We start from the raw sequence: 47,064 nt of genomic DNA on the forward strand, positions 1-47,064 counted from the left end.
GCGCTGGCGGTGAACTGCCAGCGCGCGGTGACGCCGCTGGAGAACACCATCTGCAATAACGACAATCTTCACTGGCTGGATAGCACCCTGTCGGTGGTCTATCACCAGGCGCTTCAGCACGAAGGCGTGGAAGGCAGCAATAAAAAATACGACGAGTGGGAAAAGCTGCTGGAGAAATGCACCTCCGACGCCTGTATCGAGCGCGCCTACTACGCGGGCATCAGCGCCCTGTCTGACACCAACCGCGATTTCAAGTGGGACGGCAAATGGTGGAACATGCTGGCACCGAACATGAGCGGCGGCGTCATTCAGTTCAGCCGTAACGCCCAGTGGAGCACTACCCTGGACATCCGCGCCTGGGCAGGGCTGAACAAGGATGAATACACCGCTGAAGCACGACGCCTGTACGGAATGCTGGTCGTGGACAGGGTCTCTGATACCAGCAACTGCAAGCTGCTGCTGATCCCCAAACACGACGGTCTGTTGCAGGTTTACAGTAATTCAGAATGGGGCTGCCGCCTCTCCATGCCGGCGGGCGTGTTCCTGGACGGGGCCTATAAGCTCGCGGAAACCGACCCGCGACCGAAGCCGACGCTGCTGTCGCTAGGCATCTTCCCGAACGCGGAGATGGACGACAAATTCCGTCAGCTGGTGGGCGAGGATTATCAGAACTTCGTGAACAGCGCGAACGTCTACATCTACCAGGACGACATCGACAATATGGGCGCGCGCGTCCTGTCGATGTGGGTGCAGGGGGCGGCAAACAGCAGAACGGCGATCGTGATGTATACCCCAAACGGCAACATCTGGGCGGGGCGGATCTCCCCGGCGAAGGGCGGCGGGCTGGAGCTGCATTACTTCAGCACCGACGGCAGCGACCAGCGCAAAATGCCGCGCACGCTGGTCGCCTGGAAGCTACGCTTTTTAGATAATTAGGTCAGCGTTCCCACGATGGTCAAATCGCTGTCGTCCGGCACTTCGTTATAGGACAACACGTGAAGGTTGCTGGCAAACAGCCGCCCGTAGCGTGAAATCAGCGGCCGCAGCTGCGGCGTCACCAGCAGCAGCGGCGGCATCCCTTTCGCTTTCATCTGCTCCTGAATCACCGGCATGGTGTTTTGCAGCTGGGTCAGGATGTTCGGATCCACCGCAAAGCTGTCCAGCGCCACTTTCCCCGCCTGCTGGGACTGATTCAGCGCCCCCAGCAGAATATTTTCCAGCGCGTTATCGATGGTATAGGCGGCCAGCTTCTGGCGGTCGCCGTTGATGGCATGAATGATCGCCCGACGCAGGGCGAAGCGCACGTCGGCGGTCAGCAGGATCGGATCTTTGGTCACCGCCGAGCTTTCCAGCAGCGTGGAGGCGATGGTGACAATATCTTTCAGCGACACCTGCTCCAGCAGCAGCTGGCGATAGACGCGCAGCAGCAGGCTGAAGCTGAGCGCGTTGGTCAGATCTTCCGCCAGCTTCGGCGCCTGGGAGGCCAGCCGGGCGTGAAGATGGGTGATGTCGTCGTAGTTAAACAGCTCGGGCAGGTTTTCCCGGGCGATCTTGTTTACGTGGGTGGCGACAACGCTGGCGCAGTCCACCACCTGATACCCCAGATTCAGCGCGTTGGCCTTTTGTTCCGGGTCGATCCAGACGATCGCCATGCCGTAGGCGGGATCGGTATCCAGCACGCCGTCGATCTCACCGTAGAGTTCCGCGCCGGGGATCGCCATCAGTTTTTCGGCGTAGACTTCGCCGAGCGCGGTGCGAATGCCGTTGATGTAAATCGCGTACTGGGCAGGCTTCAGGCGGAAGTTTTCCCGGATGCGGATCTCCGGCAGCAGCACGCCGCACTGCTCGGAGACCACCTGACGCACCCCCCGGATACGCTGCGAGAGCGGGCTGCCTTTCGCCGAATCGATCAGCGTGACCAGCTTGTAGCCCAGATTCAGCCCGATCGGCTCTACCAGCGGAATACTGTCCCAGCCGATAGTGGGCGCGGTATCCGTGGAGAGCGCCTCGCTGATGGCGTCGTAATCCGTCTCTTCTTCCGCCGGTTTGACCACCTTGCTCTGACGCCAGGCGGCAAACAGCAGCAGCGCGGTGAAGCACAGGAAGGCGATGTGCGGCATGCCGGGCACAATCGCCAGGATAAACATGACGAACGCGGCGGTATAGAGCACCTGCGGCTTCGCCAGCAGCTGGGTTTTGATCTCATCGCTAACGTCGTCGCCGTCGCTGACGCGGGTCACGATAATCGCCGCCGCCGTTGCTAACAGCAGGGACGGGATCTGCGCCGCCAGACCGTCACCGATGGTGAGCAGCACGTACTGCTGGAAGGCGTGGCTGGCGTCGAGATTGTATTTAAAGATACCGATACAGATCCCGCCGATGACGTTAATCACCAGCACCATGATCCCGGCGATGGCGTCCCCGCGCACGAACTTGGAGGCCCCGTCCATCGCGCCGTAGAAGTCGGCCTCTTTCGACACCTCTTTACGCCGATCTCGCGCCTGGTTCTGGTTAATCAGCCCGGCGTTAAGATCCGCATCAATCGCCATCTGTTTACCCGGCAGGGCGTCCAGCGTGAAGCGCGCGGAGACCTCCGAAATACGCTCGGCCCCCTTAGTAACCACCACAAAGTTGATGATCATCAGGATGATAAAGACCACGAAGCCGACGACGAAATCCCCGCCGATCACCACCTGGCCGAACGCCTCAATCACCTTACCGGCCGCGCCTTCCCCTTCATGACCGTGCAGCAACACCACGCGGGTGGAGGCCACGTTCAGGGTGAGGCGCATCAGCGTGGTGATCAGCAGCAGCGTCGGGAAGACGGCAAAATCCAGCGGACGCTGCATGTTCACCGCCACCAGCAACACCACCACCGACAGCACGATGTTGAAGGTAAAGAGAATATCGAGCATCAGCGGCGACAGGGGCAACATCACCATCGCCAGTACGCTCAGGAGCAATATCGGTACGCCCACGTGTCCTTTACGGAGTATGGCAAGCGTCTGCTGTAACTTACTGTTCGCCATCGGCTTTTAAGACCTCTTTCGGAATGGTTATCTGCCTGTTCAGGCGGGGTTTCTGTTCAAGCTGGCCGGTACGCCAGGATTTAAGCTGCATGACATAGGTCAGCACGTGCGCAATGGCGCGAAAAAGCTGGGCGGGAATTTGCTGGTTCACCCGCGTGGTGTGGTACACCGCGCGCGCCAGGGGCGGAAATTCCACAATTTCAATCTGATGGTGACGGGCCACGTCGCGGATGTGCAGGGCAATATCGTCCATTCCTTTGGCGACGATGTAGGGCGCTTCGGCTTTTTTCGGATCGTATTTCAGCGCCACCGCATAGTGCGTGGGGTTGGTAATAATCACGTCGGCATCGGGCACGGTGCGGTTGATCTGTCCCATCGCCATCTGGCGCTGAAGCTGGCGAATACGGCCCTTGATCTGCGGATTCCCGTCGTTGTTCTTGTACTCCTCTTTCACCTCCTGCTTGGTCATGCGCATTTTTTTGGTGAACATGAACCTGGTCAGCGGCACGTCGAGCAGGGCAAAAATCACAATCACGGAGATAAAGTAGATCAGCACGTGATGCAGAATGCCAAACCCCTGGTGGATCGCCTGGTTCAGGCTGAGGCGTTGCAGGTGCAGCAGCGGGTTCAGCGAGCTATGCACCATGCTGTAGAGCACCGCGAGGATAATCCCGCACTTGAGCATCATTTTGCCGACGTCAACGTAGTGGCTGCTGGAGAACATGCGCTTTACGCCGCTGATGGGGCTGAGTTTTTTAAAGTCCGGCTTCAGCTTCGATACCGTAAAAATCCAGCCGCCGGGCACCAGGCTGGCAATGATGCAGGCGAGGGGGATCGGCGCCAGCGTGGCGATAAAGCGGATAATCACCCACACGTTGAGCATCAAAAACTGGCTCAGCGCCCCGTTGTCATCCAGCCGTCCGGCCATCATCCCCACCGAGGTGAAAGACTCGCTTACCAGCTGTTTGTAGTAGGGGAAAAAGGTCCCCATGGTGATAAACGACGCCAGCAGGCCAACGGCCATCGTGAGGTCTTTCGATCGCGGTAAGTCCCCTTTTTCGCGCGCCTTGCGCAGCTTTTGCGCCGTGGGTTTTTCGCTTTTATCGCCGCTGGAGGACATTACCGGCTCCTCACGGCGTCAAGCCTGGCCAGAATTTCATTGGTCAGGTTGAGATAGTGATCGGGAATATTGGTCATCATCATCGAAATACAGAGCAGGCCAAACAGCATGCTGATAGGGAAGCCCAGCGAGAACAGGTTCAGGGTCGGGGACACGCGGTTCAGCAGCCCGAAACCGCCCTGCACAATCAGCATCACAAAGGTGGTGGGGATGGCAATCAGCGTTGCCGACGACATGATCCAGCCCAGACTCTGCACCACCAGCAGCAGCGTCGGCTGGTTGATCGCCTGGCCGATGGGCCACCAGGTAAAGCCTTTGTAGAGAATAGTCACCACCAGCAGGTGCCCGTCCATCACAAAAAAGAGCAGGCCGCAGAAGGTGTAGATCATCTGGGAAATCACGGTGGTCGACGAGCCGTTCACCGGGTCGTTCATCATCGCCATCCCCAGCCCCATATTCATCGACAGGATGTGTCCCGCGGTTTGCAGGGCGACAAACACCAGCTGCATGGCAATGCCGAACAGCAATCCCCACAGCAGCTGTTCCCCGATAAGCAGGAGCGTGCGCATGGACATCAGCTCGCTCATCAGCACCTTTTCCGGCAGCATCGGCGTGATGATGACCGCCAGCGCCAGGGCGAGCACGGTTTTGATCCGGCGGCTAAAGGCGCGGTTATCCAGCACCGGGCAAAAGTGCAGAAACGCCAGAATGCGAAAGAAGGGGAAGACCAACGCCAGCAGCGGGTTAATCAGCGTATGAATATCAATGCCCATTGCCCGCTAACCTACCAGTGCCGCCGCCTGCTGAAAGATATTGACGGTGAAATCCACCAGCTGGGTCAGCATCCATTTACCGCCAATAATCAGGACCGCCAGCGTCACCAGCAGGCGGGGCAGGAAGCTCAGGGTTTGTTCGTTAATTTGCGTCGTGGCCTGGAAGATACTGACGCACAGGCCGACAATCAGGCTCGGGACAATCGCGACGGCGGAGATCACCAGCACCAGCTTGATGCCGGTCGCCATGATGTCTCCGGCGATATCCATCGTAACCATGCTATAGCCCCTGCACGCTTGAGGTGAGCGTCCCGACGATCAGCGTCCAGCCGTCGCACAGCACAAACAGCATCAGCTTGAAGGGCAGCGAGACAATCAGCGGCGACAGCATCATCATCCCCATTGCCATCAAAATACTGGCGACAATCAGGTCAATCACCAGGAAGGGGATGTAGATCATAAAGCCTATCTGGAACGCGGTTTTCAGCTCGCTCAGCAGATACGCCGGGGTTACGACGGTCAAATCCTGCTCTTTTGGCTCACCCGTCACGCCCGCGATGGTCATCATCTGCGACATCGCTTTGTTGCTGGTTTGCGCCAGCATAAAGTGCTTGAGCGGGGTTTCCGCCTTGCCAAATGCCTGCTTCATGGTGATTTCGTCATTCTGAAACGGCACGATGGCATCCTGATAGATGGTGGTCCACACCGGGCGCATCACCAGCAGGGTGAGCGCCAGCGCAATGCCGGTCAGGATTTTGTTCGGCGGGCTTTGTTGCAGCCCCAGCGCCTGGCGCAAAATCGCCAGCACGATAATGAAGCGCGTAAAGCAGGTCATCATCATCAGCATCACCGGCAGCAGACCCAGCAGGGTCATCAGGATCAGGATCTCAATTTTGACGTTGTAATCCTGCCCGCCCTCGGTGGCGGCGGAGCTAAACAGCGTGATGTCGCCGTTGGCGGCCAGCAGCTGCGGAGAGACAAGCAGGCCGCCGAGCAGAAGCCAGGGCAGCGCGGTGCGAAGGCGGGAGATCATGGCGTCAGCTCGCCCAGCTCTTTGCTGTTGAACTCCAGAATGCGCAGGCCGTACTTATCGTTCAGCACTACCGCTTCCGCTTTGCCAAACAGAATGCCGTTGACCTTGATGTCCAGCGGCTCGCCGGCCATTTTGTCCAGCTCAATGACGGAGTCGTGCCCCACGTTAAGCAGGTCCGCCAGCGACACCTCAACGGAGGCCACCTCCAGCGTCAGCGTCACCGGGATGCGGCTAAACAGCGCCATTTTGCGCAGGTCGTCAATACCCGTAGAGGTTTCAGGCTCCGCCTGCAAATCCAGACGGATATTGCCCTCAACGGTCTCTTCACGCGGCATTTCGCCGAGATTCAGGTCGCCAAAATCCAGGGACTGGCTCAGGTCTTGTTGCTGATCACTCATAAGGCTTCTCGATGGTTCTGTCATTAAATTCACAGAGTAATAATTTGCCGCGATCTTCTGCGATTCTGGCGTCAAAAATCTGTTCTTTACCGATATAAACCGGAATGCTTTCGTTAATATTGACCGGGATAATGTCGCCGGGGCGGATCTTCGCGAGCTGGGCGACGGTTAAATTCAGGCTGGCGACATGGCCGCTGAACTTCAGCGGCATGCTGTAAAACAGGCGTTCAATCTGCGGCGGCGTGGGCGACGCCTGACGGCTGGCCTGCGGATTGCTTTCGGGCGAGCGCAGCGTGGCGAGCATCTGGTCGACGTGGGCGTTATCAAAGAGCAGGGTAAAACTGCCCTCGTCATAGCCTTCCAGCATGAAGGTCACGCACCATGCCCACTGGTTAATCACCGTGGTGTTATCGCTTTTAATCTCAACGTCCTGACCAAATATCGCTTTATCAATCAGCAGTCGGGTCAGATCCAGACCAATTTTATTTTTCAGGCGGTCTTCGGTTTTGGTGATCGGCTGATCCACGTCCAGCGACTTATTACGGCTCTCTTTTCCCAGCCCGTAATAATCGTGGAGGATCTGTAATAGCAGCGCGCGTTCAATGCTAAAGGCGATTGAACCGAAGGGGGTTGAAAATAGCTGCGTATTTTTATAGTTCTGATCGATGGCAAACGACATCGATTTTAAAGAAACGTTAACGCGAAGTTTTTTAATGAAATAAATACTTAGCCTTGCGTCAAATATATCAAAGCTGTCGTTCATTAATTTAGGCAGCTTATGCCAGGGGCGCCCGAGCTTGCTCACGTCGAGCTTTACCATATCGGGGAGTGCCTGACGCTGGTAGATTTTTATTCTCTGAGGAGCTGCTGACATAGGGTCTTCCGCATAACGATCGCCTCCGGGCAAATTCCATCAGTAATAAGAAATTTAGCGCAGGGGCAAAAAAATATTTAAGTTCTGTTTAACCGTGTCGCTTTGCAAGTGAGTTGGTTTACCTGTTCACATCGCCCCGATGCCGGGGACTTTATCAGGGACAGGAATTAGACGCTGTTTAACGCGCGTAATCAATACGCAGGGGATTATTAATTCGTTATTTCAGGACGATTAATCATCATTAATATTTTCTGTAAACTACTGATATATATGGCTTAAGATTTTAATACCCATTAAAAACAAGACAATTCTTAAGGGCTGGCTATAATGCGCGAAAGTCATGAATTTCCGCGCCATTAAGACGTGCCGTTAATTCAACTATTCCATATCGAATACGTGCCGCTATATATGCGCTAGCAATGGCGTATCGGGCCTGTATGCGCTTCAGCTAACAATTAGCTTAAATGTTGGTGAGTTGTTATGAGTATTGTTATTGAACATGAAGTCCGTAATGAAAATGGATTTGTTGCCAATGCGCCAGAAAGCGTAAATGTATTTTCATTAGCTCGCCGTGTTGCTAAATATAATGTATCGGTACTTATTACAGGTGAGACAGGTACAGGCAAAGAGTGTGTGTCGCGTTACATCCACGAAAATGCATTAGGGAGCGATGCGCCCTATGTCGGGGTGAACTGTGCCGCCATTCCGGAAAGTATGCTGGAGGCCGTATTATTCGGTTATGAAAAGGGCGCATTTACCGGGGCAGTTACCGGCGTTGCCGGAAAGTTTGAGCAGGCGAACGGCGGCACGCTGTTATTAGATGAAATTGGCGATATGCCTCTCGCCTTGCAGGCGAAATTATTACGCGTCTTGCAGGAGCAGGAAGTCGAACGCCTGGGCAGCCATAAAAAAATCCCGCTGGATATTCGCCTGGTGGCCTCCACCAATAAAGATTTGCAGCAGGAAATTGCCGAAGGGCGATTCCGTCAGGATCTGTTTTACCGTATTTCCGTGGTGCCTATTCATATTACCCCGCTGCGTGAACGTCGCGCGGATATTATCCCGATGGCGCTGCGCTTTATCGCCAAATATAAAGCCTTCCACAAAGGCAATATCCGCTTAAGCGACGAGGCTCGCCACGCGCTGCTGGCCTACGACTGGCCCGGCAACGTGCGCGAGCTGGAAAACGTCATCCAGCGCGGCATGATTTTGAGCAACGGGGAAGAGATCGCCGCGAAGGACTTTGGTCTGCCCGTTTCTACCCCGCTGCCGCCGGTCGCGGCGGTCGATCTGATGCCCGCCTACCGCGAACATCAGGCCACGCCGTCGGCGATTGATAACGTCAAACACCACGGCCGGATGGCGGAGTACCAGTACATCATCGAGCTGCTGAAGCGCCACAACGGCAATAAGTCCAAAACGGCCGCTTTCCTGGGGATCACACCGCGTGCTTTACGCTACCGACTCGCCTCAATGCGCGAGGAAGGTATCGATATCGAATGCTACTCGTAACGCACGTCAGAGAATAACGCTATGGATAACATTACCGCCATCGGGTTGCAGGCCAGCCAGCAGGCCATGCTGGACCGACTGCACAACACGGCTGCCGCTGCCTCGTCCGGCACGCTGAACACCATCGCACCGGGAAGCGTCTTTGCAGGCGTCAGCGGGGCGAATCAACCCTCTTTTTCGCAGGTCCTGAATTCTGCTATCGACAACGTTGATGCGATGCAGCACGCCGCAGGGGCAAAACAACGGGCCATTGAGCTGGGCCAGAGTGACGATCTGGCCGGGGCGATGATTGAATCGCAAAAAGCCAGCGTGGCCTTTTCCGCGATGATGCAGGTGCGTAACAAACTCACCACCGCGCTCGACGAAGTGATGAATACTCCGCTGTAAGGTTTCCCTCGTGCTGACAAAGTTAAAAGATAAGTTTTCCGCGTTACCCCTGCCGCAGGGTCGACTGAAACCGCAGTGGCTGATTGCGGCCGGTGCGGTGCTGCTGACCGGGGCCATCGTGTTCTCTCTCTGGCGCAGCAATCAGGGCTACGTGGCGCTGTACGGCAGCCAGGAGAAGCTCCCCGTGGCGCAGGTGGTTGAGGTGCTGGGGGCGGAGTCTATCGCCTATCGCATCAACCCGGACAACGGCCAGATCCTCATTCCCGAAGACAAGCTAGCCCGGGCGCGCATGGCGCTGGCGGCAAAAGGCATTACCGCCGTGATGCCGGACGGCTACGAGCTGATGGACAAAGAGGAGATGCTCGGCAGCAGCCAGTTCGTCCAGAACGTGCGCTACAAGCGCAGCCTGGAAGGAGAGCTGGCGCGCAGCATTATGGCGCTGGATCCGGTGGAGAACGCGCGCGTTCACCTGGGCTTGAGCGAGTCCAGCTCCTTTGTGATGACCAACAAACCGCAAAGCAGCGCCTCGGTGATGCTGCAACTGCACTACGGCAAGCACCTCGACGAGCAGCAGGTGGCGGCCATCGTGCAGCTGGTGGCGGGCAGCGTGCCCGGCCTTCAGGCGGCGAGCGTGCGGGTGGTGGATCAGGCCGGAAATCTGCTGTCGGAAAACGGCCAGCAGGGCGGCAGCAACATGGCGAGCATCCGTCAGGGACGCGACGTTATCGAGCGCATCAAGAATGAAACCATCAGCAACGTTGCCGGGCTGCTTACGCCGCTGTTCGGCAGCGAGAACTTCCGCATCAGCGTGACCCCAAGCGTCGACATGAGCAGCGTGGAAGAAACGCAGGAGCGGCTCGGCAAAGCGCCGCAGATCAGCGATGAAAACATCTCGCGCGAGAACACCACCAACGAGCTGGCGATCGGCATTCCCGGCTCGCTGAGCAACCGCCCGGTTAACCAGCCTGCGCAGCCGGTGGCCCCGCCGATGGCGGCGAACCCGCAGGCGGCGCAGACCCAGACGCAAACCAGCAATCCGTCGTCGCTCTCCAGCCGCAGCCAGGAGCAGCGTAAATACGCCTTTGACCGGGATATCCGCCATATCCGTCACCCTGGCTACAAGCTGGAAAAACTGCGCGTGGCGGTGGCCTTAAACCAGGCGGCGCCCGCGCTGGCAAACATGACCCCCGAGCAGCTCACCGCCCTGACCCGGCTGGTGGAAGATGCCGCGGGCATTGAAAAAACGCGCGGCGATTCGCTGACCCTCGACAGGCTCGCCTTCGTCGAAAGAACCGTGGACGGCCTGCCGGAGCTGAAGTGGTGGCAAGACCCGAACATCCAGTACTGGGGACAAAACGGCGGTATCGGCATGTTGATTCTGCTTACGCTGCTGTTTGGTCTGCGACCGCTGGCCCAGCGCTACGGGCGTCGTGAACCGGCGGAGCTGGTCGCCATCGAAGATACCCACGCGATTGAGAGCGATCTGGTGGCAACCGAAGCCGGGCTGACCGGGCTGCCGGGACCTGCGTTTAAAGAGGATCAGGAGCTGCCGCCGCAAAGTTCTGGTCTGGAAACCAAGGTGGAATACCTGCAAATGCTGGCCGAAAACGAAACTGAACGTATGGCCGAAGTACTGAAACAATGGATCAACAGCAATGAGCGAACTGACAGCAAATCATAGCAGTAAAGGTAGCGTGAAAACGGGGCGCAGCCGACTGGAACAGGCTGCCATTCTGTTGCTCAGCGTGGGCGAAGAGGCCGCGGCGAAGGTGATGCAGAAGATGAACCGCGACGAGGTGATCCTGCTGAGCGACACCATGGCGCGTCTGCACGGCATTAAGGTCGATCACGCCCGCCACGCGATGAACAACTTCTTCGATGATTACCGCGAGCAGAGCGGGATCAACGGCGCGTCGCGCAGCTACCTGCGCGGCATTCTGGAGAAGGCGCTCGGCGGTGAAATCGCCAGCAGCGTGATTAACGGTATCTACGGGGACGAGATCCGCCACCGCATGGCGCGCCTGCAATGGGTGGACGTCCCGCAGCTCGCCGCCCTGATTGAACAGGAGCACCTTCAGCTTCAGGCGGTCTTTCTGGCCTTCCTGCCGCCGGACGTGGCGGCTGGCGTGCTCAGCGCGCTTTCCCAGGAGCGTCAGGATGAAATCGTCTGGCGCATCGCGCGTCTGGATGACGTGAACCGCGACGTGATAGACGAGCTGGATCGGCTGATCGAGCGCGGCGTGGCGGTGCTCTCCGAGCACGGCTCGAAGGTTATCGGCATTAAACACGCGGCCAACATCGTCAACCGTATTCCGGGCAATCAGCAGCAGCTGCTGGAGCAGCTTCGCGAGCGCGATGCCGACGTGGTGGACGAGCTGGAGCAGGAGATGTACGAGTTCTTCATCCTCAGCCGCCAGACCCCGGCGACCCTGCAACGTCTGATGGAAGAGATCGCCATTGAAGAGTGGGCGATTGCGCTGAAAGGGACCGAGCCGGTGCTGCGTCAGGCCATTTTCAACGTGATGCCAAAACGTCAGGTCACCCTGCTGCAATCCACCACCACGCGCCTCGGCCCGGTGCCGGTGAGCCGTGTCGATCACGTGCGTAAAGAGATCATGGCCACGGTGCGCCAGCTGGCGGAGGAGGGCGAAATTCAGGTTCAGCTCTTCGCCGAGCAGACCATGGAGTAACCCATGTACACGAAAAAAAGCGTGCCCCTGAGCGCGCTGACCTCCAACCGACAGGCGGTGATCAAACCCCGCCTGCACAAGTTCCCACCGCTGCGCAAGCGCCATCAGCCGCAGCACCGGGCCGATGACGCCGTGGCGGTCATGGACGACGCGGCGCTTCAGGCGCAGTTTCAGCAGGGCTATCAGGACGGGCTGAACAGCGGTTTTGCTCAGGGTCTGGAAGAGGGCAAAAGCGAAGGATATCAGGAAGGGCTGCGCCTCGGCTTTGACGAAGGGGTGCGCACCGGGCGGTCTGAAGGCAAGGTGCAGGCGCGCCAGCAGTTTCTGGACGCCGCGCATCCGCTGGACAGCATTATCGCCTCGATGGAATCCTTCATGGCGAACTATGAACAGCGCCGCCGCGAGGAGCTGTTGCAGCTGGTAGAAAAGGTCACGCGCCAGGTGATCCGCTGCGAGCTGACCCTGCATCCCACGCAGCTTCTCACGCTGGTGGAAGAGGCGCTCAGCGCCCTGCCGCAGCAGCCGGAGCAGGTCAAAGTCCTGCTGAACAGCGATGAACATCGGCGCATCAGCGAGGCGGAGCCGGAAAAAGCGATCCACTGGGGCTTAACCGCCGATCCGGATCTGCCGCCCGGCGAGTGCCGGGTGATCACCAACACCACCGAGATGGACGTGGGCTGCCAGCACCGCCTCGATCAGTGCATGGACGCCCTGAAGGCCAACCTTCTGCCGGGAACTCACGATGAGTGATACCGACTTCGAGCAGGTCCTGCGCTCGCTGGAAAACATTAACCTTGCGCGCGTCGCCGGGCGGCTGGTGCGCGTGACGGGGATCCTGCTTGAGTGCGTCGGCTGTCGGCTGGCGGTCGGGCAGCTCTGCCAGGTGGAAGGGGGCGAGAGCGAACTGATTGAGGCGCAGGTGGTCGGGTTCGATCGCGACGTCACCTTTTTAATGCCCTTCAAGCAGCCTGCCGGACTGATGGCGGGGGCGCGCGTCTTCCCGATGGACAAGCAGAGCGGCGTCCTGATTGGCGACCAGTGGCTCGGGCGCGTGGTGAACGGCCTGGGCGAGCCGATTGACGATCAGGGCAAGCTGACCGGCGACACGGTGCTGCCCCAGCAGCTGCCGCAGGTGCATCCCCTTAAACGCCAGCCCGTGGAATCGCCGCTGGACGTGGGCGTTCGGGCGATTAACGGCCTGCTGACCATCGGCAAAGGGCAGCGCGTGGGGCTGATGGCGGGGAGCGGCGTGGGCAAAAGCGTCCTGCTCGGCATGATCACCCGCTACACCCAGGCGGAAGTGGTGGTGGTGGGCCTGATTGGCGAGCGCGGGCGCGAAGTGAAAGAGTTTATCGACCACTCGCTGGGCGAGGCCGGACGGCGTAAATCGGTGATTGTCGCCGCGCCCGCCGATGAATCCCCGCTGATGCGCATCAAGGCCACCGAACTTTGCCACACCATTGCCAGCTACTATCGCGACAAGGGCAAAGACGTGCTGCTGCTGGTGGACTCCCTGACCCGTTACGCGATGGCCCAGCGTGAAATCGCCCTGTCGCTGGGCGAACCGCCCGCCACCAAAGGCTACCCGCCGTCGGCGTTTGGGCTGATCCCGAAGCTGGTCGAGAGCGCGGGCAACAGCGAGAGCCAGGGGTCGATGACCGCCATTTACACCGTGCTGGCAGAAGGCGACGACCAGCAGGACCCCATCGTGGACTGCGCCCGTGCGGTGCTGGACGGACACATCGTGTTGTCCCGCCATCTGGCGGAGGCCGGGCACTATCCGGCCATCGACATCGGCCAGTCCATCAGCCGCTGCATGAGCCAGGTGACGGGGCGCGATCACCAGCGCGCCGCCCGCACCCTCAAGCAGCTTTACGCTGAATATCAAAGCATTAAACCGCTGATCCCGCTGGGCGGCTACGTGGCGGGCGCCGATCCGCTGGCGGATAAAGCGGTCAACCTCTCTCCGGCGATTACCCGCTTTTTGCAGCAGGAAGTGCAGGATGCGGCGCCGCTCGATAAAACCATTGCCGACCTGAACGCACTGGCTCAGGCAGGATGATGAACGATGAAAAAAATCATTAATACCCTCGAGCACCTTCACCAGATGCGCAACCGCGCGGTGAAGGATCTCAGCGCCCGGCTGGCGTCTCAGCAGCAGCTGTGCCAGCGCCTCGAAAACAATATTCACGCCCTGACCAGCCTGGTCTCCGGCCCGGTTGAGGCGCTGCCGGGCGGGGCGACGATGCTCTGCAACCAGTCGGTCTATAAGCGCCAGATCCAGCGCGTAATCGACTGGCAAAAGCAGGAGCAGGCGCTGGCGAGCGTCGAGGCGCAGAAGCTTCAGGGCAACCTGCTGGCGGAGTCGCGCAAGGAGAAAAGCCTGGAACAGGTGCTGACGGACCGCCGGGACGCGCTGCGCCTGGCGGACGCGCGTCGCGATCAAAAAACCACGGATGCGATGTCGGCCCAGTGCTGGCTTCGCCAGCAGCAGGCGCAGCGGCAGCGATAAGATGACGACGAATCTGATGCAGACGCTGCTCAAACGCCAGCAGCAGAAAAAAACGCACGCTACCCCGTTTGTCAGCGTGGTGTGCCCCACCTGGAACCGCCGGGCGTTTCTGCCCTATCTGCTCTATATCTTCCAGTATCAGGACTACCCGGCGGACAAGCGCGAGCTGATTATTCTGGATGACTCCGCGTCCAGCAACGAAGACCTGATCGCCATGATGGTCGATCCGGCGGTCTGTACGGTGCGCTATGTTCACAGCCCGGAACGGCTGGATTTGGGTAAAAAGCGCAACATGCTCAACGAGATGGCGAAAGGGGAGTACATCATCTGCTTCGACGATGATGATTACTATCCGCCGGACAAAATCAGCATGCAGGTGGCGGCGATGCAGGGCAACAACGCCCTGTTTTCCGGCAGCGATACGATTTATATCTGGTACAGCCATCTGGATAAAATCTACCAGACCCATTCGTTTGGCGAGCGCCACGCGCTGAACGGCACCTTCGGCTACCACCGCAACGTCCTCAAAAACCACCGCTATGAAGACACGGCGACGCTGGCGGAAGAGCAGGCGTTTTTAAATAACTTCACCACGCCCATCCAGCAGATCGATCCGCGTCAGGCGATCCTCTGTATCTCCCACAGCGCCAATACCTACGACAAAGATTTCGTGCTCGGCTCCTCGACGCCCGTCGATCTGACGCTGGAGGATTTCGTCACGGATCGGAACCTGCTGAACCACTACCGGCGCTTAAGCCAGGCGCCGCTGAGCGCCGCCGTGGAGTGGCAGATCTTTGACAAGGTGGCGGTGCTGTACGACCCGGAGCGTGAAGACGCGCTGGCCGCACAGACCCAGGCGCTGACCGCGCTGGGACTTGCGCAGAACCAGCTGGTGCCTGTTGCAACCAATCCAGATCACAGCGAGGCGCAGAGGCACTGTGAGGTGCTTGAACGGGCGCTGCGCGAGGGGTGGCGCAGCGTCGTCATCCTTGATGCGTCCGTAAAGTTCGTGCGCAAAGAGATCTCGCTCAAAACGGTCAACCAGCTGCTGACGCGCCTGCCGCACATCGACTGGCAGGTGGTCCTGCTGGGCGCGCGCTACCACAGCATTGTGCCGCTGAACTCGCTGCCCGGCGTGGTGCGCGTGCTGGAGGGCGCCTGCGCCTGCGCCTATGCGGTCAACGGGGACTATATCCCCACGCTGCTGGCGCACTATCGGCAGGCCGACGCGCCGGACGCCTGCTGGCCCGCGCAGATGCAGACCCGCTGCTGGCTGGGCCTACAGCCGAGCTTCGCCTTTTTACCTGAAATAAAAGACCCGACGAGTGGCGCGACGACAGACTGTACCCACTGGTTTTTCCGTAAAAATTTTCAATGATGAACGCCGCCATTGCAGCGGCTGGAGCGCTTTGAATGGAAATGATTGAACATTACCAACCTGAATTTGTTGTCCGCTTCCGCGCCCGCGAAGCCGCCTGCACCTGTCCGGGCTGCCAGTCCGGCACCGCGAACTGGCCGCATACCAGCATGTCGCTTGGCAATCAGCAGCGCGACAGCCTGAACGCCGCCTGTGAAAGCGCCGCGCGTGAAATCCTGCTTAACCCGGAAGCCTTTGTGCTGCACAGCGGGGACGCGGCCTCTGACGAGGCGCGCGGAGCCGATCTGTGGAATGAAACCCTTAATCAGCAGTGCATCAACCTGGCCGTTCACCCGGCGCTGACCCTGCAAAGCAGCCTCTACGCCATCGGCGTACTGCTGAGCAAAGCCCAGCGCGATGTGGATGAAAAGGCGTGCGAAGCGCAGCATCTGGTGGCGATGGGTGAGCAGCTTTCGCAGCTTGCCGACGGCGGGATTTTAAACGAGCAGTTTTCCCTGCTGCCGCCGATTGAGGTGAACCGCGTTCACGCGCTGGGCGAGATGGGCACGATGCGCCTGAACCTGAACCTCCCTCCGATGCAGAAGATGATGTTCATGCTCAAGCTGAGCGAGCTGGCGGTGATGCAGCCTGCACGATTGCAGGATCGCCTGCGCGAGCTGGAGGCGAAATCCGTCCCGCTGCTGGAGGAACAGCCTCACATTTTGCGTAACCTGCTGATCTACCGCCTGTACAGCGAGGGCTTCCCGGGCACGGCGTTTGCGCACTACGGCGACGCGCTGAAGTCGCTCACGGGGCAGTTCTTCCAGCTGAGAATGCTGTGTGCGATATGGATTGAGGATAACGGCCAGATGAGCGAAGAGGATTTTATTATCTTATTCAGCGCGTTATACGGGTGGGAGAGGCCGCAGCGTGCGGAGAGCAACGAGGCAACGACGGCGGATTACACGCTGCTGTGTGGGTTGTCGTTGATCTAACAAGCGAGCCATTTTTATCTCGTAAAGCGATAAATTTCTTTCATATCAATAAATAACGTGCCGCGACGCCCTGGTCCGGCTGTAAATCGCCGAAGCGTTTCCGTAAGGCCGGGTCGAGGCGCATGGACGCGCCGAGAGGGCATAGCCTGCATGGATGCAGGCTGGTGCCCGACCCGAAAGCCTGAAGGAATAAGCTGAGGGAACCGCGAAGCGGCGATTTTCTTGCCGGGAGCCCGGGTCGCCAGGGTGGTGGCGGCGAGCCACCCTGGCACGTTCACACGTATTGTGGTGACAGAGAAGCAAGGAACGTGAGGTGAACGGAACGACCACAGTAGCCGTATGTTCCACACTCAACGTCTATTTACACGATGCTCTCAAGAGGCTTAAAAAATAACGGCCTGTAATCCACACAGGTCCCCTCAATATCACTCTTATCCATCACCTGATAGCCCGCACAGGGATAAAGCCCCAGCCAGCAATCCTTCATCATCAGCTGCCACCAGTGAACATCAAGCGCAAAGCGTTGGGGCTCGCCACCGCTCTCAAGCGCAAACAAACTCTGGCGAAGGTTGTGTAACAGGTGCGGGTAGTAATGGCGCTTTACCCGGTAGGCGCATGAGCACCACGCCTGATTCACCCGCAGAAGATAATCGACGCTTTTTAGCGGCGTGACGTGATGGTAATTGGCGGCCAGAAATGCCACGTCCCAGTTAATGGTCGCGAGCGTGCGCAGCCACTGATTCAGCCTCGCGATGCTCTCTTCATTCGCCATAAAGACGAAGTCATCTTCCAGGATCAGCACCTCTTCCCAGCCGTTTTCCATCGCCATTTCCAGCACCGCGATATGCGACTTCACGCAGCCGATGGTGCCGGGCGTGGCCTGGATTGCATCAAAGCGCATCACCTGGTCTTTCGGCGCGTGAAGCTCGCGCAGATGGCGCTTCATCCGCAGGTTACGATCCCGCCGATGGGCCAGATTGATATAAACAATATGCGGGAGAGCCTCCCAGTGAATGCGTTCCATAGATTTTAATGCCGCAAAAAGGCGCGGGCGGTCTGTTCAGAGATGGGGGTATCCGCTCTGACTTCGACGCCGGTAAAAAGATAGTGGTGTAAATATTTCTTGAGCCGCGCCTGGTCAAAATGCTGATAGAAAGCGCGTCCAAGCAGCTCCACCGGCTTATGGTAAAGCATCGCTTCCATACCGACCGTGGAGTTAATGGTGATGACGCGTGAGGCGGCGTTAATAAGCGACAGCGTGTTTTCCTGAGAAATCAAAAAACCGTGCTGCCGCTGGAGCCGCGCGATGTTCAGCAGGTCGTCCGGTGCCGTTTCGGCCGGGTGAATTTTTACCACCAGTTGGCGTTTCTCGTGGCGGGCGGCGCGGCAGGCGTGAAGGATCGCCTCCTGATTACGCAGGTCGGCGTTCAGCCAGAGCTGGGTATCGTAAGAGACCTGTAGCGGCAGGAAAATAAACCCTTTTTTGCCGGGCAGCACCCTGTCCTGGGATATTTCATCGATCAGCGGCGTGCAGGGGTTATTTCGCGCCTGAAGCGGGGGCTGGCGTTTTTCGGCTTCGTAATAGGCCATCCAGTTCGCGTGAAATTCGTCTGAGACCTCGGGCAGTAAATCGAGGCATTCCGGCCGTTCGGCGAGTACCGACCGGGCGTTAGTGCCTTTGGGGTCGATGAACACCTTATTCGGGAAATTAGCCAGTTCGGTATAGCGCGTGGCGATGCCTTTTTGCTGGCAGAACAGCGCCGCAGGCTTTTCCGCCAGACCATTACCCGAACAGAGGATCGTCCGGGTGAGCCTCTCCAGTTCCGGCTGATTCATCAGCTGGATCAGCAGATACAGGTAGAGATCCCAGCAGCGCCGGAAGGGCAGCTTCTGGATCAAATATTCGCGTGAGCAGTAGATATCCTGTTCGATGCGGGAATAGAGGGCGGGCTTTTGTTCACGGAACGCGTCGGGTGTAGGGAGGCTGATTTCCTCACTCAGCGTCAAAACAGGCGCATGAGGGAGAAGCTGACGGAGCTCATCGGTAATCTCCTGCCAGGGCGAGATGGCGATAATGTTTTGCTGCTCGCTGACGGGTAGCCCATTGATGACCCGGCAGTAAAACCGACTGTTCTCAATGGTTTCCATGTAAAAACCGATCATGGCTACACCTGCTCGTAAAGCCAGTTCTCCGGCTCGCTAATATTGAGAAGGTTTTGCAGGATCTCCTGCTGCATCGACAGTACCGCAATGTTGCTGTCGTTGAGCGCGTTGCATTCGGCCGCAATCTGTTCAAGGCCGTCCCAGAGGGTATTCAGCTGTTTTTGATGCTGTTCCGGAAGGCGTGAAAAAAGGGTGCGCAGGCCGGGCGCGCCGACGGGGATACCGAGCTGGGTCAGCAGCTGGTAACGGGTTTTGCTGTTGTGGGACAGCTTCTCATACAGGGACATCAGCTGCGGATTGAGCACATCAAGCTGTGCGGCATCACGGGCGATCAGCCACTGGCGCTGATCGGCAAGCAGGTTTTTCAGGGCCGTATAGGTGTCACGATCTTCCACCATGCCCTGAACCAGCATTTTTACGCACTGTGCGGCGTTACTCATTGTTACCTCTGATAATATTTCTCGATTGCGCCGGCCAGCGAGTCGATATCGACGCTGATTTTGCCGCTCGCAATCGCCTCTTTCATGCTGTTCACGCGGGCCATGTCGACGTCCGGCAGCGCGGCCAGCTGGGTCTGCGCATCGCCAAGAACGGGGTCGATGGCGGCGGTGCGGGTGGTTTTCATCTCGTCAGCGTCTGCCACGCGTGCAGGAGGCGTGGAAGCGGCCTGATTCACTGCGCTGGTCATTGCATACTGGGTGGACGTCACTTTCATCGCGCTACTCCCTCTTCGGATTTTTATTGGTTGTTTTCGCCAGGCGATATCAAGCGGAAAACCGCTTTCCTGACGCCTTACCAGGGTAAAGCGGCGCATCGCAGACAAAACTTAAGCGCTGCCGCATTTTTTATCTGGCGGAGGTATAGCCGGTTCTGACCACGCCCATGTCCACCACCATCGCGGTCACTTCACGCTCGCTGCTCTCGTTTTTCACCTTAATCATCTCGCCTTTGCGCCCTTTTTTACTGGCGATACCCATCGTTCGCGCCTCCACGCCGTCCTGAACGGCCACCATCAGCACCCGCTGACCGCGCTCAACCATCACCGGGGAATCAAGCTGGCTCTGGCTGATGGGCTGAAGCTCGCGCACCCGGCGCTTGAGGGTGAGCCCCACCACGTCGTCCGGGCGGGTGATATAGCCGCCGCGCAGGTTGCTGATATTGAATTTTCGGCGCGTCAGATCGCTCGCCGCCAGCACGTGACCGCGCTCCAGGGTCTCTTTCGCCATCAGTACCTGCAAATAGATATCGGGTTTCACCGTGACCGCCACCTCCCAGCCGCTGCCGGCGTCGCAGCGCACGTCGAAACGCAGGCGGCGTAAATCCAGGCGCTCGCCGCCCGGCATGCTCACGGCGAGCGGCGCGGGACACGGTGCGTACTGGGAAATCTCAGAGGGGATAAACAGGTTCAGCTTCGCCTGGTAATCCTCCCAGCGCTGACGCTCCGCTTCCTGACGGATCGCCTCCGTCGCCTGCTGCTGCACCCGGGCAGAGACCTGCTTGCGCGCGGTGGAAGGGGCGGGCTGGGCGAGCGCGGGCAGCGCAATAACGGCCATCAGCAGCGCTGGAACGCGTATGCGGAAAAAACCTTTCCCTTTCAGGCAGGGAAATAGTGAAAAACTAATTGAATTCATGATGTTACAAACCTGGCACGATAGTTGCTTTAAAAGTCGCAGCAACACGGACTATCGCAGGTGTCCAGCATCAGAAAGGAGTGAGTGGTGAGTATTACTTTTGATAAGGCATTGGGCGTTCATCCGCAGGCTGTAGCACTTCGACTTTCCAGGGCGGAACTGCTTTCAGCAAATCTGGCTAACGTCGATACCCCCAATTTCCAGGCTAAAGATATTGATTTTGCCGCGGAGATGCAACGTTCGCAGCGGGATTTCTTTCCCGACGCGGCGCCGCAGGAGATGTATCGCGTGCCGTACCAACCCTCCTCGGACGGTAACACCGTCGCGCTGGATGTGGAGCAGGCGGAGTTTTCAAAAAATGTGCAGGACTACCAGATGAGCCTGGCATTTTTAAACATGAAATTTACCGGCCTGAAAAAAGCGATTGAAGGTAAGTAATTGAATCAGGTGATGAAAAATGGCTCTTAGCGATATTTACCGCGTTTCGGGTTCGGCGATGACGGCGCAAACCGTCCGGCTGAACACCATCGCCAGTAACCTCGCCAATGCCGAAACCCCGGCGGTGGATGAGGGGAATGTCTATAAAGCGCGCCGCCCGGTGTTTGCGGCGGTGTATCAAAACGACCAGCTGATGAGCGACAAGGCGCTGACCGGCGCGCGCGTGCAGGTGCTGGACGTGGTCTCAACGGGCAGCGCCGTGCAGCGCTATGAGCCGCACCACCCGATGGCGAACGCCGACGGGTACGTCTGGTATCCGGACGTCAACGTGGTGGAAGAGATGGCCGACATGATGTCCGCGTCGCGTAACTTCGAGACCAACGTGGACGTTCTTAACAATGTGAAAAGTATGCAGCAGAGCCTGCTGCGTTTGGGAGAAGCGTAATTCATGAGCGTGAATGGCGTAGCGAATCAAACCGGTACCACGACGTACGACAGCAGCAGCGTATCGGCCAATGACAACACCGCAGCGGGCATGAACAACCTGTTTATGCAGCTTCTGGTGGCGCAGATCCAGAACCAGGATCCGCTCAACCCGACCGACGGCACCGAGTACGTCGGCCAGCTCGCGCAGCTGACCCAGGTGCAGTCGATGGAAACCATGTCAAAGCTGATGGCGAACAACGCCGTGCTGATGGACAACCTCCAGACCCTCTCCACGGGCAACCTGGTAGGGCAAAAAGTGATGGTCCAGACCGACACGGTGAAAACCGACGGCAGTACCACCATTGACGGGCGTCTGACGCTGGATCACGCCGCCAACACCGTCACCGTGGTGGTGAAAGACGAAAGCGGCACTGAAACCAAAATCGAGCTGGGCAAGCAGGAAAAAGGGACGGTGGATTTCAACATCGACCCGGAAGCGCTGGGGCTGAAAGAGGGCACCTACACCCTGTCGGTGGTCACCGATACCGAAGAGAGCTCGGTGCCCGTTGAGGTCGGCGGCGTGGTCAGCAACGTGCGCATCCCGCTCGACGGCAGCGCGACGGTGCTGAACATCACCGGCATCGGGGAAGTGGCTTACAACAATATTACGCAGTTTGGGCAGTCGAGTAACAACACCCCTAAGGGACTAATGAGTTAATCAGGAATCACTATGAGCTTTGATATTGCAATTTCGGGCTTGAATGCCATTAACCAGCAGCTGGGCGCGATCTCTAACAACATTGCCAACTCCGGCACCGTGGGCTTTAAGTCCGGCCGCGCCGAGTTTGCGTCCATGTATGCAGAAGGCCAGCCGCTGGGCGTGGGCGTTACCGGCGTCGCACAGAGTATTTCCAAAAGCGGAAGTATCTTTTCCTCTGCCAACAGCCTCGATCTGGCGATCAACGGCGACGGCTTTTTCGTGATGCGTGACAGCACCGGCACCACCGCCTATACCCGTGCGGGCTACATGCAGACCGACAGCCTCGGCAACCTGATTAACAACCAGGGCATGTATCTGCAAGGCTATCCGGTGGGGCCAAACGGCACCATTCAGAGCGGGACGGTGGGCAACCTGACCATCAGCAGCGGCTCTATTCCTGCGAAAGCAACCAGCACGCTCGACTTCGCGGCGAACCTCAACGCCAACGAAGCGCTGCCGAAGACCACCACCTTCGATCCACAGGACGAATCCTCCTATAACCACACCGACGCCACCCAGGTGTATGACTCTCTCGGCCGTGAACATACCCTGAAGCAGTACTTCGTCAAAACCGCAGATAACGAGTGGGAAGTCCATTACTACATGGACGATCAGAAGCTGAACACCACCCAGAAGATGACCTTCACCGAGCAGGGCGTGTTGCAGGAGCCTAACGGCGCCATCAACCTGTCCGCTGATATCACGGGCGCGGAATCCATCGATATCGCCCTGAACTACAGCGGCACCACCCAGTTTGGCTCTGATTTTTCCGTCAGCAAGAAAAACGGCAACGGCTATGCCTCCGGGGAACGTACCGGCCAGACCATCGACAAAGACGGTAGCGTGTACGCCACCTTCTCTAACGGCGAGCGTCTGTTGCAGGGCCAGGTGGTTCTCGCGACCTTCGCTAACCCGAACGGCCTTTCGTCGGAAAACGGCACCACCTGGACGCAAACCGCCAGCTCCGGCGCGCCGCTGACCGGGACGCCGGGCACCGGTCTGCTGGGCGCGCTCAGCTCCAATACGCTTGAAGGCTCCAACGTAGACCTGACCGCCGAGCTGGTCGGGCTGATGACCGCCCAGCGTAACTATCAGGCCAACACCAAAGTCATCAGCACCAACGACAGCATGATGACGGCGCTGTTCCAGGCGGTCTAATGGATCACTTGATTTATACCGCCGTGAGCGGCGCGGCGCGCAGCCTCTCGCAGCAGCAGATCCACGCCAATAACCTGGCAAACGTGAACACCCAGGGGTTCCGTCACGATCTGGATAACGCCCTGTCGCAGCAAGTTTCGGGGGAGGGTTACGCCTCCCGTTTTCTGGTGCAGCAGCAGCAGGGCGGGGTGGACCTCACGCCGGGCGCAACGCGCGATACCGGGCGCGATCTGGACGTGGCGATCAAAGGCAGCGGCCTGATTGCGCTGGTGAGCGGCAACCGCGAGGTCTACACCCGTAACGGGCAGATTGAGGTGGGGCCAGAGGGCGATTTGACCATCGACGGCCTTCCGGTCGCCGGGGATAACGGCCCGATCGTCCTGCCGCCGTTTTCGTCCATCACCATTGCCGATGACGGGGTGATCTCCATCGTGCCGGACGACGGCAACGTGGCGGCGCCGATGGACGTCGATCGCATCAAGCTGGTGGACATTCCCGCCTCCCAGCTCAGCAAAAACAGCGCCGGGTTCATGATGACGAATGCCAACGTAAACCCACGTACCGAAGAGGTTGAGCTGGTGTCGGGACATCTTGAAAGCTCCAACGTATCCGCCATCAACGAGATGGTGGCGAGCATCGCGCTGAACCGCCAGTTTGAGGCGCAGATCAAGATGATGAAGGCGGCGGAAGATCTCGCCACGGCGGGCAACCGCCTGCTGCGCAATACCTGATTGAGTAAGGAATAACGATGAATCCCGCTTTATGGATCAGTAAAACCGGCCTTGCCGCGCAAGACGCGAAGATGAGCGCCATCTCCAACAACCTGGCGAACGTTAACACCACCGGGTTTAAGCGCGACCGCGTGATGTTCGCCGATCTGTTCTATCAGAATCAGCGCACGCCGGGCGGTCAGCTTGACCAGAACAACACCTCGCCGACCGGAATCCAGTTCGGGACCGGGGTGAAAATTGTCGGCACGCAGAAAGAGTTCTCTACCGGAAACATCCAGAACACCGGGCAGAAGCTCGACGTGGCAATCACCGGACAGGGCTTCTTCCAGGTGGAAACCAGCGACGGGGATATTGCCTACACCCGCGCGGGGAATTTCCAGAAGAACCCGGACGGCCTGCTGACCAACGCCCAGGGGCTGCCGCTGGTGCCGCAGATTGAGCTGCCGGACAACGTGAAGGATATCCAGATCGGCAAAGACGGCACCGTCACCGCCACCGTTGCCGGGGAGACCGAGCCGGTTGAGCTGGGGCAGATCACCCTGGTGAATTTCGTCAATCCGGCCGGGCTGGAAGCCATCGGCGGCAACCTGTATCGCGAAACCGCTGCCAGCGGCGAAGCGGTGGAGGGCGTCGCCGGTGAAGAGGCTTTCGGTCAGCTTGAGCAGGGGTCGCTGGAAGGCTCCAACGTTCAGGTGGTGGAAGAGATGGTCGATATGATTACCGTCCAGCGCGCCTATGAGATGAACGCCAAAATGGTCTCAGCCGCGGACGACATGATGAAGTTTGTCACGCAGCAGATGTGATGCGTGAAGTGAAGTGAACAGAAAATGAAAAAGCAGTGTGTTATCGGCTTAGTTGTACTGCTGCTGGCCGGGTGTGAAAGCCCGGCGCTGCTGGTACATAAAGACGACGCGGCCTATGCGCCGCCGGAAGATTTTGCGATGCCGCCCGCCCAGGTGCAGGGCGGCGGTCTGTATAACGCCAACTATAACTGGTCCCTGACCCAGGATCGCCGCGCCTACCGGGTGGGCGACATTCTGACCGTCAAGCTGGATGAGTCCACCCAGGCGAGCAAACAGGCGCGCACCAATTTCGGTAAGAAAAACGATGTGTCTATCGGCATTCCGGAGGCCTTCGGCCATTCCGTGGACAAGCTGGCGGGCTCCATCGACGGCAACCGCAACTTCAACGGTAATGCCACCTCGCAGCAGCAGAACAGCCTGCGTGGTGCCATCACCGTTGCGGTCTATAAGGTGCTGCCGAACGGCGTGCTGGCCGTGCGCGGCGAGAAGTGGCTGACCCTCAACCAGGGCGACGAGTACATGCGCGTCACCGGGCTGGTGCGTGCCGAAGATATTGAGCGTGACAACTCCATCTCTTCCCAGCGCATCGCCAACGCGCGTATCTCCTACGCGGGACGCGGCGCGCTGAGCGATGCCAACTCCGCAGGCTGGCTGACCCGCTTCTTCAACCATCCGCTGTTCCCGATTTAATGGAGTCTGTCATGCGAAAAATCACGCTATTTCTGATGCTCCTGTGGACCAGCGGGGCGATGGCGGAACGTCTGGGGAACGTGGTGGATATCCAGGGCGTTCGCGGTAATCAGCTGGTGGGCTACAGCCTCGTCGTAGGCCTTGACGGCACGGGCGATAAAAACCAGGTGAAATTCACCAGCCAGTCCGTCACCAACATGCTGCGCCAGTTTGGCGTCCAGCTGCCGACCAAAATCGATCCGAAGGTGAAGAACGTGGCGGCCGTCGCCATCAGCGCCACCCTGCCGCCGGGCTACGCGCGCGGTCAGGCGATTGACGTCACCGTGTCGTCCATAGGCGATGCGAAAAGCCTGCGCGGCGGCACCCTGCTGCTGACCCAGCTGCGCGGGGCAGACGGCGAAGTCTACGCGCTGGCGCAGGGGAACGTGGTGGTTGGCGGCGTGAAGGCCGAAGGCAACAGCGGCTCCAGCGTCACCATTAACACCCCGACCGTGGGCCGCGTGCCGAACGGCGGCTCGGTTGAGCGCGAAATTCCGACCGACTTCCAGCAGAACAGCCAGGTGATTTTAAACCTCAAGCGCCCGAGCTTTAAAACCGCGAACAGCGTGGCCGTGGCGCTCAACAACGCGTTTGGCTACGGCACCGCCACGGCGCAAAACGCCACCAACGTGGTGGTGAATGCGCCGCAGTCCGCCGGGGAGCGGGTGGCGTTTATGTCGATGCTGGAAGACGTGCAGATCAACGCCGGGAAGCAGCCGCCGCGCGTGGTGTTTAACGCCCGTACCGGCACGGTGGTGATTGGCGACGGCGTGGTGGTTCACGCGGCGGCGGTCTCCCACGGCAACCTGACGGTGACCATTCGTGAATCTTCTAACGTCAGCCAGCCGGGCGCGTTCAGCCAGGGGCGTACCGTGGTCACGCCGGAGAGCGACGTGAGCGTGGATCGCGGTCGCGGTCAGATGGTGACGGTGGCCGCCGGAACCAGCCTGCGCAGCATTGTAAATACGCTGAACAGCCTCGGCGCGTCGCCGGATGACACTATGGCGATCCTCCAGGCGCTGCACGAAGCCGGGGCGCTGGATGCCGAACTGGTGGTGATTTAAGGAGCCGCGATGTTAGACGCTATTACGTCAAAAATGACCACCCTGCCCGGCGACATGACCGGGCAGGTGAAGCCGCAAAATCTGGAGCAGGCCGCCGAGCAGTTTGAAGCCATGTTCCTGCGCTCGCTGATGAAAGAGATGCGTAAAGCCTCGCAGGCGCTGGTGGACGATAACCCGTTCGACAGCAAGCAGCAGCGCATGATGCAGGAGTTTTACGACGACAAGCTCACCTCGCAGCTCGCCTCCCAGCGCAGCACCGGGATTGCGCAGATGATTATCACCCAGCTTGGCCCGCAGGATAGCCCGGCGCTTAAGAATACGCAGGGTTTGGTCGCTTTACAGGAACAACCTCAGCAATTAACGCCCCCCGTCGTGCCGGTGATGCGCCGTGGGCAGGAGTAAACGATGAACATGATCAACATTGCCTGGAGCGGCCTACAGGCGGCGCAGTTCGGGATGAGCGTGACCTCCATGAACATCTCAAACGTGCTGACGCCGGGCTATAGCCGTCAGGGCATTATTCAAAGCTCGGTAGTGACGATGGGCAGCGGCGGGATGTCGGCAGGGGCCGGGGTTCAGGTCGACAGCATCCGCCGCATCTCCGATCAGTATCTGACTAACCAGGTGTGGCAGAGCAACAGCAAAGCCAACTATTACGGCATCAACAACCAGTATCTCGGCTCGCTGGAGAAGGTGATCGGCACTGATTCCACCAGCCTCGGCACCGGGCTGGATGATTTCTTCTCGGCGCTCAGCGCCCTGACGAAAGAGCCGGAAAGCGAAGCCAACCGCCAGCAGCTGCTGAACCAGGCCGACTCTCTGGCGACCCGCTTCAACAGCATGAACGACTTTATTAACACCCAGAAAAACGCCATTTCCAATCAGCGCGACACCATGGTGGGGCAGATCAACAGCCTGACCGCCGGGATCGCCGACTACAACAAGAAAATCATGGAGATGGATTCCACGGGCGGTAACAGCAACGTGCTGCGCGACCAGCGCGATGAGCTGGTGAAACAGCTCAGCACCTATACCGACGTGAAGGTGACGGAAGACAGCACCGGCAGCTACTCCGTGTCGATGAAAAACGGTCAGCCACTGGTCAGCGGTAAAGTGGCGGGCGAGCTAAGCAGCAGCCTGGACGGCAGCGGTAATCCGGTGCTGAGCCTGAACTTCTCCAACACCACCTTCTCCCTGAACCCGTCCACGGGCGGGCAGCTGGGGGCGCTGTACGACTACGAAACCGGCGATTTAGCCGAGATGCAGGCCTCCGTGCAGGGGATGGCGGAAGCGGTCGCTAACCTGTTCAACGACCAGCTGGCGCAGGGCTTTGACAAGAACGGCAATAGCGGCAAGCCGCTGTTCACCTTCGACCTGACCAACCCGAACGGGATTTTGCAGGTTAACGATCTCAAGCCGGACGAGCTGGCGCTTTCTGGCGCTAAAGACGAGCAGGGCAACGGCGACAACCTGGAGCTGCTGATCGCGCTGAAAAACAAGAAGGTTGATATCGGCGGCATGGGCAATATGAGCCTCAACGAAGGGGCGGCGGCGATCATCTCCAACGTGGGGATCGCCAGCAAAAAATCCCAGAGCGAGCTGGAGGCGGCGCAGGGGGTGTTCGACCAGGCCCAGCTTCAGCGCAACAATCTCAGCTCCGTCAACCAGGACGAAGAGGCGATCAATTTGCAGGTCTACATGCAGGCCTATCAGTCCAACGTGAAGGTCATTGCGACCGGCAACCAGATTTTCAACGACCTGTTAGGCCTGTTTTAACCGGCGTTAAGGAACGAACTTATGCGAATCAGCAGTTTATATAATTCCGATGCCATGATGGCGCAGCTTGGGGCGAACGGGACGCGCATCAGCAAGCTGATGGAGCAAATGGCGACCCAAAAGCGGATCAACGTCCCCTCCGACGACCCGGTCGCGGCGACCCGTCTGGTGCAGCTTAACCGCGAACAGTCGGCCATCAAGCAGTACCAGAGCAACATCTCCGGGCTGAGCGGCTCGCTCTCCAGCCAGGAAGCGCACGTCACCGCCATGAGCAACCAGCTTCTTGCCCTGAACGATAAGCTGCTGTCGGCGGCGAACGGCGGGGCGCTGAGCGATGCCGATATGGACGGCTTCGGCGCGGAGCTCTCTTCTATGCTCGACTCGCTGGTGGCGTCGATGAACGCCCAGAACGAGAGCGGCGGCTATCTCTTCTCCGGCACCAAAACCGACACCAAACCGGTTGTCTGGGACGAGGCGCAGGGGAAATATGTCTATCAGGGCAACAACGGCACCCGTGAAACCACGGTGGCAAACGGCGTGAACGTCACCGAAAACACCAGCGTGGTCGGGGCGTTTTCCGGCAGCGGTGACGATCTGGAGATGCTGAACAAGCTCAAGGCCCTGAGCGACAAAATGCAGGACCCGACGCTGTCGGCCAACGACATTCAGGATGATATCAACGAGATGCTGGATCTCTCCGGCAAGGCGCGCGATAACGTGGCCGGGCTGTTGACCGATCTGGGCGGTCGTCAGAATCGCCTGACGATGCTGGATGATGCCCACACGGACGTCAGCATGGCGAACGATCAGGTGGTGCGCGACCTGTCGGATACCGACTGGGCCACCACCAGCATTAACCTTCAGCTCTACACCAACTCGGTGCAGATCACCAACAAAGCGTACAGCATGATTAGCCAGCTCTCGCTCTTCAGCATGTTGTGATCCCTATGCAAGTCGGCTTAAAAACAACCTCGTTAACCACGACGCCCACCCCGGTCAGAACCATGCCGGGGGCGGCGTCGGCCGTTACGCGCACCGGATCTGCGGAGTCGGTACGCCGCAGCTCGCCGCTCTTCCCGGAGTCGGCGCTGCTCTCCCGCCGTCCGCTGCGCTACAACGTCCAGCTGAACCAGCAGCTGACGTCGGTGCAAAAGGCGGAGAACTACCTTTCTGAAACGGAAAATCAGCTGCTGACGCTGCGCCACCAGGCGATGCGCGGCGGCAGCGAGCGCCCGTCTGCGGCGGTGAATACCCTGCTGCAACAGCGCAATACCCTGTCGGGCGGCACGGTCGATCGTAATTTCAACGTCACGCTCCAGCAAAAAAGTCAGGTGAGCTTTACCCTGCCGGGGATGGAAAAGGTGCTGGAGCAGACGCCGGGTGAAACCCTGGTGTTTGCCCTGGGCGGCAGCAAGCGCGAGCTGGCGGCGGTGGCGATCCCGGCGCAGGCCACGCCGCGTCAGGCGCTGATGCACCTCAACGTCGGGCTGGGGCGGCTGGGCATTCACGCGTCGTTAGGCAGTGACGGCGGCGCCGTTTTTCAGGTTGATGAGGCCCGCTGGGGGCAGGTCAGCCAGCACCTGAGCGTGCGGGGCGAAGGCCAGCAGTTTCCGGCGGACGCTTTTACCCTACTGGCGCCTCAGGCGGAAACGAGCCGCGAAGATGAAATCAGCCAGCTGAGCAGCCAGTGGGAGCGCGGAGCCAGCGGCAAACTCCAGCAGACGCTGGAGCAAATCACCCGCGAGCGCAGCAAGCTGCATCAGCACCAGGAGCGCGTGTCGGCGCGTATTCAGGATATGGCGACGGCCTATAGCCCGCGTGAGGCGCTGGAGACCTCCCGCGCGCTGGGGGATGCGCTGGCAAACAGCGGCTCGCAGTTCGGCCTGCTGTCGAAGGCCCTGTCGGCACAGGGGAATATTTCGCTGACAACGGTGAAGAATCTGCTGGGATAAGCGTGTGCCCGCGCGGGAACGGCGGGCGACACGGCGCTATTTACGCAGCGGGTAGAGGAAAATGGCCCCGCTTTGCCCCACCACCAGCGGCTGGTTGTCGACAAAGACCGGCTGCATCCAGAAATCCACGTGCATCAGCATATCCACCAGCCCGTCAATCATCAGCCCCTTCTGCGGCGTGCTGTAGTAGATAGGCGTGTAGGAGAAGAAGCGCCTGCCGTCCTGATCGCCGATCTCGGTGAATTTGCCTTTCACCACAAACCGGTTGTCGTTCGGGTTGGTGATCATCGTCAAAATGGCGTGATTCACGGTCTGCATGTGCGAGTCGTAAATCTCTTTACGTCGGGACATGAGATCGTAAAACCCCAGCTGTAAAAAGCCTTCAATCTGCGCCTGCTGCTGGGCGGCGGGTGTTAATAGCCGCACCCCGGAAAAGACCGTGACGGCAACCAGAAGGTAGGACAAGAGCCATTTCCAGTTAAGAGCAGACTTCCATCTCACTGATTTTCCTCCTCGTTTCTCGCAGGATCAGGTTATTTAAAAGCGTCGGGTTGATGCGCCAGTGGTAGATCGCCATCACCAGCTGTTTTTTGTCGCACGGGTTTTTCAGCGCGAAGGTGTAATTCAGCGTCTGGTCCACGCTCTGGTAATAGACCGTCATGGTGGTGGACTGGGACTTCATCTGCTGATTCACCGCGTACAGCGTGTCTTTGATCTTGCTGTAGAAATCTTCTTTGTTCATCGCCAGGCGGCTGGCCTCTGAGATCTCATAGATGCGGATATTGCTGTAGACGCCGGCCTCCTGCTCGGTGGCAACCAGCCGCGATCCCCGCGAATTGGCGTAATGCCAGCCCGCGACCGCGCTGGCGATGACTACCGCAAGCAGCATCAGCAGGGCAATCAGCCGCTGGGGGAAGCGCGCCCGGTTAACAGGCCGGGGCATATCGTCGGGCGCAACGCAGGGTTCAGCCGCCACGTATTCCACAACGGGCTGCTCCGCAGGCAGAACGGCGATTTCCGCAATGGCCGTTTCTTCCTCCGCCACGGCGGTGCTGGCGGGCGGGTCAATCTCATCGCTTTCGCGCTCGACGGAGCAGCACCAGGCCTGCTCCAGCAGGTAGCCCTTTTTCGGGATCGTTTTGATAATTTTCTGTTTTTTACCGTCATCTTCCAGCGCGGTACGCAGCGCGTGGATCGCGTTCGGCAAACTATTATTGCCGATCACCCGGCGTTCCCAGACGAGGGTGGTCAATTCTTCGCGGGTGAGTATTTTTCCGGCATTTGCGGCAAGGACGTCGAGTAATTTTAATTGATACTCGCCGAGCCGTTTACGTTCACCCGAAACAAGGTTGATAATCGAACCCGAGGGTAAATCAATTAACCAGTTATTGACCGCATAATAGATTTTATTCATGGCAAGTGATGGTGGCTACCCACTCCTGATGCATTTAATTCGCCCGGCATTGCGCGTTTGCTGCGCGAAATGCTTAACGTAAATTAATGATTAAATCCGTTTAAAATTCATAGAGAATTGCCGCTTGCCTGCGGAGATGATGCAACGAAAAGGAAATTCCAGGGGGGTGAAACGCTAAAAACCTGCAAGATGCAGAGGAAGTTTTACCCGGCAAACCAGGCCTTTCCTTAGGCATTTTTAGGAAGTTTCTCTTCCGTGGCACATTTTTACGCGATAAAAGTGTGATATGCAACAAATTATTAAACGAATAATTTGGATGAGTATTACAGGCCGTCATTAAAAGTTAAATGTACTCGCGTGTTGATCCTTTTAATAACAATTAATGTATTCATGTAAAAAAAATGTTTTATGGCGATCTCCTGCGAATGAGATTCTTTTCATTGCTGAGATAAAAACGTAAGAAAATGTAATATCCACTTAAGTATAACGCGCGTTGTGTCGCTTTATATTCCCCTCTTTTTTTTAATGTTATTTCCCTTCCGTTTACTGACGTCTGAATATTCCGCCAGGAACGCCGTTTTCACAGGGGAAATAAATTTTTTTAATTTTCGATTTAATTCCCCAGCGCGGTGTGTCGTTTTACCTGAGTACCAGAGAGAAGAACCTGACAGACAGGTTCAAAAGGAGAATTCTAAAATGGCACTTTCTATTTTTACCAACGCCTCTTCCATGGCTTCCGTTAACGCCCTGAACAAATCTAACAGCATGTTATCCACCGCGATGGAGCGTCTGGGTACCGGCAAGCGCATCAACTCTGCGGCTGACGATGCGGCAGGCCTGCAAATCGCAACCCGTCTTCAGGGTCAGACCAACGGTATGGCGGTTGCACAGCGCAACATCTCTGACGCGACTGCACTGCTCCAGACTGCGGAAGGCGCGTTCGACGAAGTGAGCAACATCATGTACCGCATGAAAGACCTCGCAACGCAGGCAGCGAACGACACCAACGGCCCGGAAGATCGCTTAGCGCTGCAATCCGAAATGGACGAGCTGAACAGCGAACTGAACAACATCATGGGTAACACCAAATATGCGGGTGAGAGCCTGTTCGCAAGCGGCGGTAAATTCACTCAAGCAATGAACTTCCAGATCGGTGCATCTGAAGGTGAAAGCCTGACCGTTAACGTGAGCACTGACCTGACTGCGGTGAAAGGCGCAAGCGGTCTGGGTGCGCTGACGGCTTCCGGCGCGCTGACCACCGTGTCTGGCGCACAGGCGATGATCAGCAAAGTTGAAGGTGCTATTTCTCAGGTGGGTACGCTGCGCTCCAAGCTGGGTGCGAACATCAACCGTCTGGGCCACACCTCTGCTAACCTGGCGAACATGAAAGACAACACCGACCTGGCGCTGGGCAACATCCGTGATGCGGACTTCGCGTCTGAAGCATCCAGCATGACCCGTAACCAGATGCTGGCACAAACCAGCATGTCCATGCTGAAACAGTCCAACAGCATGTCCGGTATGGTGATGTCCCTGCTGGGCTAATCCACCGCACCGTTAAAAAAACACCGCTGTAAGGCGGTGTTTTTGTTTGCGGCTTTCCCCTTCCTGTATTTCCCCTTCAGGGGAAGGTTGCCTTCCTTCATTAATTTAACCTGTTGATTTTAAATCATATAAAACTTGGCACGCAGTTTGCTTAATAGGGTCATGGTTTAGCAACAGGGGCGAACGGAGAACACAACGATGGCCGATTTTAGCAGTATCGATCCGCAGACTCTGGCGCAGCAGCTGGCGACGTATGACATCGCCTCATTGCAAAACCAGCTGAAGACCAAAACGACGACGATGGACGCGCAAAAGAAGGCGCTCGACGCGCTGAAAACCGCGCTGACCGATTTCCGCACCGCCATGAGCGGGCTGAATAAAACCAACGAAGGGATGCTGAAGAACCTGGTCAGCATGAACCGGGAAGGGATCGCCAACGTCACCGCCAATTCGAACGCGCTGAAAGGGACCTACAACATTGACGTGAAGGCCCTGGCCTCTGCGCACCAGATTGGTTTTAGCCAGATGTCCGATGAGGCGATTAAAAACGCGTCCGGGACGATGGATATCACGCTGGGCACCGGCGCGGATGCCGAAACCATTACCGTCGATCTGACGGATATGGAGAGCCTGAGCGATCTGACCAAGGCGATTAACGGCAATGAAGATAACCCTGGCGTGACGGCGTCGCTGATCCGCACCGACGGCGAAGTGACCCTGATGCTGAGCAGCGATGAGAGCGGCGCGAAAAACACCATCTCGGTGACCAGCCCGAACGGTTTAGACCTGTCAAAACCGCAGACTATCTCCGAGGCCGCTGACTCGGTCATCAAGATGGGTGAGATGACCTTCACCAACAGCTCGAACACGCTGGATAAGCTGATCGACGGGGTGACCATTGAGCTGACGTCGGTAACGGAAGAGAAGAAGCCGCTGACCCTCTCGGTGGGGACGGACAGCGCGGGGACCAAAGAGCAGCTGCAAACCTTTGTGGATGCCTACAACACCCTGCAAGACACCCTGAGCAAACTGACCAAAAGCGGCAACGGCGATGATGAGAGCCGCGGCGCGTTTGCCGGAGATGCCACCATGTCGTCGCTCGATCGCGAGCTGAACGACGTGATGCGCCAGGTGTTTGGTGAAAAGCGCATGTCCGATTTTGGCATTACCGCCGACCGTGAAGGCAAGCTGCAAATTGACAGCAAAAAGCTCGACGACGCCATCAAAGCGGATCCGCAGAAGTTAAACGATCTGTTCAACGGTAAAGAGGGCATGTTGTCGGCGATGGATAAATCCCTCGACCGTTATCTCAACTCCACCAACGGCCTGCTGAAGGGCCGCCAGGATGTGCTGACCCGCCAGCAGAACGACATCGATACCAAAACCGAGGCGATGAATACGCGCTACGAGTCTTCGTATAACCGCTATCTGAAGCAGTTTACCCAGCTGCAAAAGGCGATGGCGCAGATGAACAACACCATGAGTATGTTTGGTATAGCTTAAGGAAATCACCGCGTTTATGTACGGGAACGAACAGCAGGGCTACGGCCACTATCAGCAGTCCGATCTGGCTATTCAGGCCGCTGCTGCCAATCCGCATCAGCTGGTACTGATGCTGTTTAACGGCCTGATGGACGAACTGGTCCGCGCGAAAAGCCATATCGCGGCGCGTCGTTACGACCGCAAGGTGCAGAGCATCAATAAGTGCATCGATATTCTGAACGCGCTGACCAGCTCGCTGGACTTTGAGAAGGGCGGCGAGCTGGCGTTAAGCCTCGCCAACCTTTACGACTACTGCGTTTATCGTCTTTACGACGCCAGCCACAAGCTCTCGGTCACCAGCGTGGAAGAGGTGGAGGTGATCCTCCGCAATCTTCAGGACGGCTGGGAGAAGATGGGGCAGCAGAATGGATGATATTCAGGTCATGCGTTTTCTGGCGCGTTCCCTGGAGCAGGCGGCCAGCCAGCACGACTGGCCGCTATTGCAGGACGTGGATGCCCGGATTGCCGCGATGCTGACCGCCCTCAAAGGCCAGACGCTGACGGCAGAAAAACGCGATGCCCTCGCGGCGCTTAAGCAGGTTCACGCCCGCGTCAGCCAGTTCTGCCAGACCCGGAGCGACGAGCTGGAAAAGCAGCTCGCGCGCACCCGCCGCAATCAGGAGGGGGCCACCGCCTACGCCCGATTTGCCGGGGCAGAGGAGTTTGACCGATGAACCTGGTGCTTTCTCAGCTGACCCAGCTTCCCATTGCCAGCGATACCGCCGATGCGCCGCTGGCGCCGCCTGCGACGGGCGCAACGCCTGCGGACGTGGACGACAGCGTGCAGGCAACGCCCGCGTTCAACGATGCGCTGCTCGGCATGATCAACGCGCTGATGGGCGGCGAGCAGCAGCGCGATACCGCGATGGTGCTGGCGGATGTTCGCGCCGCGGACGATGACGATCGCGACGCGCCGCAGACCAAAGCCAGCCCGCGCGTTGAAGATTTGATTGGCTCGCCGCAGCAGCTGCTGGACGCGCTGCTGACGGCAAGCCAGATGCCGGTAAAAACGCTCAATGCGACCAGCAGCAGCACGCCGCTGGCGGGTGATGCGCTCCAGATGCAGAACATTACGGCGGGGCAGCCGGGCCAGACAATGCCGCTTAACGCGCAGACGCCGTCCGCCGTTGCGAACGTTTCCCCCGAGCCCGTCACGGAGGCGGTGAAACCCCTCGCGACGGAGGTCGCTAAGCCGCTGATAAGCGTGCTCCCGACGGTCGGCCAGCCCGCCGCGACACAGACCTTTACCCATGCGGTAGAGAAACAGACCGTGAATCTGCCGCCTCTCAAGATGGACGCCGACGAGGCGAAGTGGGCGCAGCAGCTGCACGGCGCGCTTAACGACCGTCTGCAAATTCAGGTCAGAAATCAGGTGCAGCACGCGACCATTCGTCTGGATCCGCCGGAGATGGGCAAAGTGGACATCTCGTTGCAGATCGAAAACGGGCGTATGCAGGTGCATATCAGCGCCAGCAACGGTGAAACCTATCGCGCGCTGTCGCAAATCAGCAATGAGCTGCGCCAGAGCCTGACCGAGCAGAATTTCGTTCAGGTCAACGTGCAGGTTTCGTCCCAGTCAGGGCAATCGCAGCAGGGACGCGGGGAGCAGCAGATGTTTGCCCCCGAGCGCGGCCCGGCGGCGGGTGCAGAGATAGCCGATGAGGCCACTCAGTCGACCGTCAATCAAGACGATTCAGTATTACTTACGGTGTAAACCACGATGACCATTAAGACATTTTCATTAGGGCTGGTAATTGCCCTTATTGCCGCCATTTTTGCCGCCGTGCTGACCGTTCTCGGCACGCATTTGCTGAGTCAGGACGAGGGAAAGCGGTCACTCATCAGCAGCCTGTTTTCATCTTCCGAAGAGAGCTCGGTGGAGTTTGTGGAGATCAAAAACGTGGTGATCACGCTGAAAAGCCATCGCGATGCAGAGCGTTATCTGCTGCTGGAGCTGGCGCTGACCGCTAACTCGGCGGGGGACGCCCGCCGCGCGGAAGAGCTGTCGCCCGCCATTCGCGGCGCCACGGTCAACCTGCTCTCCTCAATGGATTACGACGCGGTGCGCGGCATGGACGTGGCGCTGCTGCGCGACAAGCTGATGCAGGCCTACGCCGAACGCTTCGAGAGCCTCAAAACGCGGATGCCGTTCAATGACGTGATCATCAGCAAAATGGTCTTCCAGTAAGTCGCGGCAGTAGATGGACATGATGGATTTTATTGCTGACGACTCCCTGACCCCGGCGGACGAAGCGCGCTATATCAACGCGTATCTGCCGCTGGTGCATCGGATTGTGAAACAGCTGGCGTGGCAGACGAGCAGCGTGATGGGCAAAGAGGACATGGAGCAAATTGCGCTCATGGGCCTCTTAACCTCGCTGCGCCGTTACGGCCATCCCGACGAACAGTTTGGCGCGTATGCGGCGCAACGCATTCGCGGTGCCGTGCTCGACGAACTGCGCGAGCTGGACTGGCGCCCGCGTCGGCTGCGCCAGAAAAGTCACAAAATCAACGACGCCATTCGGGAGCTGACGCGCAGGCTGGGCAGAACGCCGGGCTTTGACGATCTCAGCGAGCATCTCTCCATCACCGCCGAGGAGTACCACGAGTATCTGCTGCTGGACTGCGCGAAGACGCTGGAAAGTCTCGATGACTTATTGGGCGGAGATGCCCTGAACGGCACCCTGAATAGCCGCTCGCTGGAGGACGAAATGGTCACCAGCGGGACGTTAAGGGCTGCGCTGGCAAGCCTTGATGAGCGTGAACAGATGATTCTGACGCTCTATTACCAGCAGGAAATGAGCTTAAAAGAGATTGCGTTAGTCCTCGATCTTACCGAGGCGCGCGTCTGTCAGCTCAATAAAAAGATCGCTCAGAAGATCCAGTGTTTTTTCCAGAAGTGAAAGGTATATGCAAAAGTTTCTCGGTATTTTCATTATTTTCGCCTGCGTTGTAGGCGGTTTTCTCATGTCCGGTGGGCGTCTGGCGTCGTTCTGGCAGCCCGGTGAAATCATCATTATTCTCGGCGCGGGCCTGGGGGCGATGGTGCTCGCCAACCCGAAACCGGTGCTGGCGGAGATGTACCGCCAATTTCGCGGCATTATGCGCAAAAACGAATATACCGATGAGTATCAGCGCCAGCTGCTGATGCTGCTGTATGAACTGCTTGAGCTGGTGCAGGACGGCGGCCTGAAGGTGCTGGACGAACATATCGAAGTGCCGGAGAGCAGCCCGCTGTTCCAGAAGTACCCGCTGATCCTGCAAAACAAAGCCATCATCACCTTTATTGCGGATAACTTCCGCCTGATGGCGATGGGCAAAATCAACGAGCACGAGCTGGAAGGGATCCTGGAGCAGGAGCTGGTGGCGATGGAAGAGAACCTGCTTCAGCCATCGCGCTCTCTGCAACGTACCGCAGAGGCGATGCCGGGCTTTGGGATCTGCGCGGCGGTGCTCGGGATCATCATCACCATGCAGTCGATCGACGGCTCCATTGCGGTGATCGGCGTCAAGGTAGCGGCGGCGCTGGTCGGTACTTTCCTCGGCGTCTTCTTCTGCTACTGCCTGATGGATCCGGTGGCGAACGCCATGGAGCAGCGCACCAAAAAGCTGATGGCGGTGATCGAATGCGTGCGCACCGTGCTGGTGAACCACGTGGCCGGAAAGCCAACCCTACTGGCGGTAGATGCCGGGCGCAAAATGCTGCCGCTCGATTCGAAGCCGACCTTCGCTACGCTTGATGGCTGGGTTAACGAGATGACGGGTGGATCCTGATGCGGGGCAGTCGCGGAAAAGAACATACCACGATCATCAAACGCTCCTCGCGCAAAAGCCATGACGCGTTTCATGGCGGCGCGTGGAAGGTGGCGTTCGCCGACTTTACGCTGGCAATGATGGCGCTGTTTATGGTGCTGTGGATCATGGGATCGGTGACCGAAGAGGAGCGTAAAGAGATTGTCTCCCAGCTCAACGGTCAGTCGATTTTTGACGGGCAAACCTTGTCCCCCATCACCCAGCCCCACGGCGTGGGCGGCAAAATTGCGGTGACGGAAAAACGCGATACCGACAGCCACAAGAAACCGAAGACGGAGGACGACACGGCGGCGGCGCTGGCGAAAAGCCAGAGTCTGGATGACGTGAAGACGCGTTCGCAGAACGAGATTGAAGATCTCGCCCGCATCATCATGAAAATCACCTCAGCCTATGATGCACAGTCAAACCTGAAAATTGAGATTGTGCCGCAAGGGTTGCGCATCCTGATCACCGACGATCGGAAACGAGAGATGTTCCAGCGCAGCAGCGCCATCCTGACGCCGTTTTTCAAGCGGCTGCTGACGGAGTTCGCCCCGGCGCTCAATAAGATCGACAACAAGATCATTATCACTGGCCATACGGATTCGACCCGTTTCCGCGATCAGGATCTCTACAACAACTGGAACCTGTCGGGGGAGCGCGCCATGCAGGCGCGTAAAGTCCTGACGAACGCCGGGCTGGATCAAAGCAAGGTGTTGCAGGTGAGCGGAATGGCCGATCAGATGCTGATCGATCCCGAGCACCCGCTGAGCTCGTCGAATCGACGCATTGAGATCATGGTGCTCACCCAGTCGGCCAGCGAATCCCTGTATCAGTTCTTTGGTCAGCACGGCGAGAAAGTGATCAAGCCGATCGTCGACCGACTCTCGCAGCAGCATTAATGGTTTAACGATGTTCACCTTTATTCATATCCAGAAACTGGCCTGTCTGGCGCTGATCGTCGGTATGGGGATGGGCTTTAGCGCGCCGCTTGAAGCCGCCCCCCGCAGCCCGGCAAAGACCAGCGCGGAAAAGGAAAAATCGGCCAAGGCCAGGATGCGTAACAAAGCGCTGCTGCTGAAAAAGACGAAGCAGCGCGTCAGCGTGGTGGCCCTGACGCCCGAGCAGAAGCGGCGCGAAAGCGAAAAGCGCCGTCTGGAGCGGGCGGAAAACCGCGAATGGCTGGCGATGCACAAGCGCTGGGAGCCGGGACGCTTGTCCACCGACATGATCTGGGAGCCGCTGCCGGGCGAGAAGATCAGCCCGCAGCTTCAGGCCTCGTTAAAGCAGGTGATCCTCCAGCTGAAAAAGCAGCTCGGCAAGCCGTACGTCTGGGGCGGCCAGACCCCCGAGCAGGGGTTTGACTGTAGCGGGCTGGTCTTTTACGCCTTCAACCCGGTGTTAAGCCGCAACCTGCCGCGCACCGCCAACGGCATGTTCCAGGATCGGACGTTACGCCCCGTGCGCCAGGAAAAACTGCGCCGCGGTGACCTGGTCTTTTTCAACATTAACCAGCGCCCGGGTGCCGACCACGTGGGCGTTTACATCGGTGACGGCGAGTTTATCGAAGCGCCGCGCACCGGACTGAACATTCGCGTCAGCCAGCTTTCTGACGCCTTCTGGCAGGACCACTACCTCGGTGCCCGCCGGATATTAACCGAAGAGGCCGTGATGTAACGGCCTGACGCCAGATACCCCCTCAAGGTATGCGCCGCCAGGGATGGCCCCTTATTTCAAGATTGACTGAGAACCCGTTCATGAACCCGATACGCAAAAAATTCGCCATCGACGATGGCTCCACCAACGTAAAAATCAGCTGGATTGAAAACGGCACGCTGAAAACCGTTGTCTCCCCGAACTCCTTCCGTAAAGACTGGAAGAGCGCCGCGCTGCTGCGCGGCCAGGCGGTGCATAACTACACCATCGGCACCACCAAATACACCTACGACGCCACCTCGGACAAGGCGCTGTCGACGACGCATATCGACTACCAGTATGACGACTTAAACCTGCTGGCGGTGCATCACGCGCTGCTGCAAACCGGCGTTGCGCCGTGCGACGTGGAGGTGATCGTTACCTTACCGATCACCCAGTTCTATAACCCGGACGACTGCCAGCGCAACGAAGAGCGCATCGAGGCCAAGCGCAAAAACCTGATGCGCGACATCACCCTGAACAAGGGCGAGCTGTTCCGCATCGTGGACGTGCAGGTGATGCCCGAAAGCCTCCCGGCGGCGCTGTCGCACCTGCTTAATTCGAACGTCAACGAGTTCACCAAATCGCTGGTGATCGACTGCGGCGGCACCACGCTGGACATGGGCGTGATCGTGGGCGAGTTCGATGACGTGTCGGCGATTTACGGCAACAACGAAATCGGCGTGGCGATGGTTACCGATGCCACCCGCAAGCTGCTGGCGGCGGCGGACAGCGATTCCAGCTACCTGGTGGCGAACGAGCTGATCAAACGCCGTCACGACATGGACTTCGTGAAAAGCGTCATTAACGACGAATCCCGCATCGACGAGATCCTGGAAAAAATCGCCATCAAAATTCAGGAGCTGGGGGATCAGGTGGCGTATGAGGCGAAGAAGTTCGCCAAGAACCCGAACCGCGTCTACCTGGTGGGCGGGGGCGCGCACCTGATTGAGGGGGCAATCCGTGAGGTCTACGCGACCCTCGGCGATCGCGTGGTCAGCATCGACAATCCGCAAAGCGCCCTGTCCCGCGAGATTTGCCTTTACCATTCCGACGCGGGTGCCGACAGCGTGGAAGAGCCGTTAATGGCAGAGGTGGGCGAGGATGCGTAACGGGCCGATCCGCCGCGTTAATCTCTCCCTGCACCTCACGCCGGAGCAGTCGCACGCGGATTTGCGTGCGATGCAGCAGCTCCAGCAGTGGCACCAGGCGGTGGGCCAGTCCGCCAGCGTGGATGATTCGAACATGACCATCCGCGCGTTTCACCGCGACGTTTACCTGGCGGGTTTAAAGCTGTTTTTGCTCGATCCCGCGCTGTGTCACCACGTCGCGGAGTCGCTGGGGCGCGAAAACCTCACGCTGGAGGCGCTGCTTGGGGAGCTTCAGCCTCAGGTTCAGGCTCAACCTCAGCCTGATGACGCTTCTCTGCCGCTCGCCGAGTTGCAGCACATCCGCGACGAGATCGCGGCGCTCAGGCCGCTGATGGAGCAGCAGAAGCTCGCCTTGCAGCAGCTACGCCTGAGTGCGAAGAGCAGCAGCGCGGCAGCGCCGGAGCACGATAACGTTGAGGTGAGTCAGGTTGATGCGCCGGTAGAAAAAATGAAGAAGGTGCGGCAAAAGGGGATTTTCTGAGGGGAGTCGCAGGCCGGGTCAGGCAGAACGCCGCCCGGCGCGTGGGGCTGATGGATCAGGTAATCACCATCGGCCAGTCTGGCGGGGTATGGCTCATCGCTTCAATCATCACCGTTTTCACGTTTTCCCAGACGGCGGCCATATCCAGCAGAGTAATACCCAGCAAACCCGTGGCGAACCAACACGCTGCGCCAAGCCCGAGCACGGTGCTGATGACGGCCAGACCCGCGTAGTCGGATTTACGAAACTGAATATTCAGCGTGCTGGCTAAAAACATCAGCACCGCACTCAATAACGGCCAGCGCAGGAGAACCATGCTGGTAGTAATGGTTGCCATGAAACCTATCCTCGAAAAGGCAGATGAACTGCAATGAAACAGAGTTTTGCGTTACAGAATATGTGTGAACTATATCACGTTTGTTCTTTTATTCGCCAGTGCCCGGCTGATGAAAAGAGGTGGATTATTGACCTGGGATATGCTTTTTAGGGGTAATTGAAAATATATCTTTCACTTCTGACGTCGTTATTTCTCCCACTTCGTAATAAATTCATTGAGATACTAAAACCTCTGCAATATTTCAAAGTTGTATAATATTTACAGTATAAAACCTATGGATTATGCTTGAGTGGACTCATAAATGTACTCGTAGCGAATAATTCAGGTTATTGAATTTATAGATTTTTTTGTTTATTTGTATCGTTTTTATTACACGCGCAATCTTATTTTAATTCCTCTGAAGCGTTATTCAGTGGTCATTAACTGCCTGAACTTGAATTAATGCTGCGTTCGATTTTTCATTTAACATTCTGCGAAAAATGATGAAAGAAAAACAACGCGAGACCGGCAATGACAGTATGCAGGCGCTGCAATCACTGGCGAAACTGATGCCGCTGCTGAATTCGCAGTGTGCGTTATCCGACATGCTGGAAACCATCAACAGGGTTCTCGGCGCAAGCCTGGCCTGGGTCAGCGTGAATGACGATGAGGGTGTGCAGCGCGTGGTCTGCGCGGGCGGCGTCGCCTGCCACACCTTTGAGGTAACGGATTTTCTTGCCAGCACCCTGTTACAGCGCCACAACCGCGCCTGGCGCGTGGTCTACTGGAAAGAGAAGATCGGCCACGCGCTTTTCCCCCCACAGCATCCCGGATACAGCCAGCTGCAAAGCGGCGTGTTATGCAAACTGGCCTCCCGTGACTTGCGCTGTAGCGGCTATTTCTTTCTGGCGTTTGACGAACGACGCCACTCGCTGCCGGTGCTGAAGAATATGGTGGTGATCCTGGTTGAGCGTCTCAAAGACTATTTCGAAGAGATTATCGCCCGGGAAAAAACGGCGCATGAGATGCAGCGGGTCGTCGCCCAGTACAAAACCCTGTTTGAACGCGCCCCGGTGCTGATGAACGCGTTCGACAAGCACAACCGCTGCGTGCTGTGGAATGCGGAGTGTGAAAAGGTCTTCGGCTGGAGCATGGCCGAGATCATCGCCCATGCCGATCCGCTGGTGCTGTTTTACCCGGACCCGGAAGAGCGCCGACGGGTGCAGGAGTCCGTTCATCGCACTCCGCTAAAAGATATGTACGAATGGCATCCGGTGCGTAAAGACGGGGTCCAGCTGACGATCCTGTGGTCAAACATTCTGCTGCCCGACGGCTCCGTGCTGAATATTGGCCTCGACATTACCGAGCGCAAAAAAGCGGAGCAGCAGCTGGCGGTGAAGGCCACGACGGACGACCTCACCGGCTGCTTCAACCGCTCGGCGATTTTACAGCAGCTGAAGTCGGCGCTGGCCGCCAGCTCGCGCCACGATGCGAACAGCCACTTCTGCGTGCTGATGTTCGATCTGGACTATTTCAAGCAAATTAATGACGAGTGGGGACATCAAACGGGTGACGCCGCGCTTACCCACTTCTGCGACCTGATTCGCGAGGTCAGCCCGGATAATGCCGCGCTGGGGCGGGTCGGCGGCGAGGAGTTTCTGCTGCTGCTGGCGCAAAGCGACGGCGACGCCGCCACGCGGCTCTGCATCCGGCTGCGTGATGCGCTGAGAACAAAGCCGCTGCTGGTGGGCGATAAAAAGCTGGAGCTGGCGTTTAGCGCAGGGGTCGTGGAAGTCTGCCGGGGGCAGCGCGATACCTCGGCGTTACTGACGCGGGCGGATAAAGCCTTATATGACGCGAAGCGAACCGGAAGAGGAAAAACCGTCGTGGTATCTGATTATTTATAAATCAATTGAGATTTTACTCATGTGTAAATGGCATAAATCTCATGTTCCAGTTGTACTTTTTTCATGCTGCCAATAGTTTGACTTAATCACCGATCCTCTGTTTTGTTATCTTAAATCCCCTGCCCTGGCTGGATAATTATTTCCCTTAATTGAAACGGAACGAATACCTTCAGTTTGCCTTACGGAAAAATATTATCGTCATAACCTAAATTAAGATTTTTAATACCAAAAGTCAGTTGCTAACTTCGCATGATTCATGCAACGTAATCACCTGTTTATCAAAGCATCCGGCCTTCATAATTACAGCCGTACAACATGCAGGGATATAGGGCGGGAAATGAATCGTAGCGCGCAGCGCAAGATGCTGAGGGTGGTAGGGATCATCATGGTAGTTTTACTGCCGGTGATGCTTGCGCTATGGTTTGCCCAGTTACGCGCCGTAACCGAAACAAGCAGTCAGCTACGCACCTTTGCCGAGCTGGCGTTAGACAAAACAGAGCTTGTGATTCAACAGGTTGATTTAGCCCGCGACAGCGCAGAAAAATATCGCGGCGAACTCTGCTCCCCGGCACACCGGCAATATATGCTGAACGTCATGCGCGGGCGCCTGTTCGTCGCCGATGTCATTTACGCCCGCGGCCAGCAGTTTCTCTGCTCGACGGTGCTGGCACCAGAACAACCCTACGTTATCCCCACCGCCAATTACACCCGAAAACCTGACATTGCTATCTATTATTATCGCGATACGCCCTTTTTCTCCGGTTATAAAATGACGTATATGCAGCGCGGCAATTATGTCGTGGTGGTCAATCCACTTTCCTACAGCGAGGTTATGTCGGCCGATCGTTCGCTGGCGTGGGGCGTATATGACACCGTGACCAACGCTTTTTTTTCAGTCAGCACTCAGGCCAATATCACTTTATTTAATTCGATGATTCGACATAAGGAATCGACTTTTCAAAAAGATGATCGTTTTTATACGATTGTGAATTCTGATAAACGTCCGATTGCCGCCATCGTATCGACCTCAAATAAACGTTTTTATGAAACCCTTTATCACCAGGCAACCTTAACGCTACCGCTCGGAATGATTTGCAGCATCATTATTTTGCTGGTCTGGTCGCGTACCCATCGTGAATTCAATTCACCGGGAAGATTGCTCCACAGGGCGTTAAATAAGCGCCAGCTGTGCGTTCACTATCAGCCGATTATCGATATCAAAAATAACCGGTGCGTGGGCGCCGAGGCGCTGCTGCGCTGGCCGGGTTTTAACGGGCAGGCGGTGATGAGCCCGGTGGAGTTTATTCCGCTGGCGGAAAAAGAGGGCATGATCGAGCGCATTACCGATTACGTGGTGGAAGAGGTGTTTAAGGATCTGGGCACCTTCCTGGCAAGCCATCCGCATCTTTATATCTCAATTAACCTGTCGGCGGCCGACTTCCACTCGTCGCGCCTGATTGCCCTGATTTCCGATAAGGCCCGGTTCCACTCCGTTCGCGCGCAGCAGATTAAAATCGAAGTGACCGAGCGCGGGTTTATCGACGTGCCGAAAACCACGCCGGTGATCCAGGCCTTCCGCCAGGCGGGGTATGAAGTGGCCATCGATGACTTTGGTACGGGCTACTCGAACCTGCACAACCTCTACTCCCTGAACGTCGATATCCTGAAAATCGATAAATCCTTTATTGATACCCTCACCACCAACAGCACCAGCCATCTGATTGCCGAGCACATCATTGAGATGGCGCAGAGCCTGCGCCTGAAAACCATCGCGGAAGGGGTTGAAACGGCGGAGCAGGTAAGCTGGCTGTTGAAGCGCGGCGTGGAGTTTTGCCAGGGGTGGCACTTCGCGAAAGCGATGCCGCCGCAGGACTTTATGACCTGGCAGCAGCAGCCTCTGCGGGATCCGCATTAATTCAACTGGTGGCGATAATCGCTTGGCGTGCGGTCGAACTCGCGGCGGAATACGCGGGAGAAGGTCTGTTGCGACACATAACCCAGATCCATCGCGATATCAAAAATCGGCCGCTGCGTGGAGCGTAGCGCCTGGGCTGCCAGCAGCAGGCGGCGCTGACGAATGTAATCACCCAGCGTCTGGTGCATGACGGTGCGGAACATTCTCTGTAGATACCATTTCGAATAGCCCGACTTCTTCGCGACCACATCAATGTTCAACGGTTGGTCGATATGTTCATCAATCCATTCAATAAGCGTCTGAATAATTTGCTGATGCGACATAAGGTTGCCCCTCTGTAGATACAACTATCTCTGTTGATTCGTCGTTTTCACTGCGGGGGAGTATAATTCCTCAAGTTAACTTGAGGTAAAGAGGTTTTATGGAAAAGAGATTACCGCGCATCAAGGCCCTCTTAACCCCGGGCGAAGTGGCGAAGCGAAGCGGCGTGGCGGTGTCTGCGCTCCACTTTTATGAAAGCAAAGGGTTAATTAAGAGCATTCGCAACGCGGGGAACCAACGGCGTTACACCCGCGACGTGCTGCGCTATGTGGCGATTATCAAAATTGCGCAACGCATCGGCATTCCTCTCGCCACCATCGGCGACGCGTTTGGCGTTTTGCCGGAAGGCCATTCCCTGAGCGCGAAGGAGTGGAAAGAGCTGTCGTCCCAGTGGCGCGACGAGCTGGATCGGCGCATTCATACGCTGGTGGCGCTGCGCGACGAGCTGGACGGCTGTATCGGCTGTGGATGTCTGTCGCGAAGCGATTGCCCGTTGCGAAACCCCGGCGACCGGCTCGGCGAGCAGGGAACAGGCGCGCGGCTGCTGGAGGAGGATTGAGTATGTGCGGCCGGTTTGCCGGGTGGCGGCTGCGCCTTACCCGGCCTACAAAACCGAAAACGTAGGCCGGGTAAGCGAAGCGTCACCCGGCAAAAAAACCGCACCGCACGAACGT

53 protein-coding genes (1 of these 53 cut by a window edge) are annotated in these 47,064 nt (G+C 57.8%); 37 read left to right on the forward strand and 16 right to left on the reverse strand.

All coding sequences use genetic code 11. The annotated features are described in order from the left end of the window. Nucleotides 1-936, forward strand: the 3' portion of a protein-coding gene (locus tag ACSVHP_RS15895; RefSeq protein WP_447552400.1) for a lysozyme inhibitor LprI family protein. It extends 57 nt beyond the left edge of the window; the window shows 936 of its 993 coding nt (coding positions 58-993); the start codon falls outside the window, past its left edge; the stop codon is at nucleotides 934-936. On the opposite strand, the gene ACSVHP_RS15900 is transcribed toward ACSVHP_RS15895, so the two are convergent. The 7 genes from ACSVHP_RS15900 to ACSVHP_RS15930 are packed head-to-tail and all read right to left on the reverse strand — an operon-like array spanning nucleotide 933 to nucleotide 7,227. Then, a complete protein-coding gene (locus ACSVHP_RS15900) occupies nucleotides 933-3,029 on the reverse strand; it encodes a flagellar biosynthesis protein FlhA (protein ID WP_447552401.1) in 2,097 nt (698 codons plus the stop codon). The two genes, ACSVHP_RS15895 and ACSVHP_RS15900, sit on opposite strands and share 4 nt — an antisense overlap. After that, nucleotides 3,016-4,149, reverse strand: a complete 1,134-nt coding sequence (gene flhB / locus ACSVHP_RS15905) for a flagellar biosynthesis protein FlhB (protein ID WP_447552402.1) — start codon at nucleotides 4,147-4,149, stop codon at nucleotides 3,016-3,018. Before flhB ends, ACSVHP_RS15900 begins: the two co-directional genes overlap by 14 nt. Beyond that, complete coding sequence (fliR, locus tag ACSVHP_RS15910; protein ID WP_417316391.1) at nucleotides 4,149-4,922, reverse strand: flagellar biosynthetic protein FliR; 774 nt, start codon at nucleotides 4,920-4,922, stop codon at nucleotides 4,149-4,151. Before fliR ends, flhB begins: the two co-directional genes overlap by 1 nt. A 6-nt stretch (nucleotides 4,923-4,928) precedes the next feature. Further along, nucleotides 4,929-5,201, reverse strand: a complete 273-nt coding sequence (gene fliQ, locus ACSVHP_RS15915) for a flagellar biosynthesis protein FliQ (protein WP_095442794.1) — start codon at nucleotides 5,199-5,201, stop codon at nucleotides 4,929-4,931. 1 nt (nucleotide 5,202) lies between these two features. Further along, nucleotides 5,203-5,955, reverse strand: a complete 753-nt coding sequence (gene fliP / locus ACSVHP_RS15920; protein ID WP_447552403.1) for a flagellar type III secretion system pore protein FliP — start codon at nucleotides 5,953-5,955, stop codon at nucleotides 5,203-5,205. Beyond that, entirely contained in the window at nucleotides 5,952-6,353 is a 402-nt protein-coding gene (locus tag ACSVHP_RS15925) for a FliM/FliN family flagellar motor switch protein (protein WP_234674845.1), read from the reverse strand. The genes fliP and ACSVHP_RS15925 overlap by 4 nt, the downstream gene beginning before the upstream one ends. Then, a complete protein-coding gene (locus ACSVHP_RS15930; RefSeq protein WP_447552404.1) occupies nucleotides 6,346-7,227 on the reverse strand; it encodes a FliM/FliN family flagellar motor switch protein in 882 nt (293 codons plus the stop codon). The genes ACSVHP_RS15925 and ACSVHP_RS15930 overlap by 8 nt, the downstream gene beginning before the upstream one ends. Before the next feature lie 480 nt (nucleotides 7,228-7,707). Here ACSVHP_RS15930 and ACSVHP_RS15935 point away from each other — a divergent pair, with 480 nt between their 5' ends. Genes ACSVHP_RS15935 through ACSVHP_RS15975 form a run of 9 tightly spaced genes read left to right on the forward strand, consistent with a single transcriptional unit; the run spans nucleotide 7,708 to nucleotide 16,680 of the window. Continuing rightward, complete coding sequence (locus ACSVHP_RS15935; RefSeq protein WP_234674843.1) at nucleotides 7,708-8,739, forward strand: sigma-54 interaction domain-containing protein; 1,032 nt, start codon at nucleotides 7,708-7,710, stop codon at nucleotides 8,737-8,739. A gap of 21 nt (nucleotides 8,740-8,760) precedes the next feature. Further along, nucleotides 8,761-9,126, forward strand: coding sequence for a flagellar hook-basal body complex protein FliE (fliE, locus tag ACSVHP_RS15940; protein WP_447552405.1), 366 nt, complete (start codon nucleotides 8,761-8,763; stop codon nucleotides 9,124-9,126). A gap of 10 nt (nucleotides 9,127-9,136) precedes the next feature. Continuing rightward, nucleotides 9,137-10,807, forward strand: a complete 1,671-nt coding sequence (gene fliF, locus ACSVHP_RS15945; RefSeq protein ID WP_447552406.1) for a flagellar basal-body MS-ring/collar protein FliF — start codon at nucleotides 9,137-9,139, stop codon at nucleotides 10,805-10,807. Further along, nucleotides 10,782-11,816: a flagellar motor switch protein FliG gene (locus tag ACSVHP_RS15950; RefSeq protein ID WP_234674840.1), complete on the forward strand. Its 1,035-nt coding sequence runs from the start codon at nucleotides 10,782-10,784 to the stop codon at nucleotides 11,814-11,816. Before fliF ends, ACSVHP_RS15950 begins: the two co-directional genes overlap by 26 nt. Before the next feature lie 3 nt (nucleotides 11,817-11,819). Beyond that, on the forward strand, nucleotides 11,820-12,566 hold the full coding sequence (gene fliH, locus ACSVHP_RS15955) for a flagellar assembly protein FliH (protein WP_447552407.1): 747 nt from the start codon (nucleotides 11,820-11,822) through the stop codon (nucleotides 12,564-12,566). Then, nucleotides 12,559-13,878, forward strand: a complete 1,320-nt coding sequence (fliI, locus tag ACSVHP_RS15960) for a flagellar protein export ATPase FliI (RefSeq protein WP_447552408.1) — start codon at nucleotides 12,559-12,561, stop codon at nucleotides 13,876-13,878. Before fliH ends, fliI begins: the two co-directional genes overlap by 8 nt. Nucleotides 13,879-13,884: 6 nt before the next feature. After that, the gene (fliJ, locus tag ACSVHP_RS15965; protein WP_417315762.1) at nucleotides 13,885-14,328 is read left to right on the forward strand and encodes a flagellar export protein FliJ; all 444 of its coding nucleotides are present in this window, start codon (nucleotides 13,885-13,887) and stop codon (nucleotides 14,326-14,328) included. A gap of 1 nt (nucleotide 14,329) precedes the next feature. Continuing rightward, entirely contained in the window at nucleotides 14,330-15,706 is a 1,377-nt protein-coding gene (locus ACSVHP_RS15970) for a glycosyltransferase family 2 protein (RefSeq protein ID WP_447552409.1), read from the forward strand. Nucleotides 15,707-15,741: 35 nt separating this feature from the next. Beyond that, entirely contained in the window at nucleotides 15,742-16,680 is a 939-nt protein-coding gene (locus ACSVHP_RS15975; RefSeq protein ID WP_447552410.1) for a hypothetical protein, read from the forward strand. Between the two features lie 361 nt (nucleotides 16,681-17,041). Here ACSVHP_RS15975 and ACSVHP_RS15980 read toward each other — a convergent pair whose 3' ends face one another. The 5 genes from ACSVHP_RS15980 to flgA form a co-directional block, all read right to left on the reverse strand. Continuing rightward, a complete protein-coding gene (locus ACSVHP_RS15980; protein ID WP_447552411.1) occupies nucleotides 17,042-17,704 on the reverse strand; it encodes a glycosyltransferase family 25 protein in 663 nt (220 codons plus the stop codon). Nucleotides 17,705-17,709: 5 nt separating this feature from the next. Further along, complete coding sequence (locus ACSVHP_RS15985) at nucleotides 17,710-18,843, reverse strand: capsular polysaccharide export protein, LipB/KpsS family (protein ID WP_447552412.1); 1,134 nt, start codon at nucleotides 18,841-18,843, stop codon at nucleotides 17,710-17,712. A gap of 2 nt (nucleotides 18,844-18,845) precedes the next feature. Further along, a complete protein-coding gene (gene flgN, locus ACSVHP_RS15990; RefSeq protein ID WP_447552413.1) occupies nucleotides 18,846-19,283 on the reverse strand; it encodes a flagellar export chaperone FlgN in 438 nt (145 codons plus the stop codon). A gap of 2 nt (nucleotides 19,284-19,285) precedes the next feature. Continuing rightward, on the reverse strand, nucleotides 19,286-19,558 hold the full coding sequence (gene flgM / locus ACSVHP_RS15995; RefSeq protein ID WP_417315183.1) for a flagellar biosynthesis anti-sigma factor FlgM: 273 nt from the start codon (nucleotides 19,556-19,558) through the stop codon (nucleotides 19,286-19,288). A 130-nt stretch (nucleotides 19,559-19,688) separates the two neighbouring features. Next, nucleotides 19,689-20,474 carry a flagellar basal body P-ring formation chaperone FlgA gene (gene flgA / locus ACSVHP_RS16000; protein WP_447552414.1) on the reverse strand — a complete coding sequence of 262 codons (786 nt, stop codon included), beginning with the start codon at nucleotides 20,472-20,474 and terminating at the stop codon, nucleotides 19,689-19,691. 87 nt (nucleotides 20,475-20,561) lie between these two features. Between flgA and flgB the strand changes: the two genes are divergently transcribed. Genes flgB through ACSVHP_RS16060 form a run of 12 tightly spaced genes read left to right on the forward strand, consistent with a single transcriptional unit; the run spans nucleotide 20,562 to nucleotide 30,311 of the window. Beyond that, complete coding sequence (gene flgB, locus ACSVHP_RS16005) at nucleotides 20,562-20,912, forward strand: flagellar basal body rod protein FlgB (protein WP_234674829.1); 351 nt, start codon at nucleotides 20,562-20,564, stop codon at nucleotides 20,910-20,912. A gap of 19 nt (nucleotides 20,913-20,931) precedes the next feature. Then, nucleotides 20,932-21,357: a flagellar basal body rod protein FlgC gene (gene flgC / locus ACSVHP_RS16010; protein ID WP_417315185.1), complete on the forward strand. Its 426-nt coding sequence runs from the start codon at nucleotides 20,932-20,934 to the stop codon at nucleotides 21,355-21,357. 3 nt (nucleotides 21,358-21,360) lie between these two features. After that, nucleotides 21,361-22,056, forward strand: a complete 696-nt coding sequence (gene flgD, locus ACSVHP_RS16015) for a flagellar hook assembly protein FlgD (protein ID WP_447552416.1) — start codon at nucleotides 21,361-21,363, stop codon at nucleotides 22,054-22,056. Nucleotides 22,057-22,068: 12 nt separating this feature from the next. Further along, the gene (gene flgE / locus ACSVHP_RS16020) at nucleotides 22,069-23,256 is read left to right on the forward strand and encodes a flagellar hook protein FlgE (protein ID WP_417315187.1); all 1,188 of its coding nucleotides are present in this window, start codon (nucleotides 22,069-22,071) and stop codon (nucleotides 23,254-23,256) included. Then, the gene (locus ACSVHP_RS16025; RefSeq protein WP_417315188.1) at nucleotides 23,256-23,987 is read left to right on the forward strand and encodes a flagellar basal body rod protein FlgF; all 732 of its coding nucleotides are present in this window, start codon (nucleotides 23,256-23,258) and stop codon (nucleotides 23,985-23,987) included. Before flgE ends, ACSVHP_RS16025 begins: the two co-directional genes overlap by 1 nt. A 17-nt stretch (nucleotides 23,988-24,004) precedes the next feature. Continuing rightward, the gene (gene flgG, locus ACSVHP_RS16030; RefSeq protein ID WP_234674825.1) at nucleotides 24,005-24,790 is read left to right on the forward strand and encodes a flagellar basal-body rod protein FlgG; all 786 of its coding nucleotides are present in this window, start codon (nucleotides 24,005-24,007) and stop codon (nucleotides 24,788-24,790) included. Between the two features lie 24 nt (nucleotides 24,791-24,814). Then, nucleotides 24,815-25,480 carry a flagellar basal body L-ring protein FlgH gene (gene flgH, locus ACSVHP_RS16035; RefSeq protein ID WP_234674824.1) on the forward strand — a complete coding sequence of 222 codons (666 nt, stop codon included), beginning with the start codon at nucleotides 24,815-24,817 and terminating at the stop codon, nucleotides 25,478-25,480. Between the two features lie 11 nt (nucleotides 25,481-25,491). Next, nucleotides 25,492-26,583, forward strand: coding sequence for a flagellar basal body P-ring protein FlgI (locus tag ACSVHP_RS16040; RefSeq protein ID WP_234674823.1), 1,092 nt, complete (start codon nucleotides 25,492-25,494; stop codon nucleotides 26,581-26,583). A gap of 9 nt (nucleotides 26,584-26,592) precedes the next feature. Beyond that, the gene (locus ACSVHP_RS16045) at nucleotides 26,593-26,985 is read left to right on the forward strand and encodes a rod-binding protein (protein ID WP_417315191.1); all 393 of its coding nucleotides are present in this window, start codon (nucleotides 26,593-26,595) and stop codon (nucleotides 26,983-26,985) included. Between the two features lie 3 nt (nucleotides 26,986-26,988). Beyond that, on the forward strand, nucleotides 26,989-28,359 hold the full coding sequence (flgK, locus tag ACSVHP_RS16050; protein WP_234674821.1) for a flagellar hook-associated protein FlgK: 1,371 nt from the start codon (nucleotides 26,989-26,991) through the stop codon (nucleotides 28,357-28,359). Between the two features lie 21 nt (nucleotides 28,360-28,380). Continuing rightward, nucleotides 28,381-29,301, forward strand: a complete 921-nt coding sequence (gene flgL, locus ACSVHP_RS16055; protein WP_234674820.1) for a flagellar hook-associated protein FlgL — start codon at nucleotides 28,381-28,383, stop codon at nucleotides 29,299-29,301. Nucleotides 29,302-29,306: 5 nt separating this feature from the next. Continuing rightward, entirely contained in the window at nucleotides 29,307-30,311 is a 1,005-nt protein-coding gene (locus ACSVHP_RS16060) for a hypothetical protein (protein WP_447552417.1), read from the forward strand. 36 nt (nucleotides 30,312-30,347) lie between these two features. On the opposite strand, the gene ACSVHP_RS16065 is transcribed toward ACSVHP_RS16060, so the two are convergent. Then, on the reverse strand, nucleotides 30,348-30,776 hold the full coding sequence (locus ACSVHP_RS16065) for a hypothetical protein (RefSeq protein WP_234674818.1): 429 nt from the start codon (nucleotides 30,774-30,776) through the stop codon (nucleotides 30,348-30,350). A gap of 13 nt (nucleotides 30,777-30,789) precedes the next feature. Next, entirely contained in the window at nucleotides 30,790-31,725 is a 936-nt protein-coding gene (locus ACSVHP_RS16070) for a winged helix-turn-helix domain-containing protein (protein WP_417315194.1), read from the reverse strand. A gap of 696 nt (nucleotides 31,726-32,421) precedes the next feature. On the opposite strand from ACSVHP_RS16070, the gene ACSVHP_RS16075 reads away from it, so the two are divergent. The 12 genes from ACSVHP_RS16075 to ACSVHP_RS16130 all read left to right on the forward strand — a co-directional run bounded on the left by ACSVHP_RS16075 (nucleotide 32,422) and on the right by ACSVHP_RS16130 (nucleotide 41,931). Beyond that, the gene (locus ACSVHP_RS16075) at nucleotides 32,422-33,270 is read left to right on the forward strand and encodes a flagellin N-terminal helical domain-containing protein (protein WP_447552418.1); all 849 of its coding nucleotides are present in this window, start codon (nucleotides 32,422-32,424) and stop codon (nucleotides 33,268-33,270) included. Nucleotides 33,271-33,468: 198 nt separating this feature from the next. Then, entirely contained in the window at nucleotides 33,469-34,773 is a 1,305-nt protein-coding gene (gene fliD / locus ACSVHP_RS16080; RefSeq protein ID WP_417315162.1) for a flagellar filament capping protein FliD, read from the forward strand. Nucleotides 34,774-34,789: 16 nt separating this feature from the next. After that, a complete protein-coding gene (gene fliS / locus ACSVHP_RS16085) occupies nucleotides 34,790-35,185 on the forward strand; it encodes a flagellar export chaperone FliS (RefSeq protein ID WP_194515421.1) in 396 nt (131 codons plus the stop codon). Continuing rightward, on the forward strand, nucleotides 35,178-35,486 hold the full coding sequence (gene fliT, locus ACSVHP_RS16090) for a flagellar protein FliT (RefSeq protein WP_417315163.1): 309 nt from the start codon (nucleotides 35,178-35,180) through the stop codon (nucleotides 35,484-35,486). The genes fliS and fliT overlap by 8 nt, the downstream gene beginning before the upstream one ends. Then, on the forward strand, nucleotides 35,483-36,526 hold the full coding sequence (locus ACSVHP_RS16095; protein WP_447552421.1) for a flagellar hook-length control protein FliK: 1,044 nt from the start codon (nucleotides 35,483-35,485) through the stop codon (nucleotides 36,524-36,526). Before fliT ends, ACSVHP_RS16095 begins: the two co-directional genes overlap by 4 nt. A 6-nt stretch (nucleotides 36,527-36,532) precedes the next feature. Further along, the gene (locus tag ACSVHP_RS16100) at nucleotides 36,533-37,000 is read left to right on the forward strand and encodes a flagellar basal body-associated FliL family protein (RefSeq protein ID WP_234674812.1); all 468 of its coding nucleotides are present in this window, start codon (nucleotides 36,533-36,535) and stop codon (nucleotides 36,998-37,000) included. 13 nt (nucleotides 37,001-37,013) lie between these two features. Then, a complete protein-coding gene (locus ACSVHP_RS16105; protein ID WP_417315167.1) occupies nucleotides 37,014-37,715 on the forward strand; it encodes a FliA/WhiG family RNA polymerase sigma factor in 702 nt (233 codons plus the stop codon). A 7-nt stretch (nucleotides 37,716-37,722) separates the two neighbouring features. Next, nucleotides 37,723-38,586 carry a flagellar motor stator protein MotA gene (gene motA, locus ACSVHP_RS16110; protein ID WP_234674810.1) on the forward strand — a complete coding sequence of 288 codons (864 nt, stop codon included), beginning with the start codon at nucleotides 37,723-37,725 and terminating at the stop codon, nucleotides 38,584-38,586. Further along, nucleotides 38,586-39,506: a putative lateral flagellar export/assembly protein LafU gene (gene lafU / locus ACSVHP_RS16115; RefSeq protein ID WP_447552422.1), complete on the forward strand. Its 921-nt coding sequence runs from the start codon at nucleotides 38,586-38,588 to the stop codon at nucleotides 39,504-39,506. Before motA ends, lafU begins: the two co-directional genes overlap by 1 nt. A 10-nt stretch (nucleotides 39,507-39,516) precedes the next feature. Beyond that, nucleotides 39,517-40,281, forward strand: a complete 765-nt coding sequence (locus ACSVHP_RS16120) for a C40 family peptidase (protein ID WP_234674808.1) — start codon at nucleotides 39,517-39,519, stop codon at nucleotides 40,279-40,281. An 80-nt stretch (nucleotides 40,282-40,361) separates the two neighbouring features. Beyond that, entirely contained in the window at nucleotides 40,362-41,411 is a 1,050-nt protein-coding gene (parM, locus tag ACSVHP_RS16125; protein ID WP_417315170.1) for a plasmid segregation protein ParM domain-containing protein, read from the forward strand. Further along, on the forward strand, nucleotides 41,404-41,931 hold the full coding sequence (locus tag ACSVHP_RS16130) for a hypothetical protein (RefSeq protein ID WP_447552423.1): 528 nt from the start codon (nucleotides 41,404-41,406) through the stop codon (nucleotides 41,929-41,931). Before parM ends, ACSVHP_RS16130 begins: the two co-directional genes overlap by 8 nt. A gap of 55 nt (nucleotides 41,932-41,986) precedes the next feature. Here the strand turns inward: ACSVHP_RS16130 and ACSVHP_RS16135 are convergent, their stop codons facing one another. Beyond that, nucleotides 41,987-42,268: a YjcB family protein gene (locus ACSVHP_RS16135; RefSeq protein WP_234674805.1), complete on the reverse strand. Its 282-nt coding sequence runs from the start codon at nucleotides 42,266-42,268 to the stop codon at nucleotides 41,987-41,989. A 482-nt stretch (nucleotides 42,269-42,750) separates the two neighbouring features. Between ACSVHP_RS16135 and ACSVHP_RS16140 the strand changes: the two genes are divergently transcribed. Together ACSVHP_RS16140 and ACSVHP_RS16145 are read left to right on the forward strand one after the other, a co-directional pair. Beyond that, on the forward strand, nucleotides 42,751-44,154 hold the full coding sequence (locus ACSVHP_RS16140; RefSeq protein WP_447552424.1) for a GGDEF domain-containing protein: 1,404 nt from the start codon (nucleotides 42,751-42,753) through the stop codon (nucleotides 44,152-44,154). A gap of 337 nt (nucleotides 44,155-44,491) precedes the next feature. Further along, nucleotides 44,492-46,069 carry an EAL domain-containing protein gene (locus tag ACSVHP_RS16145; protein ID WP_447552425.1) on the forward strand — a complete coding sequence of 526 codons (1,578 nt, stop codon included), beginning with the start codon at nucleotides 44,492-44,494 and terminating at the stop codon, nucleotides 46,067-46,069. On the opposite strand, the gene soxS is transcribed toward ACSVHP_RS16145, so the two are convergent. Next, the gene (soxS, locus tag ACSVHP_RS16150) at nucleotides 46,066-46,392 is read right to left on the reverse strand and encodes a superoxide response transcriptional regulator SoxS (protein WP_003860277.1); all 327 of its coding nucleotides are present in this window, start codon (nucleotides 46,390-46,392) and stop codon (nucleotides 46,066-46,068) included. The genes ACSVHP_RS16145 and soxS overlap by 4 nt on opposite strands. Nucleotides 46,393-46,490: 98 nt before the next feature. Between soxS and soxR the strand changes: the two genes are divergently transcribed. Then, nucleotides 46,491-46,949 carry a redox-sensitive transcriptional activator SoxR gene (soxR, locus tag ACSVHP_RS16155; protein WP_234674802.1) on the forward strand — a complete coding sequence of 153 codons (459 nt, stop codon included), beginning with the start codon at nucleotides 46,491-46,493 and terminating at the stop codon, nucleotides 46,947-46,949. The last annotated feature ends 115 nt before the right edge of the window (nucleotides 46,950-47,064 follow it).

The sequence above is a fragment of the Enterobacter sp. 186315 genome (assembly GCF_053290175.1).

Coding starts and splice junctions, on each gene's coding strand:
- ACSVHP_RS16100 (WP_234674812.1), top strand. CDS start 36,533: ATGACCATTAAGACATTTTCATTAGGGCTGGTAATTGCCCTTATTGCC.
- ACSVHP_RS16040 (WP_234674823.1), top strand. CDS start 25,492: ATGCGAAAAATCACGCTATTTCTGATGCTCCTGTGGACCAGCGGGGCG.
- ACSVHP_RS15935 (WP_234674843.1), top strand. CDS start 7,708: ATGAGTATTGTTATTGAACATGAAGTCCGTAATGAAAATGGATTTGTT.
- ACSVHP_RS16070 (WP_417315194.1), bottom strand. CDS start 31,725: ATGAATAAAATCTATTATGCGGTCAATAACTGGTTAATTGATTTACCC.
- flgK (WP_234674821.1), top strand. CDS start 26,989: ATGAACATGATCAACATTGCCTGGAGCGGCCTACAGGCGGCGCAGTTC.
- ACSVHP_RS16105 (WP_417315167.1), top strand. CDS start 37,014: ATGGACATGATGGATTTTATTGCTGACGACTCCCTGACCCCGGCGGAC.
- ACSVHP_RS15985 (WP_447552412.1), bottom strand. CDS start 18,843: ATGATCGGTTTTTACATGGAAACCATTGAGAACAGTCGGTTTTACTGC.
- ACSVHP_RS15925 (WP_234674845.1), bottom strand. CDS start 6,353: ATGAGTGATCAGCAACAAGACCTGAGCCAGTCCCTGGATTTTGGCGAC.
- flgH (WP_234674824.1), top strand. CDS start 24,815: ATGAAAAAGCAGTGTGTTATCGGCTTAGTTGTACTGCTGCTGGCCGGG.
- lafU (WP_447552422.1), top strand. CDS start 38,586: ATGCGGGGCAGTCGCGGAAAAGAACATACCACGATCATCAAACGCTCC.
- ACSVHP_RS16140 (WP_447552424.1), top strand. CDS start 42,751: ATGAAAGAAAAACAACGCGAGACCGGCAATGACAGTATGCAGGCGCTG.
- ACSVHP_RS16130 (WP_447552423.1), top strand. CDS start 41,404: ATGCGTAACGGGCCGATCCGCCGCGTTAATCTCTCCCTGCACCTCACG.
- fliR (WP_417316391.1), bottom strand. CDS start 4,922: ATGGGCATTGATATTCATACGCTGATTAACCCGCTGCTGGCGTTGGTC.
- ACSVHP_RS16095 (WP_447552421.1), top strand. CDS start 35,483: ATGAACCTGGTGCTTTCTCAGCTGACCCAGCTTCCCATTGCCAGCGAT.
- ACSVHP_RS15930 (WP_447552404.1), bottom strand. CDS start 7,227: ATGTCAGCAGCTCCTCAGAGAATAAAAATCTACCAGCGTCAGGCACTC.
- flgM (WP_417315183.1), bottom strand. CDS start 19,558: ATGAAAGTGACGTCCACCCAGTATGCAATGACCAGCGCAGTGAATCAG.
- flgN (WP_447552413.1), bottom strand. CDS start 19,283: ATGAGTAACGCCGCACAGTGCGTAAAAATGCTGGTTCAGGGCATGGTG.
- ACSVHP_RS16045 (WP_417315191.1), top strand. CDS start 26,593: ATGTTAGACGCTATTACGTCAAAAATGACCACCCTGCCCGGCGACATG.
- ACSVHP_RS16025 (WP_417315188.1), top strand. CDS start 23,256: ATGGATCACTTGATTTATACCGCCGTGAGCGGCGCGGCGCGCAGCCTC.
- ACSVHP_RS16145 (WP_447552425.1), top strand. CDS start 44,492: ATGAATCGTAGCGCGCAGCGCAAGATGCTGAGGGTGGTAGGGATCATC.
- flgG (WP_234674825.1), top strand. CDS start 24,005: ATGAATCCCGCTTTATGGATCAGTAAAACCGGCCTTGCCGCGCAAGAC.
- ACSVHP_RS16075 (WP_447552418.1), top strand. CDS start 32,422: ATGGCACTTTCTATTTTTACCAACGCCTCTTCCATGGCTTCCGTTAAC.
- flgE (WP_417315187.1), top strand. CDS start 22,069: ATGAGCTTTGATATTGCAATTTCGGGCTTGAATGCCATTAACCAGCAG.
- ACSVHP_RS16060 (WP_447552417.1), top strand. CDS start 29,307: ATGCAAGTCGGCTTAAAAACAACCTCGTTAACCACGACGCCCACCCCG.
- fliH (WP_447552407.1), top strand. CDS start 11,820: ATGTACACGAAAAAAAGCGTGCCCCTGAGCGCGCTGACCTCCAACCGA.
- flgL (WP_234674820.1), top strand. CDS start 28,381: ATGCGAATCAGCAGTTTATATAATTCCGATGCCATGATGGCGCAGCTT.
- soxS (WP_003860277.1), bottom strand. CDS start 46,392: ATGTCGCATCAGCAAATTATTCAGACGCTTATTGAATGGATTGATGAA.
- ACSVHP_RS16120 (WP_234674808.1), top strand. CDS start 39,517: ATGTTCACCTTTATTCATATCCAGAAACTGGCCTGTCTGGCGCTGATC.
- ACSVHP_RS15975 (WP_447552410.1), top strand. CDS start 15,742: ATGGAAATGATTGAACATTACCAACCTGAATTTGTTGTCCGCTTCCGC.
- ACSVHP_RS15900 (WP_447552401.1), bottom strand. CDS start 3,029: ATGGCGAACAGTAAGTTACAGCAGACGCTTGCCATACTCCGTAAAGGA.
- soxR (WP_234674802.1), top strand. CDS start 46,491: ATGGAAAAGAGATTACCGCGCATCAAGGCCCTCTTAACCCCGGGCGAA.
- fliJ (WP_417315762.1), top strand. CDS start 13,885: ATGAAAAAAATCATTAATACCCTCGAGCACCTTCACCAGATGCGCAAC.
- fliE (WP_447552405.1), top strand. CDS start 8,761: ATGGATAACATTACCGCCATCGGGTTGCAGGCCAGCCAGCAGGCCATG.
- flgA (WP_447552414.1), bottom strand. CDS start 20,474: ATGAATTCAATTAGTTTTTCACTATTTCCCTGCCTGAAAGGGAAAGGT.
- fliP (WP_447552403.1), bottom strand. CDS start 5,955: ATGATCTCCCGCCTTCGCACCGCGCTGCCCTGGCTTCTGCTCGGCGGC.
- ACSVHP_RS15950 (WP_234674840.1), top strand. CDS start 10,782: ATGAGCGAACTGACAGCAAATCATAGCAGTAAAGGTAGCGTGAAAACG.
- fliT (WP_417315163.1), top strand. CDS start 35,178: ATGGATGATATTCAGGTCATGCGTTTTCTGGCGCGTTCCCTGGAGCAG.
- flhB (WP_447552402.1), bottom strand. CDS start 4,149: ATGTCCTCCAGCGGCGATAAAAGCGAAAAACCCACGGCGCAAAAGCTG.
- flgC (WP_417315185.1), top strand. CDS start 20,932: ATGGCTCTTAGCGATATTTACCGCGTTTCGGGTTCGGCGATGACGGCG.
- fliS (WP_194515421.1), top strand. CDS start 34,790: ATGTACGGGAACGAACAGCAGGGCTACGGCCACTATCAGCAGTCCGAT.
- ACSVHP_RS16135 (WP_234674805.1), bottom strand. CDS start 42,268: ATGGCAACCATTACTACCAGCATGGTTCTCCTGCGCTGGCCGTTATTG.
- flgD (WP_447552416.1), top strand. CDS start 21,361: ATGAGCGTGAATGGCGTAGCGAATCAAACCGGTACCACGACGTACGAC.
- fliD (WP_417315162.1), top strand. CDS start 33,469: ATGGCCGATTTTAGCAGTATCGATCCGCAGACTCTGGCGCAGCAGCTG.
- ACSVHP_RS15970 (WP_447552409.1), top strand. CDS start 14,330: ATGACGACGAATCTGATGCAGACGCTGCTCAAACGCCAGCAGCAGAAA.
- fliQ (WP_095442794.1), bottom strand. CDS start 5,201: ATGGTTACGATGGATATCGCCGGAGACATCATGGCGACCGGCATCAAG.
- ACSVHP_RS15980 (WP_447552411.1), bottom strand. CDS start 17,704: ATGGAACGCATTCACTGGGAGGCTCTCCCGCATATTGTTTATATCAAT.
- parM (WP_417315170.1), top strand. CDS start 40,362: ATGAACCCGATACGCAAAAAATTCGCCATCGACGATGGCTCCACCAAC.
- motA (WP_234674810.1), top strand. CDS start 37,723: ATGCAAAAGTTTCTCGGTATTTTCATTATTTTCGCCTGCGTTGTAGGC.
- fliI (WP_447552408.1), top strand. CDS start 12,559: ATGAGTGATACCGACTTCGAGCAGGTCCTGCGCTCGCTGGAAAACATT.